This window comes from Brevundimonas sp. (assembly GCF_030656255.1).
Taxonomy (GTDB): Bacteria; Pseudomonadota; Alphaproteobacteria; order Caulobacterales; family Caulobacteraceae; genus Brevundimonas.
On sequence record NZ_JAUSOE010000049.1, the window covers coordinates 1 to 57,117 of the forward strand.

Annotated in this window: 51 protein-coding genes (1 of these 51 only partly in view); 30 read left to right on the forward strand and 21 right to left on the reverse strand. The window is 67.0% G+C overall.

The features are described from left to right. Positions 1 to 116: 116 nt before the first annotated feature. Positions 117 to 1,076, forward strand: coding sequence for a hypothetical protein (locus Q7J26_RS05330; protein ID WP_304935463.1), 960 nt, complete (start codon positions 117 to 119; stop codon positions 1,074 to 1,076). Positions 1,077 to 1,106: 30 nt separating this feature from the next. Further along, entirely contained in the window at positions 1,107 to 1,988 is an 882-nt protein-coding gene (locus tag Q7J26_RS05335) for a hypothetical protein (RefSeq protein ID WP_304935464.1), read from the forward strand. A gap of 27 nt (positions 1,989 to 2,015) precedes the next feature. On the opposite strand, the gene uvrA is transcribed toward Q7J26_RS05335, so the two are convergent. Then, a complete protein-coding gene (gene uvrA / locus Q7J26_RS05340) occupies positions 2,016 to 4,973 on the reverse strand; it encodes an excinuclease ABC subunit UvrA (RefSeq protein ID WP_304935465.1) in 2,958 nt (985 codons plus the stop codon). A 134-nt stretch (positions 4,974 to 5,107) separates the two neighbouring features. After that, positions 5,108 to 5,602, reverse strand: coding sequence for a group III truncated hemoglobin (locus Q7J26_RS05345; protein ID WP_304935466.1), 495 nt, complete (start codon positions 5,600 to 5,602; stop codon positions 5,108 to 5,110). A gap of 158 nt (positions 5,603 to 5,760) precedes the next feature. Between Q7J26_RS05345 and Q7J26_RS05350 the strand changes: the two genes are divergently transcribed. Beyond that, on the forward strand, positions 5,761 to 5,895 hold the full coding sequence (locus Q7J26_RS05350) for a hypothetical protein (protein WP_304935515.1): 135 nt from the start codon (positions 5,761 to 5,763) through the stop codon (positions 5,893 to 5,895). Positions 5,896 to 5,917: 22 nt separating this feature from the next. Further along, a complete protein-coding gene (locus tag Q7J26_RS05355; RefSeq protein WP_304935512.1) occupies positions 5,918 to 7,432 on the forward strand; it encodes an ABC-F family ATP-binding cassette domain-containing protein in 1,515 nt (504 codons plus the stop codon). On the opposite strand, the gene Q7J26_RS05360 is transcribed toward Q7J26_RS05355, so the two are convergent. After that, a complete protein-coding gene (locus Q7J26_RS05360; RefSeq protein WP_304935467.1) occupies positions 7,429 to 7,878 on the reverse strand; it encodes a tRNA (cytidine(34)-2'-O)-methyltransferase in 450 nt (149 codons plus the stop codon). The two genes, Q7J26_RS05355 and Q7J26_RS05360, sit on opposite strands and share 4 nt — an antisense overlap. Before the next feature lie 194 nt (positions 7,879 to 8,072). Between Q7J26_RS05360 and petA the strand changes: the two genes are divergently transcribed. The 5 genes from petA (at position 8,073) to Q7J26_RS05385 (ending at position 14,369) form a co-directional block, all read left to right on the forward strand. Then, a complete protein-coding gene (gene petA, locus Q7J26_RS05365) occupies positions 8,073 to 8,609 on the forward strand; it encodes a ubiquinol-cytochrome c reductase iron-sulfur subunit (RefSeq protein ID WP_304935468.1) in 537 nt (178 codons plus the stop codon). Positions 8,610 to 8,625: 16 nt separating this feature from the next. Further along, positions 8,626 to 9,954: a cytochrome b N-terminal domain-containing protein gene (locus Q7J26_RS05370; RefSeq protein WP_304935469.1), complete on the forward strand. Its 1,329-nt coding sequence runs from the start codon at positions 8,626 to 8,628 to the stop codon at positions 9,952 to 9,954. Between the two features lie 32 nt (positions 9,955 to 9,986). After that, complete coding sequence (locus tag Q7J26_RS05375; RefSeq protein WP_370651916.1) at positions 9,987 to 10,832, forward strand: cytochrome c1; 846 nt, start codon at positions 9,987 to 9,989, stop codon at positions 10,830 to 10,832. 150 nt (positions 10,833 to 10,982) lie between these two features. Further along, positions 10,983 to 12,650 carry a M28 family metallopeptidase gene (locus tag Q7J26_RS05380; RefSeq protein WP_304935471.1) on the forward strand — a complete coding sequence of 556 codons (1,668 nt, stop codon included), beginning with the start codon at positions 10,983 to 10,985 and terminating at the stop codon, positions 12,648 to 12,650. Positions 12,651 to 12,719: 69 nt separating this feature from the next. Continuing rightward, positions 12,720 to 14,369 carry a M28 family peptidase gene (locus tag Q7J26_RS05385; RefSeq protein ID WP_304935472.1) on the forward strand — a complete coding sequence of 550 codons (1,650 nt, stop codon included), beginning with the start codon at positions 12,720 to 12,722 and terminating at the stop codon, positions 14,367 to 14,369. A 63-nt stretch (positions 14,370 to 14,432) separates the two neighbouring features. Here the strand turns inward: Q7J26_RS05385 and Q7J26_RS05390 are convergent, their stop codons facing one another. Together Q7J26_RS05390 and Q7J26_RS05395 are read right to left on the reverse strand one after the other, a co-directional pair. Further along, positions 14,433 to 15,446 (reverse strand): DUF6607 family protein, encoded by a 1,014-nt coding sequence (locus Q7J26_RS05390; protein ID WP_304935473.1) that lies wholly within the window; start codon positions 15,444 to 15,446, stop codon positions 14,433 to 14,435. Positions 15,447 to 15,452: 6 nt separating this feature from the next. Continuing rightward, on the reverse strand, positions 15,453 to 17,657 hold the full coding sequence (locus tag Q7J26_RS05395) for a TonB-dependent hemoglobin/transferrin/lactoferrin family receptor (RefSeq protein WP_304935474.1): 2,205 nt from the start codon (positions 17,655 to 17,657) through the stop codon (positions 15,453 to 15,455). Positions 17,658 to 17,768: 111 nt separating this feature from the next. On the opposite strand from Q7J26_RS05395, the gene Q7J26_RS05400 reads away from it, so the two are divergent. After that, the gene (locus Q7J26_RS05400) at positions 17,769 to 18,305 is read left to right on the forward strand and encodes a hypothetical protein (protein ID WP_304935475.1); all 537 of its coding nucleotides are present in this window, start codon (positions 17,769 to 17,771) and stop codon (positions 18,303 to 18,305) included. On the opposite strand, the gene ychF is transcribed toward Q7J26_RS05400, so the two are convergent. The 9 genes from ychF to Q7J26_RS17105 form a co-directional block, all read right to left on the reverse strand. Then, complete coding sequence (gene ychF / locus Q7J26_RS05405; protein WP_304935476.1) at positions 18,298 to 19,392, reverse strand: redox-regulated ATPase YchF; 1,095 nt, start codon at positions 19,390 to 19,392, stop codon at positions 18,298 to 18,300. The genes Q7J26_RS05400 and ychF overlap by 8 nt on opposite strands. Before the next feature lie 69 nt (positions 19,393 to 19,461). Beyond that, positions 19,462 to 19,947, reverse strand: a complete 486-nt coding sequence (locus Q7J26_RS05410) for a copper chaperone PCu(A)C (RefSeq protein ID WP_304935477.1) — start codon at positions 19,945 to 19,947, stop codon at positions 19,462 to 19,464. Between the two features lie 13 nt (positions 19,948 to 19,960). Beyond that, a complete protein-coding gene (locus tag Q7J26_RS05415) occupies positions 19,961 to 21,316 on the reverse strand; it encodes a PepSY domain-containing protein (RefSeq protein ID WP_304935478.1) in 1,356 nt (451 codons plus the stop codon). Continuing rightward, complete coding sequence (locus Q7J26_RS05420; protein ID WP_304935479.1) at positions 21,316 to 23,409, reverse strand: TonB-dependent receptor domain-containing protein; 2,094 nt, start codon at positions 23,407 to 23,409, stop codon at positions 21,316 to 21,318. Before Q7J26_RS05420 ends, Q7J26_RS05415 begins: the two co-directional genes overlap by 1 nt. 66 nt (positions 23,410 to 23,475) lie before the next feature. Next, a complete protein-coding gene (locus tag Q7J26_RS05425; RefSeq protein WP_304935480.1) occupies positions 23,476 to 23,862 on the reverse strand; it encodes a DUF2946 family protein in 387 nt (128 codons plus the stop codon). 37 nt (positions 23,863 to 23,899) lie between these two features. Further along, positions 23,900 to 24,520 carry an aminoacyl-tRNA hydrolase gene (gene pth / locus Q7J26_RS05430; protein ID WP_304935481.1) on the reverse strand — a complete coding sequence of 207 codons (621 nt, stop codon included), beginning with the start codon at positions 24,518 to 24,520 and terminating at the stop codon, positions 23,900 to 23,902. A gap of 87 nt (positions 24,521 to 24,607) precedes the next feature. Further along, positions 24,608 to 25,240: a 50S ribosomal protein L25/general stress protein Ctc gene (locus Q7J26_RS05435; protein ID WP_304935482.1), complete on the reverse strand. Its 633-nt coding sequence runs from the start codon at positions 25,238 to 25,240 to the stop codon at positions 24,608 to 24,610. Between the two features lie 166 nt (positions 25,241 to 25,406). Then, complete coding sequence (locus Q7J26_RS05440; protein ID WP_304935483.1) at positions 25,407 to 27,692, reverse strand: ATP-binding protein; 2,286 nt, start codon at positions 27,690 to 27,692, stop codon at positions 25,407 to 25,409. Between the two features lie 155 nt (positions 27,693 to 27,847). Next, positions 27,848 to 28,153: a hypothetical protein gene (locus Q7J26_RS17105; RefSeq protein ID WP_370651913.1), complete on the reverse strand. Its 306-nt coding sequence runs from the start codon at positions 28,151 to 28,153 to the stop codon at positions 27,848 to 27,850. Between Q7J26_RS17105 and Q7J26_RS05445 the strand changes: the two genes are divergently transcribed. From Q7J26_RS05445 to phoB, 6 genes are all read left to right on the forward strand, one after another. Then, complete coding sequence (locus Q7J26_RS05445) at positions 28,143 to 29,255, forward strand: sensor histidine kinase (RefSeq protein ID WP_370651914.1); 1,113 nt, start codon at positions 28,143 to 28,145, stop codon at positions 29,253 to 29,255. The genes Q7J26_RS17105 and Q7J26_RS05445 overlap by 11 nt on opposite strands. A gap of 139 nt (positions 29,256 to 29,394) precedes the next feature. Next, complete coding sequence (gene pstC / locus Q7J26_RS05450) at positions 29,395 to 30,825, forward strand: phosphate ABC transporter permease subunit PstC (RefSeq protein ID WP_304935485.1); 1,431 nt, start codon at positions 29,395 to 29,397, stop codon at positions 30,823 to 30,825. Next, on the forward strand, positions 30,818 to 32,122 hold the full coding sequence (pstA, locus tag Q7J26_RS05455) for a phosphate ABC transporter permease PstA (protein ID WP_304935486.1): 1,305 nt from the start codon (positions 30,818 to 30,820) through the stop codon (positions 32,120 to 32,122). The genes pstC and pstA overlap by 8 nt, the downstream gene beginning before the upstream one ends. Positions 32,123 to 32,264: 142 nt before the next feature. Then, positions 32,265 to 33,077: a phosphate ABC transporter ATP-binding protein PstB gene (pstB, locus tag Q7J26_RS05460; RefSeq protein ID WP_370651917.1), complete on the forward strand. Its 813-nt coding sequence runs from the start codon at positions 32,265 to 32,267 to the stop codon at positions 33,075 to 33,077. After that, positions 33,077 to 33,808, forward strand: a complete 732-nt coding sequence (phoU, locus tag Q7J26_RS05465; protein WP_183195749.1) for a phosphate signaling complex protein PhoU — start codon at positions 33,077 to 33,079, stop codon at positions 33,806 to 33,808. The genes pstB and phoU overlap by 1 nt, the downstream gene beginning before the upstream one ends. Before the next feature lie 20 nt (positions 33,809 to 33,828). Next, on the forward strand, positions 33,829 to 34,521 hold the full coding sequence (phoB, locus tag Q7J26_RS05470; protein WP_035307610.1) for a phosphate regulon transcriptional regulator PhoB: 693 nt from the start codon (positions 33,829 to 33,831) through the stop codon (positions 34,519 to 34,521). Between the two features lie 37 nt (positions 34,522 to 34,558). Here phoB and Q7J26_RS05475 read toward each other — a convergent pair whose 3' ends face one another. Beyond that, positions 34,559 to 35,482 carry an Hsp33 family molecular chaperone gene (locus tag Q7J26_RS05475; protein WP_304935488.1) on the reverse strand — a complete coding sequence of 308 codons (924 nt, stop codon included), beginning with the start codon at positions 35,480 to 35,482 and terminating at the stop codon, positions 34,559 to 34,561. A 211-nt stretch (positions 35,483 to 35,693) separates the two neighbouring features. On the opposite strand from Q7J26_RS05475, the gene Q7J26_RS05480 reads away from it, so the two are divergent. From Q7J26_RS05480 to Q7J26_RS05490, 3 genes are all read left to right on the forward strand, one after another. Beyond that, positions 35,694 to 37,136 carry an SDR family oxidoreductase gene (locus Q7J26_RS05480; protein ID WP_304935489.1) on the forward strand — a complete coding sequence of 481 codons (1,443 nt, stop codon included), beginning with the start codon at positions 35,694 to 35,696 and terminating at the stop codon, positions 37,134 to 37,136. Positions 37,137 to 37,257: 121 nt separating this feature from the next. Beyond that, the gene (gene serA / locus Q7J26_RS05485) at positions 37,258 to 39,150 is read left to right on the forward strand and encodes a phosphoglycerate dehydrogenase (RefSeq protein WP_304935490.1); all 1,893 of its coding nucleotides are present in this window, start codon (positions 37,258 to 37,260) and stop codon (positions 39,148 to 39,150) included. A gap of 105 nt (positions 39,151 to 39,255) precedes the next feature. Further along, positions 39,256 to 41,061, forward strand: a complete 1,806-nt coding sequence (locus tag Q7J26_RS05490; RefSeq protein ID WP_304935491.1) for an autotransporter domain-containing protein — start codon at positions 39,256 to 39,258, stop codon at positions 41,059 to 41,061. A 22-nt stretch (positions 41,062 to 41,083) separates the two neighbouring features. On the opposite strand, the gene Q7J26_RS05495 is transcribed toward Q7J26_RS05490, so the two are convergent. Continuing rightward, complete coding sequence (locus Q7J26_RS05495; protein WP_304935492.1) at positions 41,084 to 41,647, reverse strand: GGDEF domain-containing protein; 564 nt, start codon at positions 41,645 to 41,647, stop codon at positions 41,084 to 41,086. A gap of 181 nt (positions 41,648 to 41,828) precedes the next feature. Here Q7J26_RS05495 and purE point away from each other — a divergent pair, with 181 nt between their 5' ends. From purE to Q7J26_RS05510, 3 genes are all read left to right on the forward strand, one after another. After that, positions 41,829 to 42,320, forward strand: a complete 492-nt coding sequence (purE, locus tag Q7J26_RS05500; RefSeq protein WP_304935493.1) for a 5-(carboxyamino)imidazole ribonucleotide mutase — start codon at positions 41,829 to 41,831, stop codon at positions 42,318 to 42,320. Beyond that, positions 42,321 to 43,415 carry a 5-(carboxyamino)imidazole ribonucleotide synthase gene (locus Q7J26_RS05505; protein WP_304935494.1) on the forward strand — a complete coding sequence of 365 codons (1,095 nt, stop codon included), beginning with the start codon at positions 42,321 to 42,323 and terminating at the stop codon, positions 43,413 to 43,415. It abuts the gene before it with no gap. Between the two features lie 90 nt (positions 43,416 to 43,505). Continuing rightward, on the forward strand, positions 43,506 to 44,513 hold the full coding sequence (locus Q7J26_RS05510; protein WP_304935495.1) for an FAD-binding oxidoreductase: 1,008 nt from the start codon (positions 43,506 to 43,508) through the stop codon (positions 44,511 to 44,513). On the opposite strand, the gene Q7J26_RS05515 is transcribed toward Q7J26_RS05510, so the two are convergent. Beyond that, positions 44,510 to 45,244: a TonB family protein gene (locus Q7J26_RS05515; protein WP_304935496.1), complete on the reverse strand. Its 735-nt coding sequence runs from the start codon at positions 45,242 to 45,244 to the stop codon at positions 44,510 to 44,512. The two genes, Q7J26_RS05510 and Q7J26_RS05515, sit on opposite strands and share 4 nt — an antisense overlap. 178 nt (positions 45,245 to 45,422) lie before the next feature. Between Q7J26_RS05515 and Q7J26_RS05520 the strand changes: the two genes are divergently transcribed. Next, the gene (locus tag Q7J26_RS05520; protein ID WP_304935497.1) at positions 45,423 to 46,220 is read left to right on the forward strand and encodes a transglycosylase SLT domain-containing protein; all 798 of its coding nucleotides are present in this window, start codon (positions 45,423 to 45,425) and stop codon (positions 46,218 to 46,220) included. Positions 46,221 to 46,308: 88 nt separating this feature from the next. Beyond that, positions 46,309 to 47,451, forward strand: coding sequence for a DUF2336 domain-containing protein (locus tag Q7J26_RS05525; protein ID WP_304935498.1), 1,143 nt, complete (start codon positions 46,309 to 46,311; stop codon positions 47,449 to 47,451). Between the two features lie 72 nt (positions 47,452 to 47,523). Here the strand turns inward: Q7J26_RS05525 and Q7J26_RS05530 are convergent, their stop codons facing one another. From Q7J26_RS05530 to Q7J26_RS05540, 3 genes are all read right to left on the reverse strand, one after another. After that, positions 47,524 to 48,000, reverse strand: a complete 477-nt coding sequence (locus Q7J26_RS05530) for an Hpt domain-containing protein (RefSeq protein WP_304935499.1) — start codon at positions 47,998 to 48,000, stop codon at positions 47,524 to 47,526. 68 nt (positions 48,001 to 48,068) lie between these two features. Further along, positions 48,069 to 48,848, reverse strand: coding sequence for an NAD kinase (locus Q7J26_RS05535; RefSeq protein WP_304935500.1), 780 nt, complete (start codon positions 48,846 to 48,848; stop codon positions 48,069 to 48,071). Between the two features lie 32 nt (positions 48,849 to 48,880). Further along, a complete protein-coding gene (locus Q7J26_RS05540) occupies positions 48,881 to 50,011 on the reverse strand; it encodes a DUF2336 domain-containing protein (RefSeq protein WP_304935501.1) in 1,131 nt (376 codons plus the stop codon). A gap of 187 nt (positions 50,012 to 50,198) precedes the next feature. Between Q7J26_RS05540 and Q7J26_RS05545 the strand changes: the two genes are divergently transcribed. The 4 genes from Q7J26_RS05545 to Q7J26_RS05560 all read left to right on the forward strand — a co-directional run bounded on the left by Q7J26_RS05545 (position 50,199) and on the right by Q7J26_RS05560 (position 56,167). Continuing rightward, positions 50,199 to 50,963 carry a class II aldolase/adducin family protein gene (locus tag Q7J26_RS05545; protein WP_304935502.1) on the forward strand — a complete coding sequence of 255 codons (765 nt, stop codon included), beginning with the start codon at positions 50,199 to 50,201 and terminating at the stop codon, positions 50,961 to 50,963. Positions 50,964 to 51,091: 128 nt separating this feature from the next. Beyond that, positions 51,092 to 51,748, forward strand: coding sequence for a hypothetical protein (locus tag Q7J26_RS05550; protein ID WP_370651915.1), 657 nt, complete (start codon positions 51,092 to 51,094; stop codon positions 51,746 to 51,748). 112 nt (positions 51,749 to 51,860) lie between these two features. Then, positions 51,861 to 52,961 carry an efflux RND transporter periplasmic adaptor subunit gene (locus Q7J26_RS05555; RefSeq protein WP_304935503.1) on the forward strand — a complete coding sequence of 367 codons (1,101 nt, stop codon included), beginning with the start codon at positions 51,861 to 51,863 and terminating at the stop codon, positions 52,959 to 52,961. Beyond that, on the forward strand, positions 52,961 to 56,167 hold the full coding sequence (locus Q7J26_RS05560) for an efflux RND transporter permease subunit (protein WP_304935514.1): 3,207 nt from the start codon (positions 52,961 to 52,963) through the stop codon (positions 56,165 to 56,167). The genes Q7J26_RS05555 and Q7J26_RS05560 overlap by 1 nt, the downstream gene beginning before the upstream one ends. A 4-nt stretch (positions 56,168 to 56,171) precedes the next feature. Here the strand turns inward: Q7J26_RS05560 and Q7J26_RS05565 are convergent, their stop codons facing one another. Continuing rightward, positions 56,172 to 56,690 (reverse strand): cytochrome c family protein, encoded by a 519-nt coding sequence (locus Q7J26_RS05565; RefSeq protein ID WP_304935504.1) that lies wholly within the window; start codon positions 56,688 to 56,690, stop codon positions 56,172 to 56,174. Positions 56,691 to 56,843: 153 nt separating this feature from the next. On the opposite strand from Q7J26_RS05565, the gene Q7J26_RS05570 reads away from it, so the two are divergent. Beyond that, positions 56,844 to 57,110, forward strand: coding sequence for a FeoA family protein (locus Q7J26_RS05570; RefSeq protein ID WP_304935505.1), 267 nt, complete (start codon positions 56,844 to 56,846; stop codon positions 57,108 to 57,110). Continuing rightward, positions 57,110 to 57,117: the start of a ferrous iron transporter B gene (locus Q7J26_RS05575; protein WP_304935506.1), read on the forward strand. The gene runs 1,861 nt beyond the window's last position; 8 of the gene's 1,869 nt are visible here — the first part of the coding sequence; it begins with the start codon at positions 57,110 to 57,112; the stop codon falls past the right edge of the window. Before Q7J26_RS05570 ends, Q7J26_RS05575 begins: the two co-directional genes overlap by 1 nt.

Consider the following 57,117-nt stretch of genomic DNA (forward strand, 5'->3'; position numbering starts at 1 on the left):
CGCCGGGTGGATCGTGTGGGCGGTGATGATTTCGGCGTTTCAGGCGCCGCTGGTCCTGGCTTTCCTGGGTGCGGCCTATCGCCGACTAGAGTACTGGACGCCGCAAGGAGCGACGCATGACTGAGACCTTTTCCATCGGCGAGGCCATGGCGACGCCGGGGCGCGTGATCCGGCGCCATCCGTTGGCGGTCTTCATCTGGGGGTTTCTGATGATGGGCTTCAGCCTGTTGGCTGTGGCTCTGATGTTCGGAACCCTGGCCGACCTGCCCCTGGCGGACGGCGCCGAGCCGCCGCCGGAAATGTTCGGGAAACTGATGGCGGTTCAGGGCCTGTCCATGCTGTTGAACGTCGGTCAGGCCGTGTTGGCGGTCGTGATCTGGGCGGCGGCCATGCGGGCGACCTTGATGATCGGCCGGCCCGACCGAACCTTCTTCCTGCGCGCGGGGATGGACGAACTGCGGCTTGTCGTCGTGGGGCTGGCGCTGTTTGTCGGGACCTATATCGCCGTGATCATTCTGGTGCTGCTGGGCGCGGCCCTGGTCGCCACCCTGTGGCAGGCCAATGAGGCGGCGGCGATGATCGGCGGCTTCCTCATGGTGCTGGGTCTGATCGCAGTCGTCGTCGTCGCCATGGCGCGGCTGTCTCTGATCGCACCCGCCACCCTGATCCTGAATCGGTTCGCCTTCGTCGAGGGCTGGACCCTGGGCCGCGGGCGCACCCTGCCGTTGCTGGGCCTGCTGGTCTGCACCTGGCTGGTCTATCTGGTCCTCTATTTCGTCGTGGCCTTTGTCGTGATCGTGGCCCTATTCGCCAGCGGCGTTCTCGCGGACATCACGGCCCAATCGCCTCCCGCCACCCTGGGCGAGCTGTTTCCGTCGCCGCCGGTGTTGGCGACGGTGGCCGGCCTGATGCTCGTGCCCGGAGGCTTTGTCTACGGGGCGGTCATGACCCTGCTCAGCGCGCCCTTCGCTTCCGCCTGCCGTCAGCTTCTGGATGGGCCGTCCGGCGCCGTGTTCGCCGCAGCGACTGCGCCCGCCGCCACCTCGGCGGGCGACGCGGCCGACACGATAGTCTAGGATCGCGTCCAATCTGATCTGGAGTGCAGCATGAGTTTTTCCGCCACCGAAGCGGCGTTCGAGGGATTCCGGGTGGTGCGTCGCCATCCAATGACCGCCCTGATCTGGGGGCTGGCCTATCTGGTCCTGTATGTGGCGACCTTCGGACTGGGCGCCGGCCAATGGGCCGCGATCATGGCCTCGGCTCAGACGCTGGAACAGTCGTCCAACCCGTCGCCTGAGGAGATGATGGCGTTGGGACGGGCCTATATGGGCCTGCTCATCTGGTTGGCGCCTTTGGGTCTGGTGATCGGGGCCGTGCTCACCGCCGCCGTGGCGCGGTCGGTGCTGCGGCCTGCCGAGAGCGCCTTGGGCTATCTGCGGCTGGGCATGGACGAGGTCCGGGTGCTGGGCGTCACGCTGGCGATCACTGTGATCCTCGGCCTGTTGGGCGGGGTGCTGCTCACTATCGTGCTGACCGTGTTCGGCCTCGGGATCGCCTCGGGGCAGGCGGTCATGTACCTGATCGCGCTGATCGTGGGCATGGGGGCTGCGGCTCTGGTGATTTGGCTTTCGGTCAAACTCTGCCTGGCCGTGCCGATGACGATCGACCGGGGCAAGTTCACCCTGTTCGAGTCGTTCAAGGCCACCAACGGCCAGTTCTGGCCCCTGCTGGGCATGACCATCATCGCCTTGATCATGAGCCTGATCGTCAGCATCCTGGGCACGATCATCAGCGCGGGCACGGATCTGGCGACCGGCGGCATCTCGGTGCTGGCGGGCATGGACGGCCTGTCCACCCTGGATGTTCTGGCCCGCGCCTGGCCCGCCATTCTGGTCTGGTCCGTGGTCAACGCCCTGATGTCCGCCCTGCAACTGGCCGTGCTTTACGCGCCCTTCTCGGCGGCGTGGCAGGGCCTGCGGGACCGCTGAACCGCCCCCAGACCGGCGGTGAAGGCGTCAGACCGACGCCTTCACCCGCTTCTTTTTGGCCGGTTCGCCCACGGGGCCGCCGACCGAGCCGCCCAGGGCCGCGACCCGCGCCTTGCGGCGGGTCTCGTGCCGGTCCAACACCTCCTTGAGGTATTTCCCCGTCCAGCTGGCGGTGTTGTCGGCCACCTGTTCCGGCGTGCCGACCGCGACGATCTCGCCGCCGCCGTCGCCGCCCTCGGGGCCGAAGTCCAGCAGATAGTCGGCGACCTTGATCACATCCAGATTGTGCTCGATCACCACGATGGTGTTGCCGGCCTCGACCAGTTCCTGAAGCACCTCAAGCAGTTTACGGGTGTCCTCGAAATGCAGGCCGGTGGTCGGCTCGTCGAGGATGTAGAGCGTGCGGCCGGTGGCGCGTTTCGCCAGTTCCTTGGACAGCTTGACCCGCTGGGCCTCGCCGCCCGACAGTGTGGTCGCCGGCTGGCCCACCTTGACGTAGCCCAGGCCGACGCGCTCCAGCGTCAGCATCTTGTCGCGGATCGGCGGCACGGCCTTGAAGAAGGTCGCGGCCTCCTCGACCGTCATGTCCAGCACGTCCGAGATGGACTTGCCCTTGAACACGATCTCAAGCGTTTCGCGATTGTAGCGTTTGCCCTTGCAGACATCGCAGGTGACATAGACGTCGGGCAGGAAGTGCATCTCGATCTTGATGACGCCGTCGCCTTGGCAGGCCTCGCAGCGGCCGCCCTTGACGTTGAAGCTGAACCGGCCGGGGCCGTAGCCGCGCGCCTTGGATTCCGGCAGGCCGGCGTACCAGTCGCGGATGGGGCCGAAGGCGCCGGTATAGGTCGCCGGGTTCGAGCGTGGGGTGCGGCCGATGGGCGACTGGTCGATGTCGATGACCTTGTCGAAATGCTCCAGCCCCTCGATGCGGTCGAAGGGGGCGGGGGCTTCGGACGCATTGTTCAGGCGGCGGGCGGCGGCCTTATACAGGGTCTCGATGGTGAAGGTGGACTTGCCGCCGCCGGACACGCCGGTGATGCAGGTGAAGACGCCGACGGGGATTTCGCCGGTCACGCTCTTCAGATTGTTGCCGCTGGCGCCGCTGATCTTCAGCATCCGCTTGCGGTCGATGGGGCGACGGCCGTCGGCGGGAATCTCGATCTCGCGCTCGCCGGTCAGGTATTTGCCGGTCAGGGAGTTGGGGTTGGCCATGACCTCGGCCGGGGTGCCCTCGGCGCAGACCTGGCCGCCGTGAACCCCGGCGGCTGGCCCCATATCGATGACATAGTCGGCGGTCAGAATGGCTTCCTCGTCATGCTCGACGACGAGCACGGAGTTGCCCAGGTCGCGCAGCCCTTTCAGGCTTTCCAGCAGGCGGGTGTTGTCGCGCTGGTGCAGGCCGATCGAGGGTTCGTCCAGCACATAGAGGACGCCGGTCAGGCCCGAGCCGATCTGCGACGCCAGGCGGATGCGCTGGCTCTCGCCGCCCGACAGGGTGCCGGACGCGCGCGACAGCGACAGATAGTCGAGGCCGACGTTGTTCAGGAACCGCAGCCGGTCGCCGATCTCTTTCAGAATGCGGCGGCCGATTTCCATCTGCTTGTCGCTGAGCGCTTCGGGCAGGGCCTGGACCCAGTCGTAGGCCTTCTTGATCGACAGGGTGGAGACGTCGGCGATGTCCTGGCCCCCGACCTTGACCGCCAGGGCCTCGGGCTTCAGCCGCTTGCCGTGGCAGGCGTCGCACGGGGTCTCGGACTGATAGCGGGCCAGTTCCTCGCGCACCCAGGCGCTGTCCGTCTCGCGCCAGCGGCGCTCCAGGTTCGGCAGCACGCCCTCGAACGGCTTGGAGACCTCGTATTTGCGGGCGTTGTCGTCGTAGGTGAACTTGATCTTCTCTGCGCCGGTTCCGTACAGAATGGTCTTGTGCGCCTGGGCCGGAAGCTCGCGCCACGCCACGTCCATCGAGAAGCCGTAGTGGCGGCTGAGCGATTGCAGCGTCTGGGTGTAGAGCGGCGAGGGGCCGCGCGCCCAGGGCGCGACGGCGCCCTTGTGCAGGCTCTTGTCGCGGTCCGGGATCACCAGATCGGCGTCGAAGGCCAGCTTGACTCCCAGGCCGTCGCAGACCGGGCAGGCGCCGAACGGATTGTTGAACGAGAACAGGCGGGGCTCGATCTCGGAGATGGTGAAGCCGGAGACCGGGCAGGCGAACCGTTCGGAGAACAACAGGCTGCGCGGCGCGGTCTCGCCCTCGGCCGTGCTCGCCCATTCTGCGTTGGCGATGCCGTCGGCCAGACCGAGCGCGGTCTGCAGGCTGTCGGCGTAGCGGGCTTCCTGGTCAGGCTTGGTGACGATCCGGTCCACGACGATGTCGATGTCGTGCTTGAACTTCTTGTCCAGCGTCGGCGCCTCGTCGATGGCGTAGAACTGGCCGTCGATCTTCAGGCGCTGGAAGCCCTGGCGCTGCCACTCGGCGATTTCCTTCTTGTACTCGCCCTTGCGGCCCCGAACGACGGGGGCCAGCAGCAGGATACGCTCGCCGTCGGGCAGGGCGACCAGCTTGTCGACCATCTGGCTGATGGTCTGGCTCTCGATCGGCAGGCCGGTGGCCGGCGAATAGGGCACCCCGACCCGCGCCCACAGCAGGCGCATATAGTCGTGGATCTCCGTCACCGTGCCGACTGTCGAGCGCGGGTTCTTGGACGTGGTCTTCTGTTCGATGGAAATGGCTGGTGACAGGCCTTCGATCAGATCCACGTCCGGCTTGCCCATCAGCTCCAGGAACTGGCGCGCATAGGCCGACAGGCTCTCGACATAGCGCCGCTGGCCCTCGGCGTAGATGGTGTCGAAGGCCAGGGAGGATTTGCCCGAGCCCGACAGGCCGGTCATCACCACCAGCTGCTCGCGCGGGATGTCGAGGTCCACGCCCTTGAGATTATGCTCGCGGGCGCCGCGAACGCGGATGAAATTGTGCTTTTCGGTCATGCTGTCCGGAGAACGCGGGAAGGGCCGGGCGGGTCCGGCGCGACATCGCTATATGGGGATGAATCGCAGGATTGAAGCAAGAACAATGTGCGAACATTGCTGCGCCCGGTAGGCTGGGTAGTCGTGGGCCTGACCTACTCCGGCGTCCACGCCTGGGTCGACCGCACAAACCGCTCGCCCTTCGCCAGCATCACCCCGTTGGCGGTCGCGATGCCCAGTTCCAGGCTGACCGCGATGCGGCGGGCGCGTTCGATGAAATGGGCGGCGGCGACGGGCGGGCACAGGTCCTGGGCTGTCTCGACGAACAGCTCCAGCCAACGGTCGAAATGGCGGGCGTCGATGGGCAGGGGCAGGTGTTTGGGCATGGGCCGGCCCTGATAGACGCCAGTCGACAGGGCGATTGAGGACCAGAACAGTTTCATCTGCGCCAGATGCGGCCCCCAGTCGTCGATGCGAGCGGCGAAGATGGGTCCGATCAGCGCATCGTTGCGGACGCGGGCGTAGAAGCCTTCGACCAGGGCGTCGATCATGACCTCGTCGATGCCGGTCTCGTCGCGCAGTTGCTGGACGGCGGCCTCGCGGCGGGCGGCGGCGCCGGCGGGGTCTTCGATGCGGAAACGGCTCTCCATCCCAGTCTGATAGCCGGTTGAGCGCGCGCTCGCCATTGGACCGTCGGTCCATGCGTCCCGGATTTCACGGGGCCGTGTTCGACACGAGGCTTGCGCATCGCAGGTTTACGACCCATCCTCCTGTCTCTGACGAGTTTCGAGCAGAAGGTTTGACGATCATGATCATCGCATTGGCCACCGGTTCCGCCCTGTCCGCCATGCTGCTCGTGATTCTCCATGCCAATCAGCCCAAGCCGAAACGCGTCCCCGTGCGTATTCGCGACCCTCGACAAGGTCGCCGCACGGACGCCTGACGGCGCCACCCTCTTCGACAATCTGAGCCTGGCCTTCGGGCGGGAACGTACCGGAATCGTTGGCCGCAACGGCGCAGGCAAGAGTACCTTGCTGCGTCTTGTCGCGGGCGCACAGGCGCCGGCCGAAGGCGTGGCGACGCGTTCAGGCACTGTGGGCGTGCTGGACCAGCGCCGGGATCCTGCGCCGAGCGAGACGGTTGCAGCCGCCCTGGGCGTCGTCGCGCCGATGGCGGTGATCGACCGTGTGCTGGCGGGCGATGGAACCGCCGACGACCTGGCTGAGGCGGACTGGACGCTGGAGGCGCGACTGGGCGAAGCGCTGGAGGCGGTCGGCCTCGCCGGCCTGGCGCTGGATCGGCTGACCCAGGATCTGAGCGGAGGAGAGCAGACGCGGTTGAGGCTTGCAGGTCTGTCGATGGCCCGGCCGGACCTGATCCTGCTGGATGAGCCGACCAATCATCTCGACGTAGAGGCGCGCCGGTTGGTTGTTGATCTGCTGGGCCGCTGGGACGGCGGGGTTGTTGTCGTCAGCCACGACCGCGCGCTGCTTCGGCGCATGGATCGGATTGTCGAGATCTCCAGCTTGGGTGCGGCGGTCTACGGCGGGAACTATGATCTGTACGCCGCGCGCAAGGCGGCCGAGCGTGAGGCGGCTGTGCGGGATCTCGCTGAGGCCGAGCGCGATCTGGCGCGGGTGGGCGCGCAGGCTCAGCGCCGGGCGGAAACCAAGGCTCGACGCGACGCAGCCGGGCGACGCAAGGCGGCCAAGGGCGACATGCCCAAGATCCTGATCGGCGCACGGGCCGAGCGGGCCGAGACCAGCGGTGCGGGCGACCGGCTGCTGGCCACACGCCAGGCGGCCGAGGCGGAGACCGCTCTGGCGCGCGCGCAGGCGCGGGTCGAACGCACCCGGTCCTTGTCCATTCCCATGCCGTCGAGCGGACTGGCGGTGGGGCGGACGGTTCTGGCCCTGGACGATGCGGCCTGGGAGACGCCTCAGGGTCGCAAGATCGTGGGGCCGATCAGCTTGAAGATAGCGGGGCCGGAGCGTCTGGCGATCACGGGCCCGAACGGCGCGGGCAAGACCACCCTGCTGCACCTGATCGCGGGCGCGCGTGATCCTACGAGCGGCGGGGTCGAGCGGCCGGTGAGGTCGGCGCTGCTGGATCAGGAGGCCGCAATCCTCGATCCCGACGAGACGCTGATCCAGGCCTGGCTGAGGCTCAATCCGGATGGATCGCCCAATCTGGCCCAGGCGGCGTTGGCGCGGTTCCTGTTTCGCAATACGGCCGCCCACCGGAGGGTCGGCGAGCTGTCAGGCGGCGAACGGCTGCGGGCGGCGCTGGCCTGCGTCATGACGGGAAGCTGTCCGCCGCAGCTTCTGGTCCTGGACGAGCCCACGAACCATCTGGATCTGGAATCGGTGGCGGCGGTCGAGGCGGCGTTGACCGCCTATGACGGCGCCCTGGTGGTCGTCAGTCACGACGCCGATTTCCTGAAGGCGATCAGAATCGATCAGACCCTCGCGCTGGCTTAGCCCAGGCCGCCGGTCTGCCTCAGCCCCTCCCACAGGGCGATGCCGGCGGTGACGGACAGGTTCAACGAGCGCGCTTCGGGTCGGAGCGGAATCACCACGCGGGCGTCTGCGGCGGCGTGGACATGGTCCGGCGCGCCCGAGGTCTCCTTGCCGAACAACAGGGTGTCGCCGGGCTGGAAGACGAACTCGGGCAGGGGTGTGGCGCCCCGCGTCGTGAACAGAATCAGCCGTCCGGCAGGGCGGTCACTTTGAAACGCGTCCCAGTCGGCATGGCGGCGCATATGCGACAGAGGGCCGTAATCCAGGGCCGCGCGCTTCATGGCGCGGTCGTCGAAACGGAAGCCCGTGGGCTCCACGACATGCAGATCGACCCCGAAACAGGCCGAGAGCCGGATGCAGGCGCCGACGTTCTGAGGAATGTCAGGTTGAAAAAGAGCGAGACGCATTCTAATCCCTTGGTATACGCGGCCTGGGGGTTTGTCGCGGTCTGTCTGCGAATGTTTCGCAAGAAACGTCAGCGACTTGCGGCCATAGGCCGCAAATACAGGCCGTGGGGAATACTGGGGCTCGTTTTTAGGGTTCGTACCGTAAAAGAGGATCGCCAATAGAGGCGGTCCCGGCGGTGTTCGAGAGGTGAAACGTGGCCGAAACGGGTGTGATTCCGGAAGGCGAGGGCGATCCGAATCGCCGCGACTTCATCCATATCGCAGCGGGCGCCGCTGCGGTCGGCGCTGGGGCGATGATCGCCTGGCCGCTGATCAACCAGATGAATCCCGCCGCTGACACCCTGGCCCTGGCTTCGATCGAGTTCGATCTGACCAAGGTGCAGGAAGGCCAGCAGGTCGTCATCAAATGGCAGGGCAAGCCGGTGTTTGTGCGGTATCGCACCCCGGCCGAGTTGCAGAAGGTCATCGGCGAGGGCGCTGTCGGCAGTCCGTCCCAGACCGACGCCGAACGCACCAAGTCCGGGCATGAGAAATATCTGGTCGTGGTCGGGTCCTGCACCCACCTGGGCTGTGTGCCGACCTTCGGGGCCGGCGACTACGGCGGCTGGTTCTGCCCCTGCCACGGCTCGCACTATGATGCGTCCGGGCGGATCAGAAAGGGGCCGGCGCCCCTGAACCTGATCGTGCCGGACTACGAATATACGTCCGACACCCGCGTAAGAATCGGTTGAGGGCGAGGGGGAGGACATGAGCGAACACGAATCCACCTACGTCCCGAAAACGGGCGTCGAGAAGTGGCTGGACACCCGGCTGCCGATCATCCGCTTCGGCGCCGACTATATGTCGCTGCCGACACCCAGAAATCTGAACTACTGGTGGACCTTCGGCGGCATTCTGGCTCTGTGCCTGATGACCCAGATCGTCACCGGCATCGTGCTGGCGATGCACTATACGCCCAACACCGAACTGGCCTTCGCCTCGGTCGAGCGGATCATGCGCGACGTCAACGGCGGCTGGCTGATCCGTTATGTCCACGCCAACGGCGCGTCGATGTTCTTCATCGCCGTCTATCTGCACATGCTGCGCGGGCTGTACTACGGCTCGTACAAGGCGCCGCGCGAGATGATCTGGATCATCGGCTGCGTCATCTTCTTCCTGATGATCGCCACCGCCTTCCTGGGTTACGTCCTGCCGTGGGGCCAGATGTCCTTCTGGGGCGCCGAGGTCATCACCAATCTGATCGGGGCTATTCCGGTGATCGGCGAGCCGATCCTGATCTGGCTGCGCGGCGGACCGGCGATCGACAATGCGACGCTGAACCGGTTCTTCTCGCTGCACTATCTGTTGCCCTTCGCCATACTGGGCTGCGTCGTCCTTCACCTGTGGGCGCTGCACTCGGCGGGGCAGTACAATCCGGTCGGCATCCTGATCCCGAAAGATCGGACGAAGAAGGACATGCTGCCCTTCCACCCCTATTTCACGCTGAAGGACGGGTTCGCGATCATCCTGTTCCTGATCCTGTTCGCGATCTTCGTCTTCTATCAGCCGAACGCCCTGGGCCACGCCGACAACTATATCCCGGCCAACCCGCTGCAGACGCCGTCGCACATCGTGCCCGAGTGGTACATGCTGCCCTTCTACGCCATCCTGCGCGCCATCCCGGACAAGTTCGGCGGCGTGGTGGCCATGTTCAGCGCCATCGGCGTGCTGTTCGTCCTGCCCTGGCTGGATACGTCCAAGGTGCGGTCGATGCGGTATCGCCCGACCATGCGGACCTTCTTCTTCATCTTCCTGGTGGTGGGCGTGGGCCTGGGCTGGTGCGGCGGGCAACTGCCGGACGCGCCGGTCATTCCGGGCTTTGACGGCATCGTCCTGCTGGACGGCAATCTGAACTCCTATCTGTGGCTGACGCGGCTGTTCACCGCCTACTATTTCCTCTTCTTCCTGGTGATCCTGCCGTTCGTCGGGTTGAAGGAGACGCCTCTCCCGATCCCGGCGACCATCTCCGAACCGGTCCTGACCGGCGCCCACGCGATGCCGGCCGCCGCGCCGGCCTCGCCCGAGAAGAAGGGGTGAGGGTCATGATGATCGGAACAATGAAGGTGTCGATGTCCAGGATCATCGCTTCGGCCGCCGTGGCCGTCGGCCTGTTGGCGGCGGCTCCAGCCCTGGCTGCGGGCGGCGCCGCCCATCCCCGCTCGGGCGGGTTCAGCTTCGAAGGGCCGTTCGGTGTCTATGACCAGGGCCAGCTGCAGCGCGGCTACAAGGTCTACCAGGAGGTTTGCGCCGCCTGTCACGGCATGAACCTGATGCACTATCGCAATCTGGGCGACCGCAACGGGCCGTTCTGGAATCCGAAGTACCCGAACCCGAACGACAATCCGGTGGTGAAGGCCCTGGCGGCTGAAATCCAGGTGCCGGATATCGACAGCGAGACCGGCGAACCGATCCAGCGCGACGCCACCCCGGCGGACAAGTTCCGCAGCCCCTATCCGAACGCCACCGCTGCGGCGGCGGGCAACGGCGGGGCCGCCCCGCCGGACCTGTCGGTGATGGCCAAGGCCCGTCACGACGGCGCCAACTACATCTATTCGCTGCTGTCGGGCTACAAGGCGCCGCCGGCCGGTCTGCAGATCCGCGACGGTCAGCACTACAACCCCTATATGGCGGGCGACCTGACGCCCTTCTGGACCGGCGATCCTGCCCACGTGCCGGAAGGCGGCTTCATCGCCATGCCCGCGCCGCTGCAGAACGGGCAGGTCACCTATGACGATGGCTCGCCTCAGACGGTGGACCAGTATTCCAAGGACGTGGCGGCCTTCATCGCCTGGACCTCGGAACCCAAGATGGTCGAGCGCAAACAGGCCGGCTTCGGGGTGATCATTTTCCTGCTGATTTTCGCGGGGATCACCTACGCCAGCTATCGCCGCGTCTGGAAGGGCGTCGCCCACTAGGATTCCATCCGGATCGCCGACTACATCAGCCCGCCGAAGTTCGCTTCGGCGGGCTTTCGTTTGCGACAAATGGCGCGTGACATGGAATCGACACGGTGGATTTCGCCGCCTAGGGTCCGTCATCCTTTTCGGCTGTGGGGCCTCCTGTTCATGCGTATCGTCTCTTCTCTCGCGGTCCTGCTTTTGGCCGGCGCGAGCCTGTCCGCCTGCGCCACGGCGCCCCATCCTGGTGCGGTCCACACGGTTCCCGCCTTCGACGCCGCTCGGATTTCGCAGGATATCAAGACCCTGTCGGATGACAGTTTCGAAGGCCGGGGCATCGCCACTCCGGCCGAGGACAAGGTCGTGCGCTACCTGAGCGAGGGCTACGCCGCCGCGGGCTTCCAGCCGGGCGGGCCGAACGGCCAGTGGACCCAGGACGTGATCTTGAACCGCTTCGTCCAGTCGAACGTCCAAGCCTCGCTGAAACTGGGCGACTGGAGCCTGCCCCTGACCCAGGGCCGCGAGGTGGCCATATCGACGCGCCGTCCGGCCGAGCATGTCAGCCTGAAGGACGCCCCCCTGGTCTTCGTCGGCTATGGCATCAATGCTCCCGAGCGGAACTGGAACGACTTCAAGGGTCAGGACCTGCGCGGCAAGATCCTGGTGGTTCTGGTCAATGACGCGGACTTCGACGAGCCGGCGCTGAACACCTTCGGCGGCAAGGCCATGACCTATTACGGCCGCTGGACCTACAAGTACGAAGAGGCGGCCAAGCATGGGGCGGCGGGCGTTCTGATCGTCCACGAGACGGCGCCGGCCTCGTACGGCTGGGCCACGGTGGCCAACTCCTGGGGTGTGCCCCAGTTCGACATCCTGCGACCCAATGCGGCGGCCGAGCGCGTGCCGATGGAGGGCTGGATCCAGCGCGATGTGGCGGTGGACCTGTTCCGCCGCGCGGGTCTGGATTTCGAGGCCTTGAAGGTCCAGGCGCGCAGCCGCGACTTCCAGCCCGTCGCCCTGACCGGCGCGGCCTTCTCGACCGAGTTCGACGTGGCGACCAATCAGGTCACCAGCCATAATGTCATCGCGCGTTTGCCGGGGACGACCCATCCGGACGAGACGGTGCTGTACACCGCCCACTGGGACCATATCGGCATGGGCGAGCCGGATGCGACGGGCGACCGTATCTTCAACGGCGCTGTCGACAACGCCTCGGGCACGGCGGGCCTGCTGGAACTGGCGCGGATGTTCGGCGGGGCGCCGCGCACCGAGCGGTCCATCGTGATCATCAGTTTCACCGCCGAGGAAAGCGGCCTGCTGGGGTCGGAATACTATGCCGTCAATCCGGTCTATCCGCTGGCCAAGACGGTGGGCGGGTTCAACATGGATTCGATGAACGTCTATGGCCGGGTCACCGGCCTGGGGGTCACCGGCTATGGTCAGTCCGACTTCGATGAGCGTCTGGCGGCGGCGATCCAGCCGCAGGGTCGCAGCCTGGTCCCGGATTACGAGAATGCGGCCGGCACCTATTATCGCTCCGACCACTTCCCCTTGGCCAAGCGGGGCGTGCCGATGGCCTACGCCGGCAGCCGGGGCGACTTCCGCGACGAACCGATCGCGGAACGTCAGGCCGCGCGCGCCGAATATGGCGCCAAACGCTATCACCAGGCGGCGGACGAATGGTCGGCGGACTGGGACTACAGCGGCATGATCGAGGATCTGACGGTCTTCTATGATGTCGGTCGCGCCCTGGCGAACGGCCGGGACTGGCCGGAATGGAAGACCGGGTCCGAGTTCGGTCCCGTGCGGGCCACGACGGCGTCCGAGCGTCGCTGATTTCTGTGAAAACCGGGGGGCGGGACGCGAGCCCGGCCCCCTATCCATTCGTCTGTTCGAGCCGCCCGCATGATCCTTCGCCGTTCCCCCTTCATCGCCCTGGCGGCGCTGGTCCTGACCGCCTGCGCCGGCGCGCCCGTCAGCCCGCCGCCCGCCCGGCTGGACGCCTTCGCCACAGCCTCGGCGGCGACGCCGCAGTTCAGCGCCCAGCGCCTGTCGGACCACATCAAATATCTGGCCTCCGACGAGTTGGAGGGGCGGTTCCCGGGCCTGATCGGCGAGCAACTGACCCTGGCCTATCTGCAGCGTCAGTATGAGGCCATGGGGTTGGAGCCGGGCGGACGGGACGGATCCTGGCTGCAACCGGTCGATCTGGTGCGGTTCACGCCGGAGCGCGCGCCGACCGCCGCCTGGATCGGCGCCGACGGCGTGCGCCATGTCCTGACGTCAGGAACGGATATCACCCTGCGCGCCGGACCGGCTGATCCGTTGGTCAAGATCGAGGGCGCGCCCGTGGTCTTCGCCGGCTATGGCATCGTGGCGCCCGAGCGCGGGTGGGACGACTATGGCGACGCCGATCTGACGGGCAAGGTGGTGGTGATCCTGCGCGCCCAGCCCGATGCGCTGGGGACCGACCCGAACTTCTACGGCTCGGGCACGCACAAGACCCAGGAGGCGCTGAAGCGCGGCGCGGTAGGGGTCATCAGTCTTCAGGACAACGACGGCCGCTGGCGCCGCGCCGTCGGCGGCGCGACCCGGCCGCAGATGACGGTCAAGGGCGCAAAGGATGCGCGGTTCACCGGATCCATCAGCCCGGCGACGGGCGCGGTCATTGGCGGGGACATGCTGGCCGAGGCCCTGGCGCGCGCCAAGACCGGCGGCCTGGGCGGGGTGGTGGATCTGGGCGTGCGGCTGGACGTCGATATCGCCGAAACGACCGAGGTCATTCACTCGAACAATCTGCTGGCCAAGATCCCCGGAACGACGCGGCCCGACGAATATGTCGTCTATTCCGCGCACTGGGACCATGTCGGCAAGGCCAAGGAGCCGAACGCGGATGGCGACGCCATCTTCAACGGCGCCTGGGACAACGCCTCGGGCACAGCGGGACTGATCGAGATGGCGCGCGCCTTCAAGGCGGGGCCGGCGCCGGAGCGGACCGTGGTCTTCCTGCACGTCACGGCCGAGGAACAGGGGCTGCTGGGTTCGGAAGCCTATGCCGCCGACCCCGTCTACCCGCTGGCGAAGACGGCGGCGGACATCAATATCGACATGCTGCCCTTCACCCCCGCGACGCGCGACGTTGCTGTGTTCGGCGTCGGCAAGTCGGAGCTGGAAGATATTCTGGGGCGGTTCGCCGCCGTGCAGGGCCGCACAGTGACCGGCGACGGCTATCCGGAGGAAGGATTCTACTACCGCTCCGACCATTTCAACTTCGCGGCGGGCGGGGTGCCGGCCCTGATGCCGTGGAGCGGTCGCGACTTCGTCGAGGGCGGGCTGGAGGCCGGCAAGCCGTACTACGAGGCCCAGATGGCGCGCTATTACCACAAGCTGACCGACGAATGGCGCGCCGACTATGACTTCACCGCCGCCCTTCAGAACCTGGATCTGTTGTATCGCCTGGGATTGACGGTGGCCGACAGCGAGACCTGGCCGGCCTGGAAACCCAGCGCGGAATTCAACGCCATCCGCGACGCCAGCGCCGATCAGCGGCGATAAAAACGAAAACGGCGGCCCGGAGGGGAGTCCGGGCCGCCGTCGATCATCCGCCGGCTTGTACGGTCAGCGTGCGGATGTCGCCTGGGTGATCAGGACACGGGCCTGGGCGATGGCGTCCGCTTCGGCAGCTTCGCCGTCGGCCAGGGACTGGGCCAGGTCCATCAACGGCGCGCCGGTGACGGAGCCGGTCTGGGCCTCCTGCTGCAGATGGACGCCGTTTCCAGCGGCGACGGCGTCGTCCCAGGCCTGGCGCACGGCGGCCCAGAAGCCCTGGGTCTTGGCCCAATAGGCGTCGCCGGCCGCAGGGGAATAGCCGGTCGACCGGTCATAGGTGTTGATCACATCCTCCTGGACCACGGCGACCGGCTGGCCGCCCGCCTCGCCCGACATTTTCACATTGTCCTGGATATGGACCCAGCCGTTCGGCGTCAGGATGTGGCGATTGGTTCCCAGATAGCGGTCATAGACGGGGTTCCGCACTGCATCGCGCCGCGCCAGCGGCCGCCAGCTCGGGTTGGACGTCCAGGCCGACAGGCCGTTGTCATAGGTCCAGCGACCGACGCCGCCATATCGGGGTGAATCGTCGGTCTGCCACACGGTCTGGGACCAGGCGCCGTCGCGTTGATCGGCCGGAACCGGCGTCAGAACCCACTGGTTCGGCCCGGCGTAGGTCAGCACCGTCTGGGGCTGATAGACCCAGTCCTGACGCCAGTGTTTGATGACCATGACCTGGCCCTCATGCTCCATGACCAGGATGTGCTGCAGGCTGATCCGGTCGCCCTGATCATAGACGACGCGGACGATCTCGCTGCCGCCCGACAGCTTCTCTTCCAGCGGGTCGTAATCGGCTTGGAAGCTGACGTTCTCGCGCATGTCGAAATGGACGCGGTACTGGCCCGCCTGGGCGAGGATCGACTGGCGATCCCGTTCGAAGGCGCTGGCGGGGGTGGAAGCAGCAGCCGGGGCGACGGCTCCGGTTTCCAGCGCCTGGGCGGCGGGCGCCCCGGTGGTCAGCAGGGCGGCGGCGATCAGGATGGCGCGCATGGGGCGGGGGCTCTTGATGTCGGAGGTTTGCATGATCGCTTACAGACGCAGGGTCAGGGACAGGCCGAAGTTGCGGCCCGGCTGGGTGTAGGCGTCCTTGATGGCTGAGGTGGCGGACAGGCCGCGCACGTCGCTCCACCAGCCATATTTCTCGTCAAGAACGTTGAAGGCGCCGGCCCGCAGTGTGGCGCGCTCTGTGACGTTCCAATAGGCGGTCACGTCGAGAAGGGTGAAGCTTTCGCCGGTGTAGCAGGCCGATCCGCACGAGAGTTCATAGGTGGCGGCGTCCTTCTTGTCCGACCAGGTCACGACAGCCGAACCGCCCCAGACGCCCGAAGGCGCGGCATAGTTCAGTCCACCCACCAGCTTGATGGGATCGACGCTGCTCAGCTGGGTCTTCTCGCCGTCCGTTTCCTGCTCGCCGTCCGCAAAGGCGGCGGAGACGATCAGGCTGAGGCCATTGCTCCAGGCGATGTCCCCCCGGGCTTCCAGCCCCCAGATGTCGACATTGGTCAGGTTGACGTACTGATAGATCAGCGGATCGACGCCCGGCACGCCCGTGCCCGACACCACCACCTGTTCGATGAAGTTGTCGTAGTGGGTGCTGAAGGCCGTGGTCTGGAGCCGCAGCTCGCCCCCGAAGGCCGCGATGTCGCGGAACCGCAGGCCGCCTTCGATACTGTCGCTGGTCTCGGGCTCCAGGTCCGGGTTGGGGATCGAAGTGTAGCCGTAGACCGGGTTTTCGAAATAGTTGTTCACCTGCATCGGCGACGGGGCGCGGAAGCCCTCGGCGTAGTTGGCGAACAGGCCGAAGTGGCGGTCGGCCCACCAGACGACGCCCAGCTTGGGCGAGATATGGTCTTCCGACTGGCCCGTGGCCGAGGCCGGGAACAGGGCGTCGACTTCCGGCGACAGGTCGTACCAGTCGTAGCGTACGGCGGGGATGATGCTGAGCGCGCCGCCCAGCAGTTCGATCTCGTCCTGAATGAACAGGCCCGCCAACTGATAGTCGGTCTTGGGGAAGGCGCGGGTCGGGAAGGTTTCGCCAACCGGCGGGGTGACGCCGTCGCGGACGCCTTCCTGCGTGGTCATCGACCAGTCGCCGCCGACCGTGACACGGTGTTCCACCGCTCCGCCCGCGCCGAAGACGCGCGCGCCTTGGGCGGCCATGCCGTAGACGGTGTTGTCGAAAGTGGTGTCGCGGACCCGGTCCACGGCGGGCGTGCGATCCTCGTAGGTATATTGGCGGGTGGTCGCGTCCTGCCAGTAGGCGCTGACCGAACCGGTTTCGAAGCCGCCGAAGTCCTGGAAGCGCCACTCGCCCTTCAGGCTGTCGCGCTGGGTTTCGTCATGTCCCGTGACGGCCAGGACCGTGGCCGATTGGGCGGTCAGGGCGTCGCCGTCCATTTCCGAGTCGAGGTGATCATAGGTCAGGCGCAATGAATGGCCGGGCGCCACGTCCCACACCAGCTTGCCCAGGATGGCGTTGGAGACGAAGTCCTGCGGATTGGGTTGGGTCCGGGCCGAACCGACCCCGCCGACCTCGCCCTGGTTCTCCGTCTCCTGATGATCGCGGCGGGTGTAGGCGAGCAGGCCCGAAACCGAACCCGTGCGGCCGGCGAAGGCCAGGCTCTCGGTCCAGCCTTCGTCCGCCGAACTATAGGCCGCCCGCGCCCGCGCGCCGAAATCCTGGCCGCTCTTCAGGAAATCGGACGGATCCTTGGTGGTGAAGGCCACCGCGCCGGCGATCCCGTCCGAACCATACAGGGCCGAGGCGGGGCCGCGCAGGATCTCGACCGACTTGACCATGTCGAGGTCGTTGTAGTCGCCGCGACCGACGGCCTGGGCGCCGAAGCTGAAGCCGCTGGGCAGGCGCACGCCGTCGTTGATGATCAGCACGCGATCCCCGCCCATGCCGCGAATGGTGAAGCCCGAGTTGCCGTCGCGACCTGCGCCCGAACCCGCCAGGCTGAAGCGGGCGGGGGAGGTCGGTACGCTGACGCCCGGTTCGAACCGGATCAGGTCCTTGATGTCGGTGGCCAGCATGGCCTCGATCTGGTCGGCGCTGATGACGCTGACCGTGGCGGGCGTGCGTGACGCCAGGCGTTCGGACCGCGTGCCGATGACGATGACCGGATCGACCTCGGTCGCCGGCGTATCGGGTGTTTCGGCCCGCACGGACGGGGCGATCAGGACCGACCCGAAGGCGGCTGCGGCGGTGGAGAGGAGGAGTAGGTTGCGCATAATGGCCCCGCTTGATGATAGGCAGGGGGTGTTACTGCGAACGATTATCAGAATCAACCGCAATGAAGACGTGGGTTTGAACCTTAGCCTTGGCCGTGGTGTTGTAGGCGGATGAAATATGCGTTGTTCCCGGTGGTTGCGGCCATCGCCCTGCTGACCGCCTGCGGAGATAACGCGGTCAACCCTCCGGATGAGCCGGCCCAGCCGCTCAGGACGCCCGATGCAATGCAGCAGCTCGAGCCGCGGGGGCCGTCGTCGCTGGCCGGTCGCGGCCCGCGCAGTTTTGTGGGAATCTGGGCCGCCAATCCTGTCTGGTGCGCCAATCCCCAGGGGGAGCAGGCGCCGATCACCCTGACGCCGATGCGGTTCGAAGCCCCAGACGCAGCGTGCGACATCGCCCGGATCGACGAGACGGTTTCAGGTTATCTGGCGACCTTGTCCTGCGCCGCTCAGGGAGGACAGGCCAGGACCGAGCGGGTGCATATGGCCGCCACGGGCGACGTGATGAACCTGACCTATATCGACCGGCACATGAAGACGATCAAAGTTGCGCGCTGCCCCGGCTCGCCACGCGCGCCGGATCCCGCCAATCCGTTGGAAAACATGATGAAGAAGGAGCCGGAGGCTACCGCTTCGGATCCTAGTTGAACAGGAAGTTCATCACGTCGCCGTCCTTGACAACATAGGTCTTGCCTTCCGCACGCAGTTTGCCCGCTTCGCGCGCCTTGGCCTCGCCGCGCAGGGCGACGAAGTCTTCGAAGGCGATGGTTTCGGCGCGGATGAAGCCCTTTTCGAAGTCGGTGTGGATGACCCCGGCCGCCTGGGGCGCGGTGTCGCCGACGTTGATCGTCCAGGCGCGGGCTTCCTTGGGGCCGACCGTGAAATAGGTCTGCAGACCCAGCAGCTTGTAGGCTTCGCGGATCAGACGGTTCAGGCCGGGTTCTTCCAGACCCAGGGTCTCGAGGAACTCTTTCTGCTCCTCGTCGTCGAGCACGGCGATCTCGGACTCGATCTGGGCCGAGATGACGACCGAATTGGCGTTGTCCGTGGCGGCGCGGGCGGCGACCTTGTCCGACAGCTCATTGCCCTTGTCGGCCGAACCCTCTTCGACGTTGGAGACATAAAGGGCGGGCAGGGCGGTCAGCAACTGCAGCATGTGCCAGGCCTTGGCGTCCTCCTTGGGCACGTCGGCGGTGCGGGCGGGCTTGCCGGCGTTCAGCTGGGCCAGGGCCAGATCGACCAGTTTCAGCGTCAGGCCGGAGTCCTTGTCGCCGCCCTTGGCGCGCTTCTCCAGCTGGGGCCGGCGGCGTTCCAGGCTTTCCATGTCGGCCAGCATCAGTTCGGTCTCGATGATCTCCAGATCGGCGATCGGATCGATGCGGTTTTCCACATGGGTGATGTCGTCATCGACGAAGCAGCGGGCGACGAAGGCCACGGCGTCGCAGTCGCGGATATTGGCCAGGAACTGGTTGCCCAGGCCCTCGCCCTTGGACGCGCCGCGCACCAGGCCCGCGACATCGACGAAGGTGATGCGGGCTGGGATGATCTCCTTCGACCCTGCGATGTCGGCCAGGGCGTTCAGACGCGCCTCGGGCACGGCCACGTCGCCGGTGTTCGGCTCGATGGTGCAGAACGGATAGTTGGCAGCCTGGGCCGCCGCCGTCTTGGTCAGGGCGTTGAACAGGGTGGACTTGCCGACGTTGGGCAGGCCGACGATCGCGACTTTAAGAGCCATGGTATTCCTCGTGAGCGCGAGCCTTTAGCGGGTTCGATCCCGTTTGTCAGGCTCGCGCTGCAAAAGGCGTCAGTGGGCGCCGTGATCCATGCCCGCCATGGCCGGCTGACGCACCGTCGCCTGAACCATCACCTCGGGCGCCGAGACGAATTTCAGGGTGATGGGCACCGTTTCGCCCGCGACCAGGGGCGCGGTCAGGCCGATCAGCATCAGGTGATTGCCGCCGGGCGCCAGACCGACCGCCTGACCGGCCGGAAGCGGCAGGCCATTGGTCAGTTCGGCCATCTTCATCATGCCGTTCTCGGTCTTCATCTCATGGACCTGAAGCTCGGCCGCGCGGGGGCTGGCGCCGCCGGTCAGGCGGTCGTCGGTCGCGGCGGTCAGGGTGACGTAGCAGCCCCCGGCCTTGGCGCCGTTCGGCGACGGGCGGCACCAGGCGTCGGCGGCGGTCACGGCAGCGGCCGTCGCCTCAGCGGCAGAGGCCGGCTTGTCCGCAGGCGGGTTGCAGGCCGCCAGAATGAGGGCGACGGCGGCGAGGGACAGATGGGTCTTCATGGCGTCGGTTCTTTCAGGAAACGGCGGGACGGCGCCGGATCATCGGCCGCACGGCTCGATCGAGCAATACGGCCAAGACCAGGCTCAGGCCCGTCAGGGGATAGAGGAGGGCGAGGGGCAGGACGATGCCCAGGACGGCGGCCCGGACGCGCGGTCCCGGTGGAGCGGGCGGGGCGCCCAGGCGAAGGCGCGACAGGTTCGGCGGGCGGCGTTTCCACCACATGACCAGGCCGCTGATCGCCAGCAGCCAGACGCCGATACAGCCCAGCAGCATGACGATCCGGTTGACCTGTCCGTACTGGGTCCCCTGGTGGGTGTAGATGCCCCATTCGATGGCCTTGGCGCCTGCGCCGAACCGGTCGTAGCCGAGGTCGGCCAGCACATGGCCCGAGGCGGCGTCGATGTACAGAGATCGGCTGTCCTGGACCCGGCGGGCCTGGGTCGTGATTGTATAGGCCGTACCCGATGCGGCGGGAATGGAGACGGCGTAGGGACGGGCCAGACCCGCGTCGTCGGCTATCTTCAGCACCCGGTCCAGCGCGCCGTGGCCCGCATGGTCGTGGGCCATGACCATGCCGTCCATGGCCCAGCCGGCGCCGAGCGGTTGGTCATGATGTTCGGCGCGTTGCCAGGCTCCGGCGACGGGTGCCGGGGGACGACCCAGGCCGCTGGACTTGACGACATCCATGACCGTATCGCCCCAGAACGCCGACCAGGGCATGCCGGTGACCGCCAGGAACAGCACGACCCCGCCGACATAGACGCCGGTCAGGGCGTGCAGATCGCGCCAGAAGGGACGACGTCGGCTGTCGGTCGTTTGGGGAGAGAAGGTCGCCACGGCCCGCCCGCGCGGCCACCACAGATAGATGCCGGTGGCGAACAGGATGATGGTCCAGCCGGCCACGATCTCGACCAGGATGTTGAACGGCCGACCCAGCAGGGTCAGGCTGTGGGTCTTCTTGACCAGTTCCATGACGCCGCCGGCGGGAATGACGCCGGTGGCGCGGCCGGTGTGCGGATCGACGAAGACCGTCTTCTGCACCCCATCGGGCCGATCCACCCGCAGGCGGACGGCCTGGTCCGCCCCGGCGGGCATGACCAGATTGGCGACCCGACCGCCGCCAGCGGCCTGGGCCGCAGACGCCACCCAGGTCGCCGGCGACGCCTGGGACTGCACCGCAGGCACGCGGATCATGTCGCGATAGAGGGCGCCGTCGATCTCATCCTTGAACAGATATAGACCGCCGGTCAGGGCCAGCAGCATCAGCACGGGCATGACGAAGACGCCGGCGTAGAAATGCCAGCGCCAGACGGCGCGGTAGGCGCCGGACAGATCGTCCGGCGCCGGGGTTGCGGCCTTGCCGGCCATCAGTAGCTCATCCTCACGCCGACATAGGCCGAGCGACCCTCGCCGGGGAAGAAGACGGCGGTCGATACGCCGGCGAGCCTGGCGTCGGTCACGGCGCTGAAGTTCGAAACATAGGCCTCGTCGAACAGGTTGCGGACGTCGGCGAAGACGGTCAGGCCGTCCCGTACGGTCCAGCCCATGTTCAGGTTCGCCACCGTATAGGCGGGCGACTTCAGGGTGTTGGCGTAGTCGACCCACGAATCCGCCATCGACCATTCCACGCTGGGCGCCACGAACCAGCCCGCCGGGTGATCATACCGCAGCTCGGTCCTATAAAGGTGCGGCGGCACGACCGGCAGGTCGTTGTCGCCGTAGACCTTGTCCCCGTCGAAGTAGAAGTCGGAGAAGGCGTAGGTCTGGCGCAGACGCCATTGCGGCGCGATCCGCCAGTCCAGCCCCGCCTCGATGCCTTGGTGAACCGTCGGGCCGGCGTTGAAGGTGGCGGCGGGGATGCCCAGGGCGGCGTTGATGGCGAAGTTCAGCAGTTCGTGGTCCAGGTCGGCGCGATAGGCGGTGACGTCCCAGGTCACCGGGCCGCGGCGACCGCGCGTGCCGACTTCCCAGGTTACGGCCTCCTGCGGGACCAGGGGCTGATAGCCCTCGGCCGTCGGCGACAGGGCCGAGAAGTTGGGCGGCTCGACCGAGCGGGTGACATTGGCGAAGACCTGCTCCCCGCCTTCGCCTTCCCACAACAGGCCAGCGCGGGGTGCGAACCAGTCGAAGCTCTTGTCAACGCTCAGGTCGCTCGTGCCGGAGACGCCGGGGACCACATAGCTCTGATAGTTCCGTTCGGCGCGGCCCCAGGTGCCCCCGGCGACCAGCGCCAGGCGGTCGGTGACGAACAGCCGCCCCTCGCCGAAGACGTCCAGCCCCTTGCCGTTCTGGAAGCTGCGGGCGCGCAGACCGTTCTGCTGTCCGGCCAGGTTGGCCCACTGTTTGGCGTCCAGATCGCCTTGGCGATACCAGGCGCCGTAGAAGGCGTCGGCGCGCAGGCCGGCGACCTGGCCCTGCCAGTCGAAGCGACCGAAGGCGCCATAGTTGCGGCTCTGCTGGTCAATGACCTGGAAGATGGGGTGATCCAGGTCCTTCCAGGTTCCATAGACGGCGCCCTCGAACACGGTGGACTGATCCAGCCGCCAGCGGGTCTGCACCGTCGTGCGGATCGACTGCATGTTGCGCTGATAGTTCAGGCTGACATTGCCCAGATTGGCTTTTTCCGGCTGGGTCAGGGCGTCGTTCAGGCTGACGCTGCCAGGGATTTCCTGGTGGATGTCGCCGCCCGAGACCATCAGGCGCACCTCGCGGTCCTGGCCGAAGCTGCGGCCCACATTGGCGGACAGGTGCAGGGACTTGCCCTCGCTCTGCTGTCGCCAGCCGTCGACGCTCTGGCCGGTGACGGCGGCGAAGCCGTCCCAGTCGCCGCGAACGCCCGCCACCTCGGCATGGGCCCGCACCGTCCCATAGGAGCCGCCGTCCAGACGCAGGCTCAGGTTCGACGCCGCCGTCCGGCCGGTCGGCGTGACCAGATTGACCGCCCCGCCCAGCAGGGCGCCGCCGAAGCGCAGGGCGTTGCCCCCCTTGTAGACCTCAGTATAGCGGGCGATCAGCGGGTCGATCAGCTGGAAGTCGCCAAAGCCGTCGGCCTCGTTGAACGGCACGCCATCCTGGGCCAGCAGGGTGCCGCGATTGTGGCTGGAGTTGCCGATGCCCGAGCCCCGGATCGACAGGCGAATGTCGCCGCCCCACTTCTTCTGGGCATAGACGCCGGGGGCGTCGCGCAGCACGTCGGCGAGGTTGGGCGCATAGCGGTCGGCATAGGATTCGGCCGAGACGACGGCGACTGCGCCCGGAGTGCGGGCCAGACGTTCTCGCGCCTCTGCGACGACGGCGGGATCTTCCGCATTGCGGCGGGCGGTGACGATGACGCTGTCCAGCACCGTCGGCTCCGGGGCCGAACTGGTGGATTGCTGGGCGAGGGCGGGGCTGGCCCATCCCCCACTGGACAGGGCGGCGAGCAACAGGGCGCAGGGCGCCACGGTGGTCTTGAGAGACATGATGATCCTGAAGTCAGAACGGTAAGGACGCGCGGGCGCAGGGCCGGCGCGGGCTTTGGGTCTGGTTCAGGCGTGGGGTGGTGCGGTGGACGGCGGGCGCGGTGGGGCGCGGGCTGGCGGCGGGGGGCTGACGCGGGCGGGCGAATAGACGACGGTCTCGACCGTGCGGATGACCGGCGCGGGTTCGGGCGCGGGGGGAGTGGGCAGGGCGGCGGCCAGGGGCACGACGCAGGCGGCGCACTTGGCCCCCAGATGCTTGTTGACCGGACCGTCCATGCCGCCGGACTGAATGGTCTGCGGCCCTTCGGCGGAACAGATGATCAGGGGCTGTCCGGGCTGAACCGAGGCCAGGGCCGCGAAGGGCAGCAGGGTTCCGAGCACGAGGGCGAACACCGCCGCCAGGAAGGCGAGCGACTGGGCTGTCGACCAATGATCGGACTGCGAACGGTTCACGCCTCGCCTCTACGGGCTTTCGCGAAAGGCGTACAGGCTACAGTTCGCCGCGCGCCGCCTGTCGGGGGCTGAACTTGGGCGCGGGGGCCAGGCGCAGGACCTCGCCCTGATAGCGTTCGTCATCGCCGGCGGCGGCGAAGGGCAGGGCGTCGGCGCAGGCCTGGAGCAGGGCGTCCAGCCACGGCTGTTCGGCCTTGTGGAAGTCGCCCAGGACATGGGGCATGACCATCTCCTTCTCGCCGGGATGGCCGATCCCCATGCGCGCGCGACGGAAGTCGGCGCCCAGGTGGCTGATCAGCGAACGCACGCCGTTCTGTCCGGCGGCGCCCCCGCCGGTCTTCATGCGGAACCGCCCCGGCGCCAGGTCGATCTCATCATGGAAGACGATGATCTCGGACGGCTTGATCTTGTAGAAGCGCGCGGCCTCGCCGACGGCCCGGCCGCTCTCGTTCATATAGGTCTGGGGCTTCATCAGCAGGACCTTGACCGGTCCATCCGCCGTCTCGACCTGGCCTTCGCTGACGATCGACTGGAACTTGGCCCGCTCGGGCCCGAAGCGCCAGCGGCGCGCGATCTCGTCGGCGGCCATGAAGCCGATGTTGTGGCGGTTCTTCTCGTATTTGGCGCCCGGATTGCCGAGCCCGGCGATGATGATCATGGCGTCCTCATGCCGTGTACGCCGCCCAAAGAAAAGCCCCGCCGCGGCGAACCGGGCGGGGCCTGATCTTGTCGATCCGACGAAGGCTTAGCCTTCGGTCTTCTCGGTCGGAGCGGCGTCAGCGTCGGCGGCTTCATCGGCGGCGGCCGACAGGGCGGCGGACGAGACCTTGATGGTGGCGATCACGAAGTCGCGGTCGGTGATGGTCGGCTCGACGCCCTTGGGCAGTTCGATGTCCGAGAAGCGGATGGTGTCGCCCATCTGCGCCTTGGCCAGATCGACGACCAGTTCATCAGGAATGCTGTCGGCCTTGACCAGGATTTCGACCGCGTGACGGACGACTTCCAGCGAGCCGCCCTGACGGACGAACGGCGCGTCATCGGCGTTCTTGAAGTGAACCGACACTTCGATCTTGATCGGGGCGTGCTGATCGACGCGCATCAGGTCGAAGTGCATCGGGCGGTCCGATACCGGGTCGAACTGCACGTCCTTGGCGATGACCGGCTGGGTCTCTTCGCCGTACTTCAGCGTGACCAGGTGGCCCAGCAGCTTGCCGGTGTAGAGGGACTTGCGGAAGTCCTTCTCGTTCACCGAAATGGAGACGGGGGCCTTGTCGCCGCCGTACAGGACGCCCGGCACGAAACCGGCGCGACGGGCGGCGCGTGCGCTGCCGGTGCCGACGCCATCGCGGACGTCCACGTTCAGAATGATCTCGGCCATCTGGCTCGCCTCAACAACAACGGAAACACCGCGCCAACCCTGGGCCCGCGCGGCGGGGGTCATGAACCCTCGAATTCAAGAGCGCGGGCTATTACACGCATCATGATGGATGTGCAACCGCCCTGACGGTAAATGCAACGGTCGAAGAGGCTTACGCCGCTTTCGATCAGGCCGCCTTCGCCGCATCTTTGAGCAAGGCGCCCGGATCGGCGACGATTGCAAGCAGTTCCGCCGTGTTGAACGGTTTGGCCAGATGATGATCGGCCCCTGCCGCCTGTCCGGCGGCGACGTGTTCGGGCATGGCGTTGGCCGTCAGCATGACGATGGGGGTGCGGCGGCCGCCTGAGGTCGCTTCGTACAGGCGAATCTCCTGAGTCGCCGTCAGCCCGTCCATGATCGGCATCTGCATGTCCATCAGCACCAGATCGAAGTCGCCGGCGCGGAACGCCTCCACCGCCTGCGCGCCGTTCTCGGTCATGAAGATTTCCGAAGAAATCTGACTCAGGATCAGCTCTAGGACACGGCGGTTTGTCGGATGGTCGTCGGCGACCAGCACCCGCATGGGGCGTTGTTCGCCGTTTGCGGCGGGCGATGCGGCGATTTCGACCTGCGCCGGCGCTTCGCAGGAGACCAGGGGAAGGGTCAGGATGAAGGCGGAACCGCCGCCCGGTTCGCTTTCGCAATCCAGATCGCCGCCCATCATCTCCGCCAACTGACGGCAGATCGACAGGCCCAGTCCCGAGCCGCCGAATCGGCGAGTGATGCCGCCGTCGGCCTGTTCGAAGCGGCTGAACAGGCGCTCGCGCGTGGCGGCGTCGAAGCCGATTCCCGTGTCCTCGACCATGAAGCGCAGGGTGGGCGCACCCTCCTTGTCCGGACCGCGCTGGACGGTCAGACCGACGAAGCCCTGGCTGGTGAACTTGACGGAGTTCGAGATCAGATTGGTCAGGATCTGCTTCAGCCGCACCACGTCTCCCCGGATCCAGAGACCCGCGTCCACGTCGATATCAATGTGGAAGCCCAGATGCTTCTCACGCGCGTTTTCGGCATAGAGCTGCGCGGCTTCACGCACGGCCTTTTCCAGTTCGAAGGCGTCGTTGGTCAGCTCAAGCTTGCCTGATTCGACCCGCGCGAGATCCAGGATGTCGCTGAGCAAAGTCTGGAGCGTGCGGCCCGAGGCCTGCATCAGGTCCAGCATCTCGCGCTGTTCCGCCGTGAGGTCGGTCTTGGACAGGGCTTGAGACAGACCGATCACGCCGTTCAAAGGCGTGCGAATCTCGTGGCTCATATTCGCAAGGAACTGGCTCTTGGCGACATTGGCCGCCTCGGCCGCGTCTCGCGCCTCGCCCAGGGCTCGGGCGTCCCGCTTCAAGGCCGTGATGTCATTGCAGACCGTGACCGTACCCCCCTCGGCGGTGCGTCGGTCTTGAATCTGCAGCCATTGGTCTCCGGCTACCCGCTGTTCTATCGTTGATGCGCCTTGGCGGCGCACACGGATGCGTTCGGTGATCCATTCGTCCTCGCGGCCGATGGCTTCGTCATATCGGCCTTCATTGATGCCGATCTGGAGGACTTCGCGAAAAGTCATTCCGACCCTGAGGAAGGGCGCCAGCTCAGGATTCACCTCGACGTAGCGCGCATTCCACAGCACCAGGCGATCATCCGCGTCGTAGAAGCCCAGTCCGTCCGACATGGCTTCGACCGCTTCACGAATATGACCCAGGGCGTTGGCCCGTGCCGTATAGGCCATGAAGACCAGGGCGCCGCCGATACCGACGATGGCCAGGGCGATGACGAAGACCAGGGTTCGCATGGCGTCGGGCGAGAGGCCGGACTGCGGACCCACGGTGGGGTCCGGCGTCACGGTTATGGCGGCCATGCCGACGAAATGCAGGAAGACGATAGACAGTGAGGCGCCAAGAACCGTCGTCGCTAACCGTCTCAATCCTCCAGGTTGATGGACGAAGGCGCTAGTTCCGCCGATCATCAGACCCCCGACGATGGACACGACCACGAGCTCGGGCCGCCAACTCAGATGCATGGGCGCCTGAAGCGCCGCCATTCCCAGATAATGCATGGCGGCGACGCCTGAGACGGCGATGAGGGCGCCCATGACGCGGCGCCAACGGTCGTCGCCGCTCAAGGCTGCGAAAAGGGCCACGCCCATCGCGACCAGGATCACCAGGGCGGAGGTCAGGGTCAGGGTCACGTCGTAGGTGAGGGCGCCGACGCCGACATAACCCTGCATGGCGATGAAATGGGTGGACCAAATCGTGACTGAGGCGATCAATCCCGCCGAGATTGCGAGGCGCCGACGGCGTTCGCCGTCGGTGATGCGGGCGCGCTCCATGAAGCGGGAGGCGGAACCCATGCCCACGAGGCATACGATGACGGCCAGCAGGGTCACCCGCCAGTCGTGATCACGCACGATGCAATAAAGTATCCGGTCCACGGCGTCCCCTTCAGCGCCATGCTGGACGAAACTCCTAAACAAACGGTGCGGCCACGCTTGGAAAAAACAACCTCTTCTGTCGGCGCGCCGTCACAGAATCCGTGCAAGGATTGGATTCCTTAGGCTGCTCACACGAATCTGGCGCCGCATATGCCTTATGAATCCTCGCCTTCGCCGGTGGCGCCGATCTCGACTTCCCGTTTCTGGACGGTGGGCATCAGCATCGTGATCGCCTTGGTTGTGATGGTGGGGCTCGCGTTCATCCATCCGGAGATTGCGAATTGGTTGGTCGGAGGCGCGGTTGTCGTCGCGGCTTCAGCCTGGATCTTGAACGTGCAGTCGCCTTCGGTCGCGCCTCTGCCTGAAACATTGGGAGCGCCGATCGAACGGTCGGCGGATCCGATGACTGCGCAACTCTTGGACCGGGTGTTCGAGGCCTTGGACGATCCCGTGTTGATCATCAGCGGGGGCGAACCCGACGACATCGCGGGCCGCCGGGTCGTCATGGCCAACAAGGCGGCGCGCGACCTGCTCCGTATCCAGAGGCAGGGCGCCTTGCTGGTTCAGGTGATCCGGGAGCCGGGCGTGCTGGAAGCCGTAGACGAGGCCCTGTTCGGCGGCGTCTCTCGTACCACCGACTACGCCACCGGAGGGCAGCGCGACCGGCGCTGGCGCGCCTGGACACGGCCTCTGGGCGACGGAGAAGGAAAAGGGCAGGGCGCTCTCGCCCTCGTCATTCTTCGCGACGAGACCGATGCGCGGCGCACCGAAATGATGCGTGTCGACTTCCTGGCCAACGCCAGTCATGAACTCCGCACGCCACTGGCGTCGTTGAGCGGCTTCATCGAGACGCTCAAGGGGCATGCGCGCGATGATGTGGCGGCCCGCGATCGCTTCCTCGACATCATGTCGGCCCAGGCGGATCGGATGGGACGGCTGGTCGCGGACCTGCTGTCGCTCAGCCGGATCGAACTGAACGAGCATATTCCGCCGTCCGGGCGGGTCGATCTGGATCGCGCGGCCTCCGACGTCGTCGACGCCGTCAGCGTGTTGACGCAAGAAAAACAGGTCGATGTCGTCGTCGATCAGGGAGAGGCGAGGGCCTCGATCAGCGGCGACCGGGACGAGATATTGCAGGTGGTGCAGAACCTGCTCGACAACGCCGTCAAATATTCGCCCAAGGGCGGAACGGTGGAGATTTCGGTGCGGTCCGATCTGTCGTTCGACGAGGCCTGGGCCTCGCGCATGCCGGGCGCGACGCGGCTACCCCTGGTGACGCCCGATCGGGCGGTCGGTGTCCTCTATGCGGCCGTCACAGTTCGCGACCACGGACCGGGCATGGCGCGGGAGCATCTGCCGCGGCTGACGGAACGCTTCTATCGGGTCGAGGGCCAGAAGAGCGGCGAACGCCAGGGGACCGGACTGGGTCTGGCCATCGTCAAACACATCATAAACCGCCACCAGGGCGGGCTGGTGGTGGAAAGCGCGCCCGGGCTTGGGGCCGCGTTCACGGCCTGGTTCCCCATGGTGATCGAGCGTCGCGACGTCCGAACGGCCGCCTGATGGCGTGAGGACCGGCGCTGTTACCGAACTGTCATCAACCCGTCTTATTCCGCTGACCATTCGCAGGCAGTAGTCGCGCCGCGTCGAAGCCGGATTCCCGGTCTCCATTCGATTCGCGCCTGCCCGCTTCGGACCCGGAATGATCTGGATTTATTTGCTGATCCTCATCGCGCTCAGCGCCGCCGCCTTTGTCGGCGGACGCGAGTTGGCGCGTCGTCGCGCCGTCGGCGCGCACCCTCATTCGCGCCCGGGCCAGCACGGCGCCTACGCCATGATCTGGGTGGCTGCGCCCGCCCTGCTGGTCCTGATCCTTCTGAGCGTCTTCTCGGCGCCGCTGGAGCGCCAGTTGACCGCCGCCGGCACGCCCGATGTGGTGGCCGAGCTTGAGCATTTCCGCCGCGACGCCTTCTTCGCCGACGCCCACCGGGTCGGTCGGGGCGAGCCCGCCCTGCAGATCTGGGAGCGCCCGCTTGCCGAACAGCTTCCCGTCGAGGCTCGCCGCATGGTGCGTATCGAACGGACGCTGCAATGGGGCGGCGGGGTCGCCGCCATCCTGGCCGCCATCCTCGGCGGTCTGTTCGCCCTGACCCAGATCAAGCCCCAGACCCGCGCCCGCAACCGGGTCGAGGGCTGGATCTACGGCGCCCTGTTCATCTGTTCGGCCATCGCCGTGCTGACGACCCTGGGCATCATCGCCTCTCTGGCCTTCGACTCCTTCCGCTTCTTCCAGAAGGTGCCGATCTTCGACTTCCTGTTCGGCACCCAGTGGAGCCCTCAGATCGCCATCCGCGCCGACCAGGTGGGATCGACCGGCGCCTTCGGGGCCGTGCCCCTGTTCGTCGGCACAATGCTGATCATGTCGATCGCCATGTGCGTGGCGGCGCCGATCGGTCTGCTGTCGGCCATCTATCTTTCGGAATACGCCAGCCGCACCACACGGGCCGTCATCAAGCCTCTGCTCGAGATTCTCGCCGGCGTGCCGACCGTGGTCTACGGCTTCTTCGCCGCCCTGACGGTGGGGCCCATCCTGCGGGTCTTCTTCAACGAGATCGGTCTGTTCCTGATGGGCGGACCGCTGGACGGACTGGGTCAGTATCTGGCCCTGGTTCAGAACCAGATGGCCCTGACGGCCGGCGCCGTGATGGGCATCATGTTGATCCCCTTCGTCTCGTCCCTGTCGGACGACATTCTGAACGCGGTGCCGCAGTCCCTGCGTGACGGCTCGTTCGCCATGGGGGCGACCAAGTCCGAGACGGTCAAGCGGGTCCTGTTGCCCGCCGCCCTGCCGGGCATCGCCGGCGCCCTGCTGCTGGCCGTGTCGCGGGCCATCGGCGAGACCATGATCGTGACCATGGCCGCCGGCCTGGCCGCCAACCTGACTTTCAATCCGCTGGATACGGTGACGACCGTCACGGTGCAGATCGTGACCCTGCTGACCGGCGACCAGGAGTTCAACAGCGCCAAGACCCTGTCGGCCTTCGGCCTGGGACTGACCCTGTTCATGGTGACTCTGGTGCTGAACATCATCGCTCACCGGATCGTCCAGACCTATCGGGAACAATATGACTGACGCGACCCCCGATCAGATCGACGGCGCGGCCGCAAAAGGGCGGCTGGATCGTCTGCGCGCCGGCCTGAAGCGCCGTCACGCGAAAGAGACTCGGTTCAAGTGGTACGGCCGTCTGGCCATCGCCGCCGCCATGATCTTCCTGGCGATCCTGATGGTGCGCATCGTCGCCCAGGGCCACACCGCCTTCTACACCCACACAGTCACCGTGCCGGTCTATATGGATCCAGCACGGGTGGATCGGGCCTATCCCCAGGGGTCCAACTTCGAACAGCTGGCGGCCGAGCAGCAGCTGAAGCGCTGGGGCATTCAGGACGATGCGGCGGGCGCCGCCTCCCGCCAGATGAAGGCCCTGTTTTCTTCCGAGCTGAAGTTCGTCGCCGCCGACCTGGTCGCCAAGCGGTCGGACGTCATCGGCGAGACCGTGCCCTTGGCCGTGCCTCTGTCGGACGAGGCGGACCTGTATCTGAAGGGCGAAATCTCGAAGGATACGCCGGAAGACCAGCGCCGTCTGACCGACCAGCAGCTCGCCTGGCTGGACCGGATGCAGGCCGAAGGCGTCGTCGGTTCGCACTTCAATACCGCCCTGTTCACCAACGGCGACTCGACCCAGCCGGAACTGGCTGGCGTGCTGGGGGCCGTAGTCGGTTCGGCCCTGATGCTGATGGTCACGGCCCTGATCGCCATTCCGCTGGGCGTCGGCGCCGCCGTCTGGCTGGAAGAGTTCGCCCCGAAGAACAAGCTGACCGACATCATCGAGGTCAACATCAACAACCTCGCCGCCGTGCCGTCGATCGTCTACGGCCTGCTGGGTCTGGCTCTGTTCATCAACTGGATGCATCTGCCGCGCGCCAGTCCGATCGTCGGTGGTCTGGTTCTGGCCCTGATGGCACTGCCGACCCTGGTGATCGCCACGCGCTCGGCGCTGAAGGCCGTCCCGCCGTCCATTCGCGAAGCCGCCCTGGCCATGGGCGCCTCCAAGACCCAGACGGTGTTCAGCCACGTCCTGCCTCTGGCCATGCCCGGCGTGATGACCGGCGCGATCATCTCCATGGCGCACGCCCTGGGCGAGACCGCACCGCTGCTGCTGATCGGCATGGTCAGCTTCGTTCCCGGCGTGCCGCATGCGATCGACCAGCCGGTCGGCGCCCTGCCTTCGCTGATCTACATCTGGGAGAACGCCTCCGAGCGGGCGTTCCACGAACGCACCGCTGCTGCGATCATCGTTCTTCTGGTCTTCATGATCATCATGAACACGGCGGCCATCATCCTGAGGCGGCGCTTCGAGCGTCGGTGGTAAGAGAATGAAATTCCGTATTTTCCGTTCTGCCGAAGACCAGACCGGCGCCGGTCCTGTCGATCCGACCGAATCCGTTCGCATGGGCGGCCAGGTCTTGCCTGAAGCCACGTCCCCCAAGGCCGACGCCGTGGTGGAAGCCCGCATGGAAGACGCGACGCCGACGGACGGTCCGACCGTGGTCGCTACTCCGCCGACCGGACCGATCAAGATCGCGGCGCGCGACGTCTCCGTCTTCTATGACGGCAAGCAGGCGCTGTATGACGTCTCGCTGGATATTCCGGACAAGACGGTCACGGCCCTGATCGGGCCGTCGGGTTGCGGCAAGTCGACCTTCCTGCGGACCATGAACCGCATGAACGACACGATTGCGGGCTGCAAGGTCACCGGCCGGATCGCGATGGACGATGAGGACATCAATGACCGGTCCATCGACCCGGTCCTGCTGCGCGCCCGTGTCGGCATGGTGTTCCAGCGCCCGAACCCCTTCCCGAAATCCATCTACGAAAACGTCGCCTACGGGCCCAAGATCCATGGTCTGGTCAGCGCCAAGTCCGAGATGGACGGCGTGGTCGAAAGCGCCCTGAAACGCGCCGGCCTGTGGGAAGAGGTCGCCGATCGCCTGCAATCGTCGGCCATGGGCCTGTCGGGCGGCCAGCAGCAGCGTCTGGTCATCGCCCGCGCCATCGCCGTGAACCCGGAAGTGATCCTGATGGACGAGCCCTGCTCGGCCCTGGACCCCATCGCCACGGCGCGGATCGAGGAACTGATCGACGAACTGCGCGAGCGGTTCTGCATCGTCATCGTCACCCACTCGATGGCCCAGGCCGCGCGGGTGTCGCAACGGACCGCCTTCTTCCACATGGGCCGTCTGGTCGAGACCGGCGACACGGAAGACATCTTCCAGAATCCCCGCGAGCGGCGCACCCTCGACTACATCACGGGACGCTTCGGCTGATGAACCAGCACACGGTCAAGGCTTACGGCGACGAACTGAACCAGATCACGGCCGAGGTCGCCCGCATGGGAGGCCTGGCCGAGGCCCAGGTCTCGGACGCCATCGATTCCGTCGCCCGGCGCGACGTGGCCTTGGCGCGCGCCGTGGTGGACCGCGACCTGAAGCTCGACGCCCTGCAACGGGATATCGAGCGTAAGGCCATCCGCCTGATCGCCCTGCGCCAGCCGGTCGCCAGCGACCTGCGTCGGACCCTGGGCGCCATGAAGATGGCGTCGGACCTGGAACGCACCGGCGACCTGGCCAAGAACATCGCCAAGCGGGCGCTGATCCTGGCGGAAGCCGAGCCGATGCAACCCCTGACGCGTTCGATCGAACGGATGGGCCGTCTGGTTTCGACCCGTCTGCGCGACGTTCTGGACGCCTACACCGCTTCCGAGCTCGATCGCGCCGTGGCCGTCTGGCAGACGGATGACGAGGTGGACGAGCATTACAACGCCATGTTCCGCGAACTGCTGACCTACATGATGGGCGACCCGCGCACGATCGGCGCCTGCACCCATCTGTTGTTCATGGCCAAGAACCTGGAACGGATCGGCGACCACGCGACCAATATCGCCGAGACCGTCCACTACGAGATCACCGGCGACGACATGGTGGGCGAGCGTCCGCGCGCCCTGCCGGGCGCGGAAGACGAGACCTCGACGCCTAACCTGACGACCAACTCGCACTAAGCCGAGACTGGAGACCCGAAGTGCAGCCCTATATTCTTGTGATGGAAGACGAGGACGCGCTTGCGACCTTGCTTCAGTACAATCTCGAGAAGGAAGGTTACGACGTCGCCGTCGCTTCCGACGGTGAAGAGGGCATGCTGCAGATCGACGAGCGTCAGCCCGATCTGGTCCTGCTGGACTGGATGCTGCCGAAACTGTCGGGGATCGAGGTCTGCCGCCGTATTCGGGGCAAGGCCGAGACACGCAACCTGCCGGTCATCATGCTGACGGCGCGGGGCGAGGAAAGCGACCGGGTTCGTGGCCTGGACACCGGCGCCGACGACTATCTGACCAAACCCTTCTCGATGGTCGAACTGATCGCCCGCATCCGCGCCGTTCTGCGTCGCATCCGTCCGGGTCTGGCCGACGACCGGCTGAACCACGGCGACATCATCATCGACCGCGTCTCCCACCGGGTGAAGCGCTCGGGCCAGGAAGTGCATCTGGGCCCGACCGAGTTCCGACTGCTGGATCATTTCATGCAGCATCCGGGCCGGGTCTTCAGCCGCGAACAGTTGCTGGACGCCGTCTGGGGCTCGGACGTCTATGTCGAAGCCCGGACGGTGGACGTCCACGTCGGCCGCCTGCGCAAGGCCCTGTCCATAGGCGACGACAGCGCCAACCCGATCCGCACCGTGCGCTCGGCGGGTTATTCGCTGGATCTGGAAGGCTAGACAAAAAGGGGCGGCCGGATCGGCCGCCCCTTTTCATTCAGATTTGTTCGGCCACGATCTCGTCCGGCTCAAGGGCGTAGACGGTGGCGCAGTATTCGCAGGTGACGCGGATCTTGCCGTCGTCCTCGACCATGTCGCCCCGTTCGGCGGGGTCGAAGGAAGCCAGGACCGAGGCGATGCGCTCCCTGGAACAACGACAGACGGCCGTCAGCGCCCGTGCGCCTTCCAGCCGCACGCCGTCTTCGTGGAACAGTCGGAACAGCAGGGTTTCAGGCGAAATAGTCGGGTCGATCAGCTCGTCGTCGCCCAGGGTGCCGAACAGGGCGCGGGTGCGGTCCCAGACCTCTTCGGTCGAGCCGCGCGCCTCGTCGCCGGCGATGATCTGGATCATCGCCCCACCGGCGCGCCATTGTGAGCCGGCCTCGGTCAGGACCTCGCCGACCGCCAAGCGGACCTTGGTCGGCACCTGTTCGGACTGCTGGAAATAGTGTTCGGCGCACAGCGACAGGCTTTCGCCCTCGATGGGGGTGATCCCTTGTGTGCGTTCGAAATCGGGGCCGCGATCCAGGGTCATGACGAAGACGCCCTGGCCCAGAAGGGTCTGGGCGCCGGGACGGGCGAACCCCTTCGACGCCTCGGCCACCTCGGCCTCGTCATAGCGGCAATAGCCGCGCAGCGTGCCGTCGGTGCCGTAATCGGCGACGACATAGCGGACCGGACCGTCGCCCTGGGCCTGGACCATCAGGCGGCCGTCGAACTTCAGGCTGGACCCGATCAGGGCCGCCAAGGCGCAGGCCTCGCCCAGCAGGGCGGCGACTGGCTCGGGATAGGCGTGGGCGGCCAGGATCTTGTCTATGGTCGCGCCTAGACGGACCAGGCGGCCGCGCACAGGCCAGCCCTCGATCTGGAAGGCGGCGGCCAGATCGTCGGAAACGGCGGATTGAGGCGCGTGATCGGTCACGGCAGGGTCCTTGAACGGCGTCATTTCGGGATCGCGGCTATTTAGGCACCCTGAGCCCCCTTGATAAGGGGGGATGATCGGCCCCGAGTTTGCGCACGGGCGTGACGGGCCGCAAACCCGCGCGCAAACCTCGAAAAACCTGTAGAATCCGCCTCGACAAACCCGGAGAAACCTCGAGAAATTGTCGAGGTCTGGACGCGAGGAACGGTCAATGCGCGCGAAGCCTGTGCTGAAGCCCTTGGGCGAACAGTCCATCGTCGTCACCGGCGCGACCTCGGGCGTGGGGCTGGCGACGGCGCGACGCGCGGCGCGGGCCGGCGCGCGGGTGTTTCTGATCGCGCGGGGCGAAGGCGACCTGCGGGCCCTGTGCGAAGAGTTGCAGGCCCAAGGGGCGCGGGTGGCCTGGGCCGCCGCCGACGTGGCCGATCCGGAGGCGCTGAAGGCGGCGGTGGACAAGTGCGTGCGACTGTTCGGCGGCTTCGACACCTGGGTCAACAACGCCGGGGTCGGGATGTTCGGGTCGATCCGCGAGACCCGCCTGGAGGATCAGCGCCGCCTGTTCGAGACCAACTACTGGGGCGTGGTCAACGGGTCGCTGGCGGCGGTCGAGCATCTGCGGCCGCGGCCGGGCGGCGGGGCGGTGATCAATGTCGGCTCGATCCTGTCGGACCTGCCGCTGCCGGTGCAGGGGGTCTATGCGGCGTCCAAACATGCGGTGAAGGGGTTCACCAACGCCCTGCGTATCGAACTGCTGCGCGAGCGGGCGCCCATAACCGTCAGCCTGGTCAAGCCCGGCGCGATCGATACGCCTTACAGCCGCCACGCCCGCAACCTGACCGGTCAGGCGGTGCACAATCCGCAGCCGGTCTATGCGACCCATGTGGTGGCCGACACCATCCTGTATTGCGCCACCCATCCGATCCGCGAGATCACGGTGGGCGGGGGAGGGCGCGTCATTGCGTCTTTCTACTCAGCTTTGCCGGGGATTGCGGAACCTCTTCTGGCGCGGTTCGCTCCGTCTTTGATGCGGGACCGCCGTTCCGCCTATCGGCCGTACGACGACGGGCTCTATGACCCGACCGAGGACGGCCTCGATGAAGAGGTTCACTATCCTATGGTCCGTAATTTCAGCGCCCTAGCCGAAGTCCGCAAACATCCCGGCATCACCGCCGGCAGTCTGGTCGCCCTTGCCGTCGGCGCGGCGGCGGTTCTGTATCTGACGCAACGCAGCGGCCCGACCCGCTATCAGCGCATCCGGACCCGCATCGATCCGCGTGGATGGGTCGATACCGCCGACCTGCGGGACCGATTCCATGACGCCGTCGACGCCTTCCGTTATCGCGCCGAAGAAGCGGGCGAGCGGGCGGGGGAATTCTCGCGCGACGCCGGCCACCGCGCCTCCGACGCCGTGAATGACGCGCGCGAGCGTGCGGACGAGCTGTTCCGCTCGGCCCGCAAGGGCTCCAGGAAGGCGCTGAAGAAGCACGGCAAGACGGCGCGTCGTTATGCTGACGACGCGGGAACCTATGCCCGCGATCACGCCCGCGAGGGCGGTGCGCTGCTGGCCGTCGCCACCATAGCCGCCGCTGTCGGCGCGGCCGTGCTGGAAAGCCGGCGCCCGGACAGCCACGTGCGCCGGATCGCACGCTTCTGATATTTCTTGCCGCCCGCCGCGACGAAATTCACGGCGGGCGGCAAGGTTTAAGCGAAACTGAGCCCCTTCATCAGCAAGGCTCGGCTTTGCTGCGGCGGCGAAGGCCGCTAAGACGCCGCCCATGAGCGCGCGCCCCACACTGATCTTCGACTTCGATTCGACCCTGGTCGGGTTCGAGACCCTTGAAGCCTTGGCCGATATCGCCCTGGCGGGATCGCCGGAGGCGGATCAAGCCCGCGCCCAGATCGCAGATCTGACAGACCGGGCCATGTCCGGTGAACTGGCCTTCGGCGAGGCGTTGCGTCGTCGCCTGGCGCTTCTGCCCCTGACTCAGGCCCATGTCGCGGCCTTGGCGGAGACGGCGCCCGATCACCTGACCGCCTCGGTGCGGCGCAACCTGAACTTCTTCCAGCAGAACAAGGGCAAGGTGGTCATCCTGTCCGGCGGCTTCCGCGAGGTTATCGCCCCGGTGGCCGAGATGCTGGGTGTGTCGCCCGACCGGGTGCTGTGCAACGACCTGGTCTATGACGCCGAGGGGCGGGTGACTGGAGTGGATGACGCCAATCCCTTGTCGCAGGCCGACGGCAAGCCCGCCGTCATCCACGCCCTGAACCTGTCGGGTCGCGTGGTCATGATCGGCGACGGCTGGAACGACGCGGAGGTCAAGCTCGCCGGCGCCGCCGACGTCTTCTACGCCTTCACCGAGGTGGCGCGCCGCGCGTCTGTGGTCGAGGTCGCCGACGCCGAAGCTGCCTCGTTAGACGAGGTGCTGCATGCCGAGGGCCTGGTCGGTCGCTGGTCCTTCCCGCGCAGCCGGATGAAGATGCTGTTGCTCGAGAACATCCACCCCGCCGCCGTCGAACGGCTGGAGGAGGCCGGATATTCGGTGGAGACGGTCAAGGGCGCCCTGGACGAGGAAGATCTGATCGCCGCCATCAAGGGCGTGCATGTGCTGGGCATCCGCTCCAAGACCACGGTCAGCCGCCGGGTGCTGGAAGAGGCCGACCGGCTGATGGCCGTCGCCGCCTTCTGCATCGGCACCAACCAGATCGATCTGGACGCCGCCTCCGATCACGGGGTCGCGGTGTTCAACGCCCCCTATTCGAACACCCGTTCGGTCGTGGAACTGGCCATCGGCCTGATGATCGTTCTGATGCGCGACGTAGTGGACAAGTCCGCCGCCATGCATGTCGGCCAGTGGAACAAGTCGGCGACCGGATCCAAGGAGCTGCGCGGCAAGACCCTGGGCATTGTCGGCTATGGCGCCATCGGCAGCCAGTTGTCGGTCCTGGCCGAGAACCTGGGGATGCGGGTGCTGTTCTATGACCTGTCGGAACGGCTGGCCCTGGGCAACGCCCGGCGGATGCGCTCGCTGGACGCCCTGCTGGCCGAGAGCGACGTCGTCACCCTGCATGTGGACGGCCGCAAGGAGAACGCCAACATCTTCGGCGCTGCCCAGTTCGCCAGGATGAAGGAAGGCGCGCTGTTCCTGAACCTGTCGCGCGGCCATGTGGTGGACGTCGGCGCCCTGTCTCAGGCCATGGGCTCGGGCCGCGTCGCCGGCGCCGCCGTTGACGTCTTCCCCGAGGAGCCGCGCACCAACGCCGATCCGTTCGACAGCCCGCTGCAGGGCCTGAAGAACATGATCCTGACGCCCCACATCGGCGGATCGACCGAGGAGGCGCAGGAGGCCATCGCCGAGTTCGCGGCCGAGCGTCTGCTGGGCTATCTGAACCGGGGCGACACCACCTTCAGCGTCAATCTGCCGAACGTGCAGTTGGCCGAGGTGTCGGGCGCGCACCGCATCCTGCACATCCACCGGAACCAGCCGGGCGTGCTGGCCGAGCTGAACCGGGCGCTGACGGCGGCCGGGCTGAACATCCTGGGGCAGCATCTGAAGACCGACGAGCGCACCGGCTATGTGATCACCGACGTGGACCGCGACTACGACCCCGAGGCGCTGCGGACGTTGAAGACGGTGCCCGGTACGCTGAAGTTCCGCACGCTGCACTAGCCGTTTTCTTCCGAAGGCTGACGTAGCGGCATCTTGCGCTCCGCGCCAACTGGCGCATCCTCCTTTGTAACGGCCGCGATACACGACGGCCGTGGGAGGAAACATATGTCACGCTATCTCACCGGCGGCGCCGTCGCCGCGCTGGTCGTCGCCGCCTGCGCCATTGCGGGTTCGGCCTCGGCCCAGACCTATAACCGCCTGGTCGTGTTCGGCGACAGCCTGAGCGACAATGGCAATCTGTATCTGGCGTCTGGCGGCACGCAGCCGCCCAGCCCGCCCTATTATCAGGGACGATTCTCGACCGGTCCGGTGTTCACGGAACTGCTTGGCTTCAACGCGGTCAACTTCACCGGATCGGTCAGCGGCAGCATCAACTACGCCTTCGGCGGCGCCCGCACCGACGCCTCGGCCGGCCCGCCGCCGGGCATGCTGACCCAGCTGGCCGCCTACACCAGCCGGGGCGGGACCTTCGGGGCCAATGACCTGGTCAGTATCCTGGGCGGCGCCAACGACATCTTTCAGGGCCTGCCCGCCGCCGGCGCCTCGGCCAGTCCGGTGGGAGCCATCACCCCGGTCGCGACGACGGCCGCCGCCAACGTCAACAGCCTGGTCAACAGCGTCGCCGGCGCGGGGGCGGGGACCATACTGGTCACCAATCTGCCCAAGCTCAGTCTGACGCCGCAGTTCCGGGGCACGACGGCCGCGCCCCTGGCCGATTATGCGGTGACGACCTTCAATACGGCCCTGCTGACGGGCTTGAACACGACGGCCGCCGCGCGGCCCGGCAGCAACATCATCATGATGGACCTGTTCAAGATCGGCGACACCCTGGCCGCCAATCCCGGTCAGTTCGGAATCACCAACGTCACCCAGGCCTGTTTCAACGGGGTGACGGTCTGTTCGAACCCAAGCAGCTATTTCTATTTCGACGGGGTTCATCCCACCGCCGCCGGGCATCAGATCATCGCCCGTCTGGCGACCGACTACCTCTACTATGGCGACATCGGCTCCCAGGCGGCCTTGCAGGGCGAGACCACCTTCCGTCACCGGGAGGACGCCCTAGACGCGGCCAGCGAGGCGCTGTCGGGGCGCGAAGCCTGGGAGGCCGGCGTGGCGATCACCGCCTCGGCGATGGTCGACAGCGTGGACACCGACGCGCGCCATTCGGTCACCGAGTCGTCCAGCGACGGCTGGGGCGGCCGTATCGCGCTTGAGGCGGGACCGTCGGCGAACTGGCGCTTCGGCATGGCGGGCACGGCGCGCAAAACCGACGTCGAGAGCCAGGCCCTGACGTTCAACGTCGAGAGCTTCGGCCTGGACCTTTACGGCGGCTGGCGCTCCGGCGACCTGTTCGTCAATGCGGCGGTCGGGGTGGCGCGCGACAATATCGACGACATCGAACGCACCACCAGCCTGGCGCCCATCGTCCACACGGCTGAGACCCGCGCCTTCAGCACCGGCGCGCGGCTGCAGGGCGGGATGTGGTTCCATATGGGCGAAGTGGCCCTGTCGCCTCGCGCCGCCGTGACCTGGGCGACCAGCGACGTCGACGGCTATTACGAGCAGGGCGTTGCCGCCCAGTACGAATATGAGGACCGCGAAATGAAGGCGATCAGCGGCGAAGTGGCGCTGCGGGCTGAGGCGGAGATGGGCGGGTTCGGCCTGTTCGCCGAGGGCGGCTATCGCGACGCCCTGGACGACAGTTCGGATCCCGTGCGCGTCGGCATTTACAACAACCCGGCGCAGGTGCTGGAGCGGGAGGTCGAGGAGCCGTTCGGCGGCCAGTTCCTGGCCTCGGCCGGGGTTGAGGGTTCGCTGGGCCCGGTCAAGGTGACGATCGCCTATCGCGGCCGGTACGGCGAACACGCCGACAGCCACATGGGCGGCATTCAACTGAGGCTGCCGTTGTAAGAGGGAAGGCGGGGAAGGGGCCTCAGCGCCCCTTCTTGCGCACCCACATGGCGGCGTCGGCCTCGGTCAGCCAGATTTCGGGGTCGGTGTGGCCGTCCCAGGCGCGCACGCCGAACGAGCCGCCCAAAGGGGTCTGCTGACCGTTCCAGACGAAGCCTTCGGTCTTCAGCGCCTCGGCCAACTGAAGCGCCTTGGCTCGGCCCTCGTCCAGGCCAGCGTGCAGCATCAGCAGGGCGAATTCGTCGCCGCCCAGCCGGCCTACCGCGTCCGATTCGCGCAGATGGCCCAGCAGCAGCCGCGCCACCGCCACCAGGGCCGCGTCGCCGGCGGCATGTCCCATCCGGTCGTTGACCCCTTTGAAACCGTCCATATCCAGATACAGCAACACCGCCGGCACGCTGTGGCGTTGGCAATAGGCCATGGTGCGCTGCAGGGCGGCGACGAAGCCGCGCCGATTCAAGGCCGGGGTCAGGACGTCGTGGTCTGCCGCCGCCTCGGCCGCAGCGGCGCGCTGTTTCCATGCGTCCAGCTCTGCGCGCAGGCGCGCGATTTCGGCGGTCAGGTCGTGTTCGGCCACGTCGGTCACGGCGCAGGCTGGCTCCGGCGGCGCGACTCAACCGGACGCGCGATAAACCGATGTTAGAGGCTGAATGGCCGAGATTGAAGGCTGAGCCGTAGCGAAACCCGCCGTAAACACGGCCTGTTTCGGTTGCGGGCGTCCGCCGCGTGCTGTAACGGGCGGCCTTTCCGCGAGGGGCCTTGAAGATATGGCGACTTCCGCAACGCCGGTGGCGATCATCATGGGCAGTCGTTCGGACTGGCCGACGATGAAGCTGGCCGCCGACAAGCTGGATCAACTGGGCGTCGCCTGGACGGCCAAGGTCGTCAGCGCGCACCGCACGCCCCAGCGGCTGGTCGAGTTTTCGACCGGCGCCAAGGCCGCAGGCTTCAAGGTCATCATCGCGGGTGCAGGCGGCGCCGCCCACCTGCCGGGCATGGCCGCTTCAATGACCGAACTGCCGGTGCTGGGCGTGCCGGTCCAGTCCAAGGCCCTGAAGGGCATGGATAGTCTGTTGTCCATCGTGCAGATGCCGGCCGGGGTTCCCGTCGCGACCCTGGCCATCGGCGAGGCGGGCGCCGCCAACGCCGGCATACTGGCCGCCCAGATCCTGGCCCTGTCGGACGAAGCCCTGGCGGAACGTCTGGCCGCCTTCCGCGCCGCCCTGACGGATTCCGTCGCCGAAACCGTCGAGGACTGAGTGCCCACGCTTCCGCTTCCCCCCGGTTCGACCCTCGGCATCCTGGGCGGCGGCCAGCTGGGCCGGATGCTCAGCCAGGCCGCCGCGCGCCTGGGCTTTGACGTCGTCATCCTGGACCCGGAGCCGGACAGCCCGGCCGGCCGGGTCTCGACCGCCCAGATCGTCGCCGCCTATGACGACCCCGAGGCCCTGACGGCCTTGGGCCGGGCCGCCGACGTCGTGACCTTCGAGTTCGAGAACGTGCCCGCCACCTCCATCGAACGCCTGGCCGAGGCCGGCGCCCTGGTCGCGCCCGGGCCGACCGCCCTGCGCGTGTCGCAGGATCGGGTGGAGGAAAAGACCTTCCTGAACGCCGTCGGCGCCCCGACGGTCGAGTTCGCCGTGGTCGATACGCTGGATGATCTGATCCTCGGCCTGACGACCCTGGGTCTGCCCGCGCTGCTGAAGACGCGCCGCGAAGGCTACGACGGCAAGGGCCAGGTCTGGATCCGCACCCTCGAGGACGCCCCCGCTGCTCTGGAAAGCCTGGGCGGCCGCCCGGCTATTCTGGAGGCCAAGGCGACCTTCGTGCGTGAACTGTCGGTGATCGCCGCCCGCGACTGGGACGGCCATATGGCGGTCTATCCGCTGGGCGAGAACCGGCATGAGGGCGGGGTGCTGCGCACCACCCTGGCGCCCGCCACGGTGGACGAGAAGACCCAGGTCCGCGCCCGCGCCATCGCCGAGGCGATCCTGGACGGGTTGGACTATGTCGGGGTGCTGGGGGTCGAACTGTTCGACATTCCGGTGCCGGGCGGCGACGACGTCCTGTTGGTCAACGAGATCGCGCCGCGCGTCCACAACACCGGCCACTGGACCCAGGACGGCTGCGTTTGCGACCAGTTCGAGCAGCATATCCGCGCGGTGGCCGGCTGGCCCCTGGGGCCGACGGCGGCTCATGCCCGCGTCGAGATGAGCAATCTGCTGGGTGACGAGGTCGAGCAGTGGCGCGCCCTGGCCGGCAAGTCGGACGAGCGCCTGCACCTGTACGGCAAGGCCGAGGCCCGTCCCGGCCGCAAGATGGCCCACGTGAACCGCGTGCTGGGCGCGGTCTGAGGCGACACGGGCGAAGCGGCGCCGCTAGGACGAAAGGTCCGGGCGGGGCGGCTTGCATTCCGGAGCTCGCGGGTCGATCTGGACGTGGTGATGTCTTCCCCTGCCATAGTGATCATCGGCGCCGGCGTTTTAGGCCTGAGTACGGCCTTCGAGCTGACGCGACGCGGCCATAGGGTGACTGTGGTCGATCCCGGCGGACCCAACGCCTCTCGGTTGGCGGCGGGCATGGTGGCGCCGGCTATGGAGGCCGCGATCGACGATGTTTCGCCGGACAGAGCGGCGCTTTTCCGCGCCGGCCGCGATCTGTGGCCGGCCTTCGCCCAGGCGTCGGGCGTGGACTTCGTGCGCCGTCCAGCCGAGTGGCGCGGCGGCGATGTGGACGGCATGGCGGCGCGGCTGAAGGCCTTGGGTTTCGAAGCCCGCCGCGACGGTGATCGGGTGATCACGGACGAGGACGGTCAGATCCAACCGGAACAGGCGATGGCGGCCCTGCGCGACGCGCTGGACAACGGGATCATCCAGGGGCGTGTGATCCGGCTGACCGCACAGTCCGATGGCTGGAACATCGAACTGGACGACCACACGCTGCCGGCCTCGGCGGTCGTGCTGGCGACAGGAGCCGGCGAAGCGATTCCGGGTTCGCCGGAGGCGACGCGGACCTTGGTTGAGAGCATCCAGCCGATCCGGGGGCAGATCGGAGTGGCCAAGGCGGATCTGGCGTCCCATGCGGTGCGCGGGCCGGGCGCCTATGTGGCGCCGATGACCGGCGGGGCCGTCGTCGGGGCTACGATGGAGCCAGGCCGCCGCGACACCGTACCCGACCCGGCGGTGGGCGAACGCCTGCTTGAGGCGGCCTGGCGGGTGCTGGGGCGTCCGCCCGAACCGCTGGATATCGAATGGCGCGCCGGGGTGCGCGGGGCTTCGCCGGACGGGTTGCCGATGGCGGGTCCGGCGCCGGACGGCGGTTTGTTTCTGGCCCTGGCGCCGCGCCGCAACGGTTGGCTGCTGGGGCCGATGGTCGGGGCCGTGGTGGCCGATGCGATCGAGGGGCGGGCGCCGTCGCCGGCAGCCCGCGCCCTCGATCCTCGACGGTTCTAGTCCGCCATTGCGAAACGGACGGTGAAGTTGACCGTCGCCCCGTCCACCGCACGGCCGTCGACCGTGCGGGGGTTCATGCGGAAGTCCCGCGTCAGGCTCATGGCCGCCCGGCCGAAGCCCCGGCCGTTCGGGGTCTCTCCGGCGACGCGGCAGGCGGTCAGGCCGCCGTCGATGCGCACGACGCAAGAGAGGCTCGCCGAGCCCGCTAGGCCATTCTCGGCCGCGCGCGTCGGATAGGCGCGCGCCATCTGGGCCGCCGACGGACGACTGGCCCAGGTCGGGTTGTTGATGACCGATACGGCGCGGACCGGCGTTTCCGTCGTCGCCGTCCCGCCTTCGACGCCGTTGGTGGCCGTACTGACCACCAGGCCGGGCGTCACGCCGACGACGGGGACGTCCGGCGCCGCGAAGGGAGAGGGCTCCGTCGTCGGGAAGACGACCGGCGGCTTGTGCGTCGGGTTCTGCGGCGCGGGCGGCGCCGTGGCCTCCACCTTCGGCAGGGGTTTCGGACGCGGCAGGTCCAGGGTGACGATGGTCGGCGGCGGCGCCGGCGGAGCGGCGTCGGGCACCTTCAGCTGAAATCGTTGATTATACAGCACCACCCCCGCTCCGACGTGGGCCAGGACCGACAGGCCGATGGCCGCCCACATCCAGCGCGGCAGCGGTTTCTTGCGTTCCCCGAAGTCGATGGGGCTGACGGCGCCGGGACCCCCGGCGGCACGGATCATCATGACTGCACTCCCTCGTTCACCGCCCCCGCAGCGCCCGTAACAGAAAGTGAGCGCTCAGGTTGTGGCGGCTTTGCGGCGAAGATTCGCAGTTCGACCAACGTCGATCATGGCTTGGCCGTTAACGCCGTCGTTAACGATTAACGGTTGATTAACCACGTTCGACGACCCTCCGCTTGTCATGACCCTCAGAGCGATTCCATCTTCCGGCGGTGTAGAGGCGGCCATCCAGCGCGCCTCGACCGCCGTGGGCGTCGACTACGACTTCCTGGTCAAGACCGCGCGGCGCGAGAGCGCCATGAACCCGTCGGCCAAGGCGCCCACCTCATCGGCGGCGGGCCTGTTCCAGTTCATTGAACAAACCTGGCTGGGCACCGTCAAACAGCATGGCGCCCAGCACGGTTACGGCCAGTACGCCGATCTGATCCACCGGGGATCCGATGGACGCTGGCGGGTCGAGGGGTCGGCTCGAAATGTGGTCCTGGACCTGAGATTCGATCCGCATGCCGCTTCGGTGATGGCGGCGGAGCTGACGGCGTCCAACGCGGCCTATCTGCGCGGCCGCACAGGCAAGGAGCCGGGGGCCGGAGATCTGTACGCCGCCCACTTCCTGGGGCCAGCGGGCGCGGCCAGCCTGATGAACGCAATGGACCGCAATCCGGGCGCCAGCGCCGTCGCCCTGTTCCCCGATGCGGCCCGGGCCAACCGCAGCATCTTCTACAAGAACGGGCGGGCGGCCACGGTGTCCGAAGTCCACGCCAATCTTCAACGCTCGGCAGGCGACGGCGCGCCGGCGGCCGGGGCGGGGGATGTGCGGTTCCCAACCCCCGAATTGAGTGGCGGCGACCAGGTTCTGGCGGCGCGGATGGATCGGCTGAAACAGGACCAGGGCATCCTGGCTCTGCTGCTGGGCCAAGACGGATCGAGTGGAAGCGGGTTCGGCGGCGCCTTCTCGCCGAACGGCGGGGAATCGACCTGAACGCCGCCCGGCCTCTCCATAGTAAACCGGGCGTTAAGCATGGCAGTCTCAGAATATCGGACACGCCCGATTCCCTGACGAGCCGTCCATGACCGCCCACCGCGCCCGACTGACCGAAGTGGACATCCAGCGCCTGGTGAAGGCGGTCGATGACGATGAGCGCGCGGAGGCGGCGCATAAGCTGTGCCGCAACATGGATCGCGCCGATCTGGACGAACGGGACCGGCAGGCGGCGCAGAAGATTGTGCGGCTGTTGGCCAGTGACGCGGCCGAACTGGTGCGCCGGGCCATGGCCGTAACGCTGAAGGCTTCGGACCTGATCCCCAATGACGTGGCTCGCCGGTTGGCGGCGGACGTGGACAGCATCGCCCTGCCGATCATCGGCGCTTCGCCGGCCTTCAGCGACGAAGACCTGATCGAGATCGTGCGCGGGGGCGCAGCCCTGCGTCAGGTCGCCGTCGCCGGTCGACCGCGCGTCTCGCGCGACGTGGCCCAGGCTCTGGCGGACGAGGGCTGCGAACAGGCGGTCAGAGCCCTGGCGGCCAATGACAATGCAGACCTGTCGGAACGCGCCCTGGGGTCGATCGTCGATCGTTTCCCGGACTCGGCCGAGGTGGTGACATCCGTCGCCTATCGTCAGGTGCTGCCGCTGCACATCACCGAGCGCCTGATCGAACTGGCCAGCGAGACGGTCCGCGAACATCTCGTCTCGCGGCATGCGATGGCGCCGGAGACCGCCATTCGCCTGGCCCAGTACGCACGCGAGCGCGCCACGGTCGATCTGGTGGATCAGGCTGCGACCAGCGTCGACCTGGGCGCCTTCATGGCGCAACTGAATCTACGCAAGGCCTTGAACGCCTCGCTGTTGCTGCGCGGACTGGCGCGGGGACAGATGGCGATGTTCGAACATGGTCTGGCCGAGTTGGCCAATACGCCGCATCATCGGGCCTGGCTGATGATCCATGATGCGGGGCCTCTGGGGCTCAAGGCGATCTATGACCGGGCCGGTCTGCCGCCGCGACTGTTCCAGGCCTTCCGCGCGGGGGTCGACACCTGGCGCGCCCTGTCGGCCGAAGGGGTGGATACGGCGAGCGACGTCTTCCGCCAGCGCATGTTGGAGCGTTTCTTGACCCAGCGGCCGAACGTCCTGCGCGACGACCTGGCCTATCTGATGGAACGATTGGACCAGGCGCCCGCACGCCCCGCAAGGATGGCCGCCAACGCCGCTTGATTCCCGATGATCAGGCAAAGAAAAGGCCCGCCGTCCGGCGGGCCTTTTCTTTTTGGAGAGGGGCGCTGAAGCTCAGCGCGCCTTGTGTTCGGCGACTTTGGCTTCCAAGGATTCCGCCAGAATGCGGCCGGTCGGGTTTTCATCAGTCTTGACCTGGTCGCGGACCACGGCGCGGATGGCGTCGATATGGGCGTCGATAATGACCAGGGGCGCGTTGTGGCGGGCGCCGGCGTCGTCCAGGAGACGGCAAAGCGAACCGGCGATACGGGTCACCAGCGGATATTCATAGGTGGTTCCCAGGCCCTTCAGGTCGTGGGCGCGGAAGTACAGGGCCTCGGCGGTCTCGGCGGTCAGTCCCTGTTCACGAATGTCGGCCTGCGCCTTGTCCAACTTGACGATCTCGTCGTTCAGCCACTGGCCGAACTGGGCCGACATGGCCTTCAGCGCTTCCTCCGCCCGTGCGATGGCGTCGGCGTTGATGCCGAAACCGCCGCCGACCTTCATGCGAAGGGGGGACGTGGGGCGAATGACGTGCGCCGGGTCGCTCATGGGAGGCTCCATAGAATTTCGGCGAAGCTTATTCGCGCGCCCTTAAGAAGGGGTATAGGGGCGCGATCTCAGTTGGCGAACTGCTCGGTCATGACCCGCTCGTCGAACGACCGGCCCGCGTCGAACAGCATGGTCAGGGCGACGTCACGGCGTTCGCGCACCTCGACCCGCGCCACGCGCCGAACTTCGAAATTGTCAGCCGTGGCGGAGACCGGCCGCTTGTCCGGCTCCAGCACGTCGAACCGCACCTTGGCGCCATGGGACAGCAGGGCGCCGCGCCAGCGACGGGGACGGAAGGCGCTGATTGGGGTCAGGGCCAGAATACGGGCGTCCAGAGGAATGATCGGGCCGTGGGCCGACAGATTATAGGCGGTGGATCCGGCCGGGGTCGCCACCAGGCAGCCGTCGCATGACAGCTCCTCAAGCCGCACGCGGTCGTCGACTGTGATCTTCAGCTTGGCGCTCTGGCGGGTCTGGCGCAGCAGGGAGACCTCGTTGATGGCCAGGCCGGTATGGACCTCGCCGCTTTCGGTCCAGGCGTCCATCTGCAGCGGATGGATCACCGTGCGTTCAGCGGCGACCACGCGGGCGATCAGGTCGTCCTCGTCATAGTCGTTCATCAGGAAACCGACCGAACCCCGGTTCATGCCGTACACCGGGGTGCGACGACGCAGGTTGGCGTGCAGGGTTTCCAGCATCTGCCCGTCGCCGCCCAGGGCCACGATGACGTCGGCCTCTTCTTCCGGGACGGCGCCATAGCGCGCGATCAGACCCTGGCGCGCCGCCTGGGCCTCGGGACGGTCGCTGGCGGTGAAGGCCAGGGCGGGGACGGGCGGAGTCGGGTTCACGGGCGAACGTGAGCCTCAGCTTGGCGCCGAAGTCAAACGGTCGCGGATCTTTCCATCATCTGGCGGAAGGCGCGAGCCGCCGAATGGCTGTTCATCGGCGTGGCGGTCCAGCCGCCGGCGCCGGGCAGGCCGTCGGTCAGCTTGCGCAGCTCGACCAGGACGGAGGCGAAAACCGCCTTGTCCAGGCCGACAGCGGTGCAGGCCAGATAAAGCGGTTCTGCGGTCGATGAGTGGATCGCGGCCCGGACCTGGGCGGGGCTGAAGCCGCCCAACTGGCCCAGAGCCTGTTCGAACAGGCCGTACCTCTGCTCGCGCAGGGCGCGGATGAGGATGCCGGGACGCAATTGCCCGGCCGCCTGCAGCTTATCGACCAGGCGACGCTCCATCTCCTGTCGTTCGCGATCCTCGGCGTTGCGGCCGTTCGGCAGGGGGCGCCAGACCGGGGTGCGGGACGCCTTGGCGGACGCTTCCCGCACGGCGGCGTTCAACAGTCGGTCGTCGATCTGGAACCGTTCGCCGATCGACTGGCGCAAGGCCTGGCCGACCCATTGATACAGTTCCTGCGCCAGACCCTCGCTGAGCCGGGGATGGCGCGCCAGAGGGGCGCGCAATCCGGCGATGCGGCGGGAATGTTCGACCAGGCGGTGCATGGCGGCCTCGCCGATCTCGGCGCTGCGGTTGGAGGCCAGGGCGGTCATGGTGACGGGATCTGCGCGATCCAGAATGGCGTCCACGACGCCGCCCGACAGATTGGGGCGGCGGGCCACGGCGATCTGGTGTTCCAGCGTGGTCTCGACCAGGACGCGGATCAGGGCGGCGTCCTTCAGCAGGGGGCTGGCGGCGATGACCGGTGCGGCGATGTCGATTTCGTCCAGCGCCAGCATGTCGATCAGCGCCGGCGGGGCCCAGTCGGCTTGGGCCAGGCGTTCGGACAGCTGCCTGCGGATCTCGTGCTCGGCCTGGGCGGCCAGGGTCAGGAAGATCTCGCCTAGGGCGGCCGGTAAGGGCGTGGCCGGCGCGGCGCTTTCACACAGGGCGATGACGCCCATCAACAGGCGGTGACGATCATCTGGAGCCTTGCTGCGGGCCAGATCGACAAGGTCCTGCGGAGACAGATCTCTCTGCGTCTCGGAGGTGGTCCTCAGTTGAACGACAGCGGACACGGCGACTCCCGGACGCAGCAAACTCTCGTGATCATCATGCGGGTGCGGCGTGAAGACGCGGTTAACAGAATCTGAAACGCGACGGTTAATCCCCGTACGGGCAGGCTTACAGCCGCTTGACGGGCCGACGATGGAGGGAGACGCTGGAGCAAAGCCCAGCAGAGGCTCTGCCATAAAGGAGGAACCCATGGCCGACGGCGCCCATCCCGTATTGAAATCCCGCGTGTCCGAGGCCGAATGGCAGGTGCGTGTTGAACTGGCCGCTCTTTATCGCCTCGTGGCGCTGAACGGCTGGGACGATATGATCTTTACCCATATCTCGGCCCGCGTGCCCGGGCCGGAGCACCATTTCCTGATCAATCCCTACGGCTATTATTTTGACGAGATCACCGCCTCCTCACTGGTCAAGGTCGATCTGGAGGGGAACGTCGTTCAGGAGACGACCGACTTCATCAATCCGGCCGGCTTCACCATCCATTCGGCGGTCCATGCAGCCCGCGAGGACGCGAAGTTCGTCATCCACCTGCATACGGTCAGCGGGGTCGGGGTGGCCGCCCAACAGCATGGGTTACTGCCGATCAGTCAGAACGCGTGTTTACTACAGCATCAGGTTGCGTATCATGGGTATGAGGGGTTGGCCCTGAACCATGACGAGCGCGAACGTCTGGTGGCTGACCTGGGGGACAAGCCGCTGATGCTGTTGAGAAATCATGGCACTCTGGCGGTCGGGGAAACAGCGGCGCAGGCATGGATCGGGATATTCTTCCTGGAGAGGGCCTGCGCGCAGCAGGTGGCCGCGCTGTCGGGCGGGCGCGAACACGTGCTGATCGCGCCGGATCACGCCCAGGCCGAAACCAAGGAACAGGGTCGGGGCATCGGCTTCATCTCGGCCCTGGCCTGGCCGGGCGCCCTGCGTCAGCTGAACCGGAAGTCGCCCGGCTACGACGCCTGAAGGCCGGCGGGGCGTTCTGCGCCCTGGCGGTCGTCGTCGCTCTGAGCGGAGGTCTGGCCGAACAGGCCTCCGCCGGGGCCTGGACCCAGCCCAAGGGGCGGGGACAGGCGATCGTCAAATACGAGACTATGCGCGCCGAAACGGGCTTCGATCCTTCAGGCGAAGAACTGCCTCTGGGCGCCGACCGCACCGATACGACGCTGGGTCTGTTCGCCGAATACGGGCTGACGGATCGTCTGAGCCTACAACTGAAGGCCGATTGGCAGCAGGGGGAGGACGCCTTCGTCGATTATGAAGGGCGAGGACCGATCGAGGTCGGGGCGACCTGGCAGGTCTGGCGCGACGATCACAATGCCGTCAGTCTTTACGGCGGTTACACCCGTGCGGGCGAGGGACGGAACGCCGGCTACGCCGCGCCGGGCGTCGGCGAACACGACTGGGAGGCGCGGGTCTCAGCGGGTCGGTCCTTCGGCGATGTCGGCGCGCGCTGGGGCATGGATCAGTCCTTTGTAGAGCTTCAGGTCGCCCGTCGGCTGCGCGACGGCCTGCCTCATGAAACCCGCGTGGACGCTACTCTGGGCGGCCGTATTGGGGGCGAATGGCTGGTGATGGGTCAGGCATTCGGCGGCGCGGCGGACGGCGGCGCACGTTGGTTGTCGCTTGAGGCGTCCGTGGTGCGCGACCTAGGCGGATGGAGCATCCAGGCTGGTTGGCGTCAGACGGTCGCGGGTCGGGAGACGGCCATAGCCCACGGGCCGGTTGTGGCGATCTGGCGCAGGTTCTGAGAATAATCCCAGCGACGGATTTCAACGTAGACGACGTTACCAATAGGTAATGTTGCGCATGGCGGAGAGAAGCCGCTAAGCGTGCGCGTCCTCTGAATTGAAAGACCGTTGCGTGATAAAACGCCACTTTTTCCTGATCGCCGCGGCTGTTCTGCTGGGGCTGATGGTGCTGGCCGCTGTGCTGAAAGTCGCCTTTGCAGACGACGAGGCCGCCGGCCCGCCAGGCGGGGCGCGGCGCGGGGCCCAGCAGGTGTCAGAAGCCACCGTGTCCCAGCGGTCCTTCTCGGACCAGATCCGCGTCCTGGGCGTGGCGCGGGGGCAGCGGTCGGTCAACATCACCTCGTCCACGACCGAACTGATCACCCGCGTCCTGTTCACCGACGGCCAGACGGTGTCGGCAGGCGCGCCCCTGGTCGAACTGCAGGCCCGTGAAGAGGACGCGGACATCATCGAGGCCCGCGCCAACGTCGCCCAGGCCCAACGCGAGTATGACCGCTACAAGGCCCTGGCGGATCGCGGGATCGCGCCGCAGGTCCTGTTGGAACAGGCTGAAACAGCGCTGGAGACCGCGCGCGCCTCGTTACAGGCGGCGCAGGCGCGCCGTGGCGATCGGGTCATTCGCGCGCCCTTCGCCGGGACCCTGGGCCTGACCACGATCACGCCAGGCACACTGATCAATCCGGGCGCAGTCATCGCGACCCTGGACGACACATCGACCATCCGCGTCGATTTCCCCTTGCCAGAGCGTTACCTCAACGTCCTGCGCCCCGGCGCGTCGATCACAGCGACGGCCGACGCCTATGGCGAGACGCCGTTCCAGGGGCGGATCGCCCTGATCGACACGCGCGTGAACGAAACCACCCGCGCTGCCACGGCCCGCGCCGAGTTTCCCAATCCCGGCGGCCGCATCCGCCCCGGCATGCTGCTGCGCGTCGTGGTCCAGCAGGGCCAGCGCCAGGCGCCGGCCGCGCCTGAATCCGCCGTCCAGTACGAAGGGGCGGGCGCCTTCGTCTATCGCATCGCCGCCGGCGCCGAGGGCTCGACCGCCCAGCGGGTCGAGATCGTGGCCGGCGCCGTCGAAAACGGCTTCGTCGAGATTCTGTCGGGCGTCGATGTCGGCGACCGGATCGTCGGGTCGGGCCTGAACCGGATCCAGCCGGGTGCGCCTGTCAGCGTCGCCGGCGCCCAAGGCCAGCGGGCCGCCGCCCGATGATGCTTTCCGATGTCTCGGTCCGGCGCCCGGTCTTTGCGGCGGTCGCCGCCATCGTCCTGTGCGTGATCGGGGCCGCCGCCTTCTTCTTCCTGCCCGTGCGCGAGCTGCCGGACGTGGATCCGCCCATCGTCTCGGTCAACACCTCGTACGCCGGGGCGTCGGCCGAGGTGATCGAGAGCCGGATCACTGAGCCCATCGAGCAGCAGATCGCCGGCATCCAGGGCGTCGAACGCATCAACTCGACCAGCCGCGACGGCCGGTCGAACGTGAACATCGAGTTCTCGCTGGACCGCAATATCGACGACGCCGCCAATGACGTGCGCGACCGCGTCAGCCGCGTCGTGGGCCGCCTGCCGGACCAGGCCGATTCTCCGGAAGTGGCCAAGGCCGATTCCGACAGCCAACCGATCATCATCGTCTTCCTGCGCTCGACGAGCATGAACCGGCTTCAGTTGACCGACTATGCCGACCGCTATCTGGTGGACCGGATGGCGACCGTGCCGGGCGTGGCCCAGGTCAACATCTATGGCGAGCAACGCTATTCGATGCGGATCTGGCTGGATTCCGCCGCAATGGCCGCGCGCGGCTTGACGGTCACCGACGTCGAAACCGCCCTGACCAACCAGAACGTCGAACTGCCCGCAGGTTCGCTGGAATCGACGGACAAGGACTATACCGTGCGGGTGGCCCGCACCTACGCCCGGCCTGACGACTTCCGCCAGTTGCCCATCGGCACCCGAGGCTCCGCCTCCGCCTCGGCCACTGTGGCGACCGGGACGGGCAGCGGCTCGTCGGCCATCATCCAGGGCCAACCGACCTATGTGACGCGCCTGGGCGATATCGCCCGGGTCGAGGAGGCGCCCGAGGAATCACGTCGTCTGTTCCGCGGCAACAGCCTGGACCAGATCGGTCTGGCCGTGACCCGTCAGGCCCAGTCGAACGACCTGGCCATCTCTGACGGCGTCCACCAGATGATCGACGAGATCCGGCCCAGCCTGCCGCCGGGCGTGACGCTGGAGATCGGGTCGGACAACTCCGTCTTCACCTCACACGCCATCGACGAGGTCTGGATCACCATCGGCATCTCGATGGCCCTGGTGGCCCTGGTCAACTTCATCTTCCTGGGCAGTCTGCGCGCCGCCCTGATCCCGTCCATCGTGGCGCCTATCTGCCTGCTGGCGACCTTCATCGTCCTCGCGCCCCTGGGCTTCTCGCTGAACCTGCTGACGCTGCTGGCCCTGGTTCTGGCCATCGGCCTGGTGGTCGATGACGCCATCGTTGTGGTCGAGAACATCCAGCGTCGTCTGGACCATGGCGAGCCGCCCCTGGTCGCGGCCGAACGGGGCGCTCGCCAGGTCTTCTTCGCTGTCGTGGCCACCACCATCGTCCTGTTGTCGGTGTTCGCGCCTTTGCTGTTCCTGCCCGGCTATGTGGGGCGTCTGTTCGTCGAACTGGCGGCGGCCATCGCCGCCTCCGTGGCCTTCTCGGCCTTCTTGGCGCTGAGCCTCTCGCCGATGCTGGCCTCCAAGATCCTGAAGCCGGCCCATGGCGGCGGCTGGGTCGCGCGCCGCGTCGACTGGGGCATGGACCGATTGAAGACCTCGTACGCGCGGTCGCTGGACATGCTGTTGGGCAAGCGGATCGCCGTCATCGGCGTCGGCGCCCTGATCGCCCTGGTGGCGGCGGGTGCAGGCGGCATCTTCCTGGTCCTGCCGAACGAACTGGTGCCGGACGAAGATCGGGGCCGGGTCACGGTGCGCGTCGCCGGACCTGAGGGGGCGGGCTTCGACTATACCCGCAAGATCATGATGGGATTGGAACCCCTGCTGGCCGAGTACAAGGCCAGCGGCGAGGCGGCCTCCTATCTGATCTCGGCGCCCGGCTTCGGCGGCGGCAGCTTTAACTCCGGCAACGGCGTGTTGAACCTCGCCGACTGGTCGATGCGGGACCGCACGGCCGCCGAGATCGCCCAGGAGCTGAACGGCAAGCTGCGTGGCCAGACGGACGCCCAGGTCAACGCCTCGACCCCCGGCGCCTTCCAGCGCGGGGGCGGCAACTCCAACTCGGTCGAGCTGATCGCCACGGGGACCGATTATCAGCAGATCTACAACTGGCTTCAGCCCCTGCTGACAGCGGCCCAGGCCAATCCAGGCTTCTCGCGTCCACGGCTGAATTACGAACCCAATTCGCCGCGTCTGCTGGTTGATGTCGATCCGCAGAAGGCCGCGGCGCTGGGCGTTTCGTCCCAGTCCATCGGGCGGACGCTGGAGACCATGTTCGGATCGCGGACGGCCACCACCTACATCAAGGGCGGGCAGGAGTATGACGTCATCCTGCAGACCGACCGCGACAACCGTCGCGAAGTGGCCGATCTGGAAGCGCTTTATGTCTCCACGGGCGCGGGCCAGCTTGTGCCCCTGTCAGCGGTGGTGACGACCAAGACCTCGGGCGACACGCCGGATCGTCGGCGTCTGGATCGCCAGCGGTCGATCTCGCTTCAGGCCGATCTGAACCCCGGCATGACGATCGACGACGCGATCCAGTTCCTCAGCGCCGAGGCGGCCAAACAACCGACGGGCGGGGTGATCACCCAGTGGGGCGGCGCGGCGCGCGATCAGCAGGAGGCGGGCGGCGCGGTGCTGGCGGCCTTCGGTCTGGCGCTGTTGCTGGTCTTCCTGGTGCTGGCGGCCCAGTTCGAGAGCTGGATCACCCCGGCGGTCATCATGCTGACGGTGCCGCTGGCGGCGGCGGGCGGTCTGTTCGGCCTGCTGATGGCCGGGTCCAGCCTGAACATCTACAGCCAGATCGGCCTGATCATCCTGATCGGGGTGGCTGCCAAGAACGGCATCCTGATCGTGGAGTTCGCCAACCAGTTGCGCGACCAGGGGCGGTCGATCCGCGAGGCGATCATCGAGTCGTCGTCGCTTCGCCTGCGGCCGATCATCATGACCTCCATCGCCACCGCATTCGGCGCCCTGCCGCTGGTGCTATGGCAGGGGGCGGGCGCCGGCAGCCGTCAGACCATCGGCGTGGTGATCTTCACCGGCGCCATCTTCGCCACCGTCCTGACCCTGTTCGTCGTGCCTGTGATCTATGGCGTCCTGGCGCGCTTCACCAAGTCGCCGGAATGGACCGCCCGCAAGATTGAGGAGTGGGAGGCCCAGGAGATGCGCGAGGGCGGACCCAAACCCATCGAGGAGGGCTGAAGGATCAGGAGGCGGGCGCCGCCGGCGTCTGGGGCTTGTAGCCCGTCTCCACCTTCAGGAAGGCGATGACGTCCCGGCGGTCCGTCGCGTCTGGCAGGCCGGGATAGTTCATCTTGTTGCCGGGCAGGAAGGTCTTCGGATTCTGCAGCCAGTGGTCCAGCTTTTCGGCGTCCCAGGTGAATTCCGACGTTCGCATGACGTTGGAATAGTTGAAGCGCGGCCGATCTCCCGCCTTGCGACCGAACACGCCGTACAGGTTCGGCCCCGCCAGATCCGGCCCGTCCTGACCGATCGTGTGGCATGAACGACAGCGGGCGAAGACGCGGCGGCCATTGGCCAGATCTCCGGCGTTGTAGGGGGCGGGCAGGGCGGCCAGCAGGCTGGCCTTTTCCGCATCCGTCGCGACGCGCGCCGGCTTGGCCGCCGGTCGGCCGTCGTCGCCAGCCTTGTTGGGGGCATTGCCCTGACCGCAGGCGGCAAGGGCCAGAATCAAGGGGACGGCGAGGGGGGTGAGACGGCTCATCAAGGGCTCCAGTTTCGCGCCAGATAGGGGAAACGCCGGGCGCGGCAATTGGTCAAGCTGTCCTGCTGGACGGAAGGGGCGCGCACCTGATAATCAGTGTCAAAGAAACGCGGAGTCGCCGGGGGGGCGGCGTCCGCCCGTGCGAGCCTAGATTTGACCGATACCATAAAGCTGAGCCAGGCCCGACGCGGCGATCAAGGCGTCATCACCCAGGTGGGCGCCCATTGTCATCATCAAGACGAGGCGGTCGAACTGGAGCGCCGCCTGCTTGAACTGGGCTTCGTCGAGGGCGCGCACGTCGAACTGCTGCATGAAGGCCTGTTCGGTCGCGATCCCATCGCGATCAAGGTGGACGACATGCGCGTGGCCCTGCGCCGCCACGAGGCCGCCAGCCTGACCATCCGGCTGGACGCCGCGTGATGGACAT

Excerpts from the sequence above, each read along its gene's own strand:
- Q7J26_RS05330 (WP_304935463.1), top strand. The coding sequence starts at position 117 with ATGACTGAGACCTTTTCCATCGGCGAGGCCATGGCGACGCCGGGGCGC.
- Q7J26_RS05335 (WP_304935464.1), top strand. The coding sequence starts at position 1,107 with ATGAGTTTTTCCGCCACCGAAGCGGCGTTCGAGGGATTCCGGGTGGTG.
- uvrA (WP_304935465.1), bottom strand. The coding sequence starts at position 4,973 with ATGACCGAAAAGCACAATTTCATCCGCGTTCGCGGCGCCCGCGAGCAT.
- Q7J26_RS05345 (WP_304935466.1), bottom strand. The coding sequence starts at position 5,602 with ATGGAGAGCCGTTTCCGCATCGAAGACCCCGCCGGCGCCGCCGCCCGC.
- Q7J26_RS05350 (WP_304935515.1), top strand. The coding sequence starts at position 5,761 with ATGATCATCGCATTGGCCACCGGTTCCGCCCTGTCCGCCATGCTGCTC.
- Q7J26_RS05360 (WP_304935467.1), bottom strand. The coding sequence starts at position 7,878 with ATGCGTCTCGCTCTTTTTCAACCTGACATTCCTCAGAACGTCGGCGCC.
- Q7J26_RS05370 (WP_304935469.1), top strand. The coding sequence starts at position 8,626 with ATGAGCGAACACGAATCCACCTACGTCCCGAAAACGGGCGTCGAGAAG.
- Q7J26_RS05375 (WP_370651916.1), top strand. The coding sequence starts at position 9,987 with ATGTCCAGGATCATCGCTTCGGCCGCCGTGGCCGTCGGCCTGTTGGCG.
- Q7J26_RS05380 (WP_304935471.1), top strand. The coding sequence starts at position 10,983 with ATGCGTATCGTCTCTTCTCTCGCGGTCCTGCTTTTGGCCGGCGCGAGC.
- Q7J26_RS05385 (WP_304935472.1), top strand. The coding sequence starts at position 12,720 with ATGATCCTTCGCCGTTCCCCCTTCATCGCCCTGGCGGCGCTGGTCCTG.
- Q7J26_RS05390 (WP_304935473.1), bottom strand. The coding sequence starts at position 15,446 with ATGCAAACCTCCGACATCAAGAGCCCCCGCCCCATGCGCGCCATCCTG.
- Q7J26_RS05395 (WP_304935474.1), bottom strand. The coding sequence starts at position 17,657 with ATGCGCAACCTACTCCTCCTCTCCACCGCCGCAGCCGCCTTCGGGTCG.
- Q7J26_RS05400 (WP_304935475.1), top strand. The coding sequence starts at position 17,769 with ATGAAATATGCGTTGTTCCCGGTGGTTGCGGCCATCGCCCTGCTGACC.
- ychF (WP_304935476.1), bottom strand. The coding sequence starts at position 19,392 with ATGGCTCTTAAAGTCGCGATCGTCGGCCTGCCCAACGTCGGCAAGTCC.
- Q7J26_RS05410 (WP_304935477.1), bottom strand. The coding sequence starts at position 19,947 with ATGAAGACCCATCTGTCCCTCGCCGCCGTCGCCCTCATTCTGGCGGCC.
- Q7J26_RS05415 (WP_304935478.1), bottom strand. The coding sequence starts at position 21,316 with ATGGCCGGCAAGGCCGCAACCCCGGCGCCGGACGATCTGTCCGGCGCC.
- Q7J26_RS05420 (WP_304935479.1), bottom strand. The coding sequence starts at position 23,409 with ATGTCTCTCAAGACCACCGTGGCGCCCTGCGCCCTGTTGCTCGCCGCC.
- pth (WP_304935481.1), bottom strand. The coding sequence starts at position 24,520 with ATGATCATCATCGCCGGGCTCGGCAATCCGGGCGCCAAATACGAGAAG.
- Q7J26_RS05435 (WP_304935482.1), bottom strand. The coding sequence starts at position 25,240 with ATGGCCGAGATCATTCTGAACGTGGACGTCCGCGATGGCGTCGGCACC.
- Q7J26_RS17105 (WP_370651913.1), bottom strand. The coding sequence starts at position 28,153 with ATGATCAACACGGGATCGTCCAAGGCCTCGAACACCCGGTCCAAGAGT.
- pstC (WP_304935485.1), top strand. The coding sequence starts at position 29,395 with ATGATCTGGATTTATTTGCTGATCCTCATCGCGCTCAGCGCCGCCGCC.
- pstA (WP_304935486.1), top strand. The coding sequence starts at position 30,818 with ATGACTGACGCGACCCCCGATCAGATCGACGGCGCGGCCGCAAAAGGG.
- pstB (WP_370651917.1), top strand. The coding sequence starts at position 32,265 with ATGGAAGACGCGACGCCGACGGACGGTCCGACCGTGGTCGCTACTCCG.
- phoU (WP_183195749.1), top strand. The coding sequence starts at position 33,077 with ATGAACCAGCACACGGTCAAGGCTTACGGCGACGAACTGAACCAGATC.
- Q7J26_RS05480 (WP_304935489.1), top strand. The coding sequence starts at position 35,694 with ATGCGCGCGAAGCCTGTGCTGAAGCCCTTGGGCGAACAGTCCATCGTC.
- serA (WP_304935490.1), top strand. The coding sequence starts at position 37,258 with ATGAGCGCGCGCCCCACACTGATCTTCGACTTCGATTCGACCCTGGTC.
- Q7J26_RS05490 (WP_304935491.1), top strand. The coding sequence starts at position 39,256 with ATGTCACGCTATCTCACCGGCGGCGCCGTCGCCGCGCTGGTCGTCGCC.
- purE (WP_304935493.1), top strand. The coding sequence starts at position 41,829 with ATGGCGACTTCCGCAACGCCGGTGGCGATCATCATGGGCAGTCGTTCG.
- Q7J26_RS05510 (WP_304935495.1), top strand. The coding sequence starts at position 43,506 with ATGTCTTCCCCTGCCATAGTGATCATCGGCGCCGGCGTTTTAGGCCTG.
- Q7J26_RS05515 (WP_304935496.1), bottom strand. The coding sequence starts at position 45,244 with ATGATGATCCGTGCCGCCGGGGGTCCCGGCGCCGTCAGCCCCATCGAC.
- Q7J26_RS05520 (WP_304935497.1), top strand. The coding sequence starts at position 45,423 with ATGACCCTCAGAGCGATTCCATCTTCCGGCGGTGTAGAGGCGGCCATC.
- Q7J26_RS05525 (WP_304935498.1), top strand. The coding sequence starts at position 46,309 with ATGACCGCCCACCGCGCCCGACTGACCGAAGTGGACATCCAGCGCCTG.
- Q7J26_RS05530 (WP_304935499.1), bottom strand. The coding sequence starts at position 48,000 with ATGAGCGACCCGGCGCACGTCATTCGCCCCACGTCCCCCCTTCGCATG.
- Q7J26_RS05545 (WP_304935502.1), top strand. The coding sequence starts at position 50,199 with ATGGCCGACGGCGCCCATCCCGTATTGAAATCCCGCGTGTCCGAGGCC.
- Q7J26_RS05550 (WP_370651915.1), top strand. The coding sequence starts at position 51,092 with ATGCGCGCCGAAACGGGCTTCGATCCTTCAGGCGAAGAACTGCCTCTG.
- Q7J26_RS05560 (WP_304935514.1), top strand. The coding sequence starts at position 52,961 with ATGCTTTCCGATGTCTCGGTCCGGCGCCCGGTCTTTGCGGCGGTCGCC.
- Q7J26_RS05565 (WP_304935504.1), bottom strand. The coding sequence starts at position 56,690 with ATGAGCCGTCTCACCCCCCTCGCCGTCCCCTTGATTCTGGCCCTTGCC.